Below are 57,019 nucleotides of genomic sequence, written 5' to 3'. Positions count from 1 at the left end.
CAAGCGTGCGATTGGTGTCGCACGGCTCCAGGCGCACGGCGAAACCGGCAGACATGGCCGCATCCCGCAGCAGGATGGCATCCTCCTCTGCAAGCATATCGAGGTCGAGACGCGAGGCCTGCTTGGCGATTGCAGCGGCCAGTTCCGTGACAGGGGGGTGCTCGCCTCGCCGCAGGATGTCCCAGGTGAAAGCGTACCAGTTACGCGCCGGTTTCAGGCTACGGCCATGGCGTTCCAGCACCATGGCGGCGGCGGCGCCATCGGGGCGTTCCGCAATAGCGACCAACGGCTTGAGACCGAAATCTTCCAGCTGGGCGAACCATTCGACGCAGCCGAAAGGGCCTGCGCGCTCGAAGTCGCTCGCTTGCAATGCCTTAACACTCGCGTGATAGCGGATTTCGACCAAGACAGCTTTCCCAACGGATCATTCCATGACGCCGACACCAGAGCCAGATCCGCGTGCCAAGCCGCTCGACCATCTGGCCGAGCGTGGCCGCGATGCAGATCCCGCGCTCGTGCTGCGCAGCGGAACGCTTAGCTACAAGGACTTAAGAACCCGTGTTGGCGCATTGGCGGCATGGCTGCGACGCGAGCTGCCGCAGCCCGGCGCGCGGGTTGCCAGCTGGGCAGCGAAGGGCGAGCTGACCTGCCTGCTACCGCTCGCTGCAGCCCGAGCCGGACTGGTGCACGTGCCGATCAATCCGTTGCTGAAGCGCGCGCAGGTCGCCCATATCCTTGCCGACAGCGGTGCGCTGTTGGTCCTGGGAACGAAGGCGCGGCTCGCCACACTGGAGGCGGAGGACCTGCCTGACGGATGCCGCAGCATGGACGAAGGCCAAGTGGCAAACGCATGGGATGCCGAAGCCGCGACACTTCCGCCGTCCGCGTGGGATCCGCACGATCTGGCCGCCATCCTTTACACCAGCGGATCGACCGGGCGGCCCAAGGGCGTGATGCTAAGCCATGCCAACCTCTGGCTGGGGGCCGTATCCGTGGCGCATTATCTCGGCATGCAGGCCGACGATGTGACGCTTGCCGTGCTGCCCCTCAGCTTCGACTACGGGCAGAACCAGCTTCTGAATGCGTGGTATGCCGGCGGATGCGCCGTTCCGCTCGATTACCTGACCCCGCGCGACGTCATAAAGGCTTGCAGCCGCCACATGGTCACCACGCTTGCAGCCGTTCCCCCTCTGTGGGTGCAGCTGACGGAGCAGGAATGGCCGCAGGAGGCCACGGCCCCGTTACGCCGCCTTACCAACAGCGGGGGCGCCCTTACGCCTGACCTGGTAGGCGACCTTCGCGGTATCTTTTCGCAAGCTCACCTCTTTGCCATGTACGGCCTGACCGAGGCATTTCGCTCCACATTCCTCGATCCCTCGCTGATCGATGCCAACCCCACCAGCATGGGCAGGGCCATCCCGTTTGCGGAAATCATGGTCGTTACCGATGACGGGCGCGTGGCGGATGCTGATGAAGAGGGCGAGCTGGTCCATTGCGGGCCGCTGGTTGCACAAGGTTACTGGCAGGATGCGGAGCGCACTGCAGAGCGTTTCAAGCCTGCGCCCGAAGGCTCGCATTTCGGCGGCATGGCCGTCTGGTCGGGCGACAGGGTGCGCCGCGATGCCGGTGGCTTGCTGTATTTCGTGGGCCGGCGGGATTCCATGATCAAGACCAGCGGCAACCGTGTCAGCCCTTCGGAACTGGAAGAGGCTGTGCTGGCCACCGATCTGGCCGCAGAGGCTGTAGCAATCGGTGTTCCGGACGAACGGCTCGGCCATGCCATCAGGCTGATACTGCGCGGCGATCCTTCCGATGAGGTGGCTCTGCGCGCCGCGCTGAAGGCTCAGCTGCCCAACTTCATGCAGCCGCGCGACATCGAATGGCGCGAGGTTATGCCGCTGAACCCCAACGGCAAGATCGACCGGGCCGCACTGGCGCGCGAGGTGGCGGCGTGAAGGCGCTCGGCCCGATCCCCGAAGGCTTCGAGGCGCTCGACGGCGAGCTCGCCATAGGTGGCCGCACGGCAAGCGCGCTGGCGGCGGAAGCCGGGCGCACGCCGCTATTCGTTTACTCGGCCGATCGGCTGAAGGCGCGGGTGGCTTCGCTGCGCAGCGCCATGCCGGACCGCCTGCGTATCCATTATGCCATGAAGGCGAACCCTTTTGCGCCCGTACTCGCGGTGATGCGCGAGCTGGTGGACGGCTTCGACATCGCCAGCGGCGGAGAGCTTGTGCTTGCGCAAGCCGCGGGCTTCCCGACTGAAAGGACCAGTTTCGCAGGCCCCGGCAAGCGGGACGAGGAACTGGAAGCGGCCATTCTTGCGGGCGTCACGCTCAATTGCGAAAGCGAGGGCGAAGGCAGGCGCGCACTGGCCATCGCGGACCGGATCGGCACCGCTCCGCGCATTGCCATCCGCGTGAACCCGGATTTCGAGCTTCGCGGCAGCGGCATGAAGATGGGCGGCGGGGCAAAGCCCTTCGGCGTGGATGCGGACCGCGTGCCGGGCCTGGCGCGAGAGCTTGTCTCCGGCGGGGCCATATGGCGCGGCCTGCATATCTACACTGGCAGCCAGGCGCTCGATGCCGATGCCATCATCGACGCACAGGCCAATGTGCTGGACTGCGCAGCGCGATTGTCGGAGCAGATCGGGGAGCCGCTCGTCCATCTCAACATGGGTGGCGGTTTTGGTATCCCCTATTTCGACAAGGATGAGCCGCTGGATATCGCGCGCGTCGGCGCGGCTCTTGAGGAACGCTTCGCAAGTCTGCCCGCAATCCTGGCCGATACCGAATTCGCCATCGAACTCGGACGCTACCTCGTGGGCGAAGCGGGCGTATACCTGACCCGTATCGTGGACCGGAAGGTCAGCCACGATACGACATACCTGATCACCGATGGCGGCCTCCATCACCAGCTGGCGGCCTCGGGCAATTTCGGCACGGTCGTGCGGCGCAATTACCCCGTCGCCATCGCCACGCGCTTCGATGCGCAGCCTGACGAGGTGGTAAATGTGGTCGGCTGCCTGTGCACGCCGCTGGACCGGCTGGCGGACAAGGCCCTGCTGCCAGCGGCAGACGTGGGCGATTTGGTGGCAGTGTTCTGTGCCGGAGCTTACGGCGCCACGGCGAGCCCGGCAGCGTTCCTTGGCCAAGGGCCGGCTGTGGAAATGCTGGTTTAACGCCAGCCTCCCGATTGTCCCTTAACGGGACGGTGCTGCACAAACACCGCAGAAGCCCGTCAAAGCTAACGGGATATTCACCCTTTTCACCCAGAACCCTCCTCGGATCCAGGCACGGGCATTGCCCCGGCCGACAACTCGAGGACGTTTCCGATGCGAAACACAAAGACCAAACGCTACCTTGCTGCGCCTCTCGTGGCGGCCATCACGTTGACCGGCTGCGGCACGGGCGGCGGACAGGAACTGGCGCCTGCCAGCTTCGTCAGCATGCAGGAAGGCCCGGGCGAAGAATATGTCATCGGCCCGCTCGACGAGCTGACGATCCACGTATGGCGCAATGACGAGTTGGGGGCGAAGGTACAGGTGCGGCCCGACGGGCGCATCACCACGCCGCTGGTCCCGGACATGCCCGCCGTGGGCAAGACGCCGACCATGCTGGCCGAGGATATCCGCCTTCAGCTGAGCCAGTACATCTCCGAGCCCATTGTGACGGTCATCGTCAACAAGTTCGCCGGCACGTTCAGCCAGCAGGTGCGCGTCGTGGGCGCGACCGAAAAGCCCGCCTCCATCCCGTACCGCGCCAATATGACGCTGCTGGACGCGATGATCGCGGTGGGCGGCCTGTCCGAATTCGCCAGTGGCAACAAGGCGAAGCTGATCCGCTTCGACAAGTCGACCGGGCGCCAGAAAACCTACGCCATCCGTCTGGGCGACTTGCTGCGCAAGGGCGACAGCCAGGCCAACGTCATGCTGAAGCCGGGCGATGTGATCATCATCCCGGAAAGCATGTTCTGAGGGGGCCCGGGCGTTGAAGGAGATCCTTGAAGAAGCACGGGCGGCCCTGTGGACCGTCTGGAATCGCAAGTGGCTGGCGCTGGCCGTCGCGTGGGGCATCTGCCTTGCGGGCTGGCTGGTGGTCGCCCTGATTCCCAATTCCTACGAGTCCGAAGCGCGTATCTTCGTGCAGCTGGATGACGTGCTGGCCGAACAGATCGGCCTTGGCGCGGGCAGCCGCGAGAAGGACCTTGAGCGCGTCCGCCAGACGCTGACCAGCGCCGTGAACCTTGAAAAGGTCGTGCGATCCACCCGCCTGGGCGACACGATCACGACGCCCGCCGAAATGGAAAAGGCAGTCGAAGACCTCGGCGAGGACATCCTGATTACTGCCGAGGGTGAGAACCTCTTCATCATCAAGGCCAAGAGCGGCCAGGGCGACCTGTCCGACGCCGAGAATGCGCAGCTTGCGCAGGACATTGCGCTCAAGATGATCGACATCTTCCGCGAGGAGAACCTTGGCGGCGCGCGCGGTGAAATGCGCAGCTCCATCGATTTCCTCGACCAGCAGCTGGCCGAGCGCCAGAAGCAGCTGGAAGAGGCCGAACAACGCCGCCTGGCCTTCGAATCCGAACATCCCGAACTGATTGGCGGCGCGAGTGCCATCTCCAGCCGTCTTTCCAACACGCGCGCCGAATTGCGCAGTGCAGAAGCGGACCTCGCCGCTGCCACGTCCTCGCTGGCTGCCATCGAAGGGCAGATCGCCAGCACGCCGCGTGCATTGCAGGGGCAGGGCGGCACCAGCGCTGCGCTGCAGCAGGCGGAAGCCAATGTGGCAGGCCTGCGCGCTCGTGGCCTGACGGACAGCCATCCTGATATGATCGCTGCCGAGCGGCAGGTCGCGAACCTGCGCCAGCAGCAATCGTCCAATGGCAATGCGGGCATGGTGCCAAACCCTGCCTATTCCGCGTTGATGTCCATCCGGGCAGAGCGCCTTGCCAGCGTGCAGTCCCTGCGCAGCCGCGTTGCGGCCCTGCGTGCGGAAATCGCTCAGGTTAGCGCCGACCAGGCCATGGAACCGGGCGTCGCCGCCGAGGCCCAGCGCATCAGCCGCGATTACGAGGTGCTGCGCGAGCAGTATGACAAGTTGCTGCAGGACCGCGAGGAACTGCGCCTGCGTGGCCAGGTGGAAACCGAACGCAGCGCCATCAAGTTCGAAGTGGTCGATCCGCCCAGCACGCCGCGCGTGCCGGCTGCGCCCAACCGTCCGCTCCTGCTTTTCGGTGTCCTGTTCGTCGGCCTTGCTGCCGGAGCGGGCACGGCCTGGGCGCTTGGCAAGGTGAACTCCACCTTCGCCACCGCCAACAAGCTGGAAGACACATTCGACCTGCCGGTAATCGGCACGATTTCGAACAATCTCACGGATGCGGCGAAGAAGCTGCGGGCCAAGCGGACCAAGCAGTTCGCAGGCGGCGCGGCGGCACTTGTTGCCATGTTCGTGGTGCTGGTTGGCCTGGAATTCGTCCAGCGCGGCATGATTGCCTGAGGGGGCCCAGGATGACCGAACACAGCAAGATTCCGCTGCCGGAAGATGAAGACGGCAAGGCCAAGCCTGCAACGCTGCTGGAACGCGCGGAGGCGATGTTCGGCCTTGGCGATTTCGCGCCCGCGCCGATGCCTGAAAAGCTGGCCAAGGCCCCCGCAAAGCGTGGTGCCAGGAAGAAGCCTGCCGCCAAGCCTGCGCCGGAAGCCATCGAACCAGCCGTGGAAGCGCCAAAGCCTGCAGTACAGCCCGCTCCCGAGCCAGCCCCGGTTGCTGAGCCCGCTCCCGCTCCCGAACCGGTGGCCAAGCCCGCCGAGCTGGAAAAGGCGCCCGAGCCGGTGCTCGAGCCAGTCACATTCTCCGCCAAGCGCCACAAGATCGACCGCGCGCACCTGCGCAAGAACGGCCTGATCCTGCCGGAAGGCCCAGTCACCGCGCTGCTGGAAGAATTCCGCATCGTGAAGCGCCAGGTCCTGCTCGCCTCCAAGGAGGCCCGCAAAGCCGGCCGTGCCGGCGCACAGCGCGTGCTGGTGTGCAGCCCGCTGCCGAATGAAGGCAAGACGTTCACCTCGGCCAACCTCGCCCTGGCGATGGCGGCGGAAAAGGACAGCGAAGTCATCCTGGTGGATGCCGATTTCGCCAAGCCCTCCATCGTCTCGACTTTCGGCCTGAAGGAAGGGCCGGGCCTGATGGACGTCCTGTCCGACAAATCGCTGCGCGTGGAAGACTGCGTGCAGGGGACGGACGTCCCCGGCCTTTTCATCCTCCCGGCCGGCAACCGCACCAATTCGGACAGCGAATTCCTGTCCAGCGACCGGACGGCAGAAGTGCTGGACCGCCTGACGCAGGGTGCGCCGCGCCGCATCGTCATTTTCGACAGCCCGCCCGCACTGGCTGCCAGCCCGGCAGCGGAACTGGCGAAGTATGTCGCGCAGGCGCTGGTCGTCGTGCGCGCGGACGAGACGGGCCAGAGCTCGCTTGAAGACGCAATCGCGCTGCTTGGCAGCGACGTGTCGGGCGGTCCCGACATCAAACTGGTCCTCAATGCCGCCAATTTCAGCCCCAGCGGCCGGCGGTTCGGATCCTATTACGGGTACGGGGAGTAACCGGCCATGAAACTGAACTTCACGCTTCGCATTGCGCTGCTGTCCGCCGCGCTCGGTATTCCGGGCACGGCGTTCGCGCAGGCGCAGCCCCTGCCGGAGCTGGACGCGGAGGAGAGCGGCGAAGCCGTTACCGAAACGCGCCGCACGTCCGGCGGGCAGCAAGTCACCATCACGCCCTATATCGAGGCCAGCCAGGTGCTGACGGCCCAGCTTGAGCCAACCAGCGATGTCGTCACTTACACCAGCGTCGCTGCCGGTGTGGATGCCAATATCCAGGGCCGCAATTCCGCCGCATCTGCCTCCATCCGCTACGAACGCCGCTTTGGCTGGGACGGGCTGGATGACAGCGACATCGTGACCGGTATTGCCCGCGCAGGGATCGCCATCGTGCCGCGCACGCTGACACTGGAAGCAGGCGGTCTCGCCTCGCGCACCAGCGTGGAAGGCAATGGCGGGTCTTTCCAAGGCAATTTCGCTGGTTCGGACGACCGGACCAGCCAGGTCTATTCCGCCTATATCGGCCCCTCGCTTACCACGATGGTCGGTGACCTCAACGTGGCTGCCAGCTACCGCTTCGGCTACACGCGGCTGGAAGCGCCGGACGCTGTCGTCTTCACGCCGGGCGTAACCGAGCCGGTCGATATCTTCGATGAAAGCACGCAGCATACGGCCAGCGCGCGCATCGGCTTTGCCCCGAACACCGTCCTGCCAATCGGCGTGGGCGTAGGCGGCGGCTTCAACCAGCAGGATACATCCAATCTGGACCAGCGCATTCGCGACGTCTGGGCCCGCGGTGACGTGACCATTCCGGTCAGCCGCACGCTCGCCCTGGTCGGCGGTGTGGGGTACGAGGACGTGGAAGTCTCCTACCGGGACGCTCAGCGCGATCCGGTGACGAATGACCCGATCATCGGCCCCGATGGCCGCTACGTGGTCGACAGCGCCAGCCCGCGCATCATCGCATATGAGGCTGACGGGCTGATCTGGGATGCCGGTGTGATGTGGCGCCCCAGCAGCCGCACGTCCTTCCAGGCGCGTGTGGGACGCCGTTATGGCTCCACCACCTATTACGGCTCGCTCAGCTATGCTGCCAGCCAGCGCAGCAACCTCAGCATCGGCGTCTATGACGGCCTGACCAGCTTCGGCGGCGGGCTGAATGACACGCTGGCGCAGCTGCCCGACAATTTCCAGGCATTCCGCAACCCGATCACCGGCAATATCGGTGGCTGTGTGGCGAGCCTGGAAGGCAGCAATTGCATCGCCGGTGCGCTCGGCTCCGTCCGCAGCGCCGCCTATCGCAATCGCGGTGTTGCCATCAGCTACGGCATGGATTTCGGTCGCACGCAGGCCGGGATTGGCGCTGGTTACGATCGTCGCAAGTTCATCGCGGCGCCAGGCACCGTCCTGGCTGCCGCCGATGGCGTGATCGACGAGAATTACTGGGTTGGCCTGTATGCCAGCCACGCGCTTGACCGTCGCAGCGGCATCAATGCCAATGCCTATGTCAATTGGTTCGATACCGGATTCGATAGTGACGCAGACGGCATGGGGTATTCCGCCAGCATGTCCTACTTCCGCAACATCACGGGCGGCCTGACCGGCACCGCCGCAGTGGGACTGGACGGGATCACGCAGGAAAGCGTGCCCGACGTGGTCTCCGCCTCGGCCCTGCTTGGCCTTCGTTATTCCTTCTGATCTGCCCTGGAGTTAAACCATGTTCGACAATTTCTATGGCCTGACGGGCAAGCCTTTCCAGCTGACGCCGGACCCCGCGTTCTATTTCCGCAGTGTCACGCATCGCAAGGCGCTGAGCTACCTCGGCTATGGCCTGGCGCAGGGTGAGGGCTTCATCGTCATCACCGGCGAGGTGGGCAGCGGTAAATCGACGCTGGTCGCGCACATGATGGGTACGGTCGATCCCAACCGGCTGACCGTGGGCCAGATCGTCACCAGCAAGCTCGACGAGGAAGAGATCATCCACGTCGTGGCGCAGAGCTTCGGCCTGGATATCGAAGGCCATGACAAGGCCAGCGCGCTGGGCGCCATCGAAGCCTTCCTGCACGAGGAGGCACGCGAAGGCCGCCGCTGCCTGCTGGTGGTGGATGAAAGCCAGAACCTTGCTGTCGATGCGCTGGAAGAGCTGCGTATGCTCTCCAACTTCCAGCTGGGCAACCACCCGCTGCTGCAGACGCTGCTGCTGGGCCAGCCGGAATTCCGCCAGACCCTGCAGGAGCACGAAGGGCTGGAGCAGCTGCGCCAGCGCGTCATCGCGGCGCACCACCTGGAAGCGATGGAGAAGGGCGAGATCGAGCCTTACATCATCCACCGCCTCGAGAAGGTTGGTTGGGATGGCAATCCCGCTTTCGACCAGCGCGTGTTTGCCGAAATGTACGAGGCGAGCGGCGGTATTCCGCGGCGCGTCAACCAGATCGCCAACCGCCTGCTGCTGCTTGGCGCGGTGGAGGAGCGCAAGCGCATCGATTCCGCCATGCTGAAGGCCGTGCTGGAAGAGATGGGCACGGAGAAGGCTTTCCCCGAGGCGGCTCCGGCCCCGATGGCCAAGCCCGAACCGGTCATGCAGGCCCCCGCGCCGCTCAACCACGAACCGCGCATCGACCGCAAGCAGCTGGACGAGGCGCTGGCAGAGCGTGACGCCCAGATCGCCGAGCTTCAGCAGGCCATCGTGGAAATGGCCAACCAGCAGGACGAGGCAACGAGCGATGCGATGAACACCGAAATCGCCGCGCTGCAGGAGAAGCTGGCCGAGGTGGAAGCGCGCATGTTCGAGCAGGAGCGCACCATCCGCCACACGCTGACCATGCTGATCGACTGGGTCGAAGGCGAAATGGACAGCGGCCGCGCGGCTGCCTGAAGGCTCTGAGGGGACGGGAGTAGCGCATGAACGCGGTGACATTCGACACGCGCCCGAACCGGGGCGATGACGGCCGGAGGGACATCCCTGCGGCCGCCATCGTCAATGGGCTATCGGTCGATGTCGAGGACTGGTTCCAGGTCGGCGCGTTCGAGCAGGTCATCGAAAAGGACGATTGGGGCGGGCTTACCGACCGGGTCGACCGCAACACGCGGCAGGTGCTGGACCTGTTCGACGCCGCCGATGTGAAGGCCACGTTCTTCACGCTGGGCTGGGTGGCACAGCGCCATGGCGGCCTGATGCGCGAAATCGTCGCTCGCGGGCACGAACTGGCCAGCCATGGCTGGGACCATGGCCGCGTGTTCCGCATGACGCGCGAGGAATTCGCCGGCGATATCGAAAGGGCCCGCAAGGTGCTGGAAGACAGCGCCGGGACGAAGATCAGCGGATACCGCGCGCCCAGCTTCTCCATCGATAAGCGGACGCCCTGGGCTTACCAGGTGCTGGCGGAGCAGGGCTATGCCTATTCCAGCAGTGTCGCGCCTGTCGCGCACGATCATTACGGGTGGGCCGAGGCACCACGTTTCGCCTTTCGTCCGCTACCCTGGTCGGAATTGGTCGAGATCCCGGTCACGACCGCGATGTTCGGCGGCAAGCGTCTGGCAGCAGGCGGCGGCGGCTTCTTCCGCGTCCTGCCCTATGCCTTCAGCCGCTGGGCCATCCGCCAGGTCAACCGTTCGGACGAGCGGCCCGCCGTTTTCTATTTCCACCCGTGGGAAATCGATCCGGGCCAGCCGCGGGTCGCCGGCGCACCGCTGAAATCGCGCCTGCGCCACTACACCAATCTCGATCGCATGGCCGACAAGCTGGAGCAGCTTGTGGGTGAATTTGCCTGGGGCCGCATGGATGTGCTGGCCCACCGGGAGGCTGCGCGCGTCGCTGCCGAAGAAGCGCAGATCGGCGCCGAAACCGAATGAACGCGCCATTCCCCCTGACCGCGCCTTGTGTGCGCGAGGCCGACTTGCGCCAGCCGGACGAGGCCGCCCGGATCGAGGCATTCGTTGCGCGCGAAAACGGCAATCTGTTCCAACGTCCCGCATGGCTGCTCGGCGTCGAGGAGGGCACCGGCCAGCGCGCCACGGGCCTGCTGGCGGAAAAGGGCGGCGAGATTACGGGCTGGCTGCCGTTGACCGAGATACACTCGCCGCTGTTTGGCCGGGCGCTTGCGTCCAGCGGCTTTGGCGTGGGCGGGGGCGCGCTGTCGTCCTCACAGCGCATTGCGCACGATCTGTGCCGCGCGGCCGAGGAGCTGGCAATCCGCCGCTCCTGCTCCGGTGTCGAGCTTCGGGGCGGCGATGCTCCGTCGGACTGGGACGTGACGACGGACAGCCACTGCAATTTCGAAATGCCGCTCGCCGATGACGATGAAGCCCAGCTTCTCGCCATTCCGCGCAAGCAGCGCGCCGAGGTCCGCAAGGGACTGAAGACCGAGCTGGAGGTGCGCGTAGGCACCAGCGAGGCCGACCGAGCCGCGCATTATGCGATTTACGCCGAAAGCGTCCGCAATCTGGGCACGCCGGTTTTCCCGCGCGCGCTGTTCGACGCGATGCTGGCGCGGCTGGATGGGGACATCCTGACGGTCCTGCACGGCGGCGAGCCCGTCGCGAGTGTGCTGAGTTTCTACCACGATGGCGCAGTCATGCCCTATTGGGGCGGCGGCACCTTTGCCGCGCGGGGCCTGCGCGCCAACGACCGGATGTATTACGAGCTGATGCTGCATGCCCGGCGGCGCGGATGCGAGCGGTTCGATTTCGGACGCTCCAAGACCGGAAGCGGCGCTTACAGCTTCAAGAAGAACTGGGGCTTCGAGCCCGAGCCGCTGTCCTATGCCAGCTGGACTGCGCCCGGTGCTGCCAGGCGCGATGTCGATCCCAACAGCCAGCAGCATGCGGGCCGTATCGCGCTCTGGCGCAAGCTCCCGCTGCCCGTAGCGAACCGATTTGGCCCCTGGATCGCGCGGGGGCTCGGCTGATGGGCGGCGAAATCCTCTTCCTGGCGCACCGCATGCCTTTTCCGCCCGACCGCGGGGACAAGATTCGGTCGTTCCATGTGCTGAAGGCGCTGACCCGCCTCGCGCCCGTCCATGTCGGCACATTTGCCGAAAGTGCGGACGAGATGGGATATGCGGCGGACCTCGCGCGCTTCACAGCATCGCAGAAGGTCATCCGCCGGCAGAAGCCGCTGGTCGCGGCGGGCATCGAAGCGCTGATCCACCTCGAGCCGGTAAGCGTGGCCGCCTTCCGGCACGCCGAACTGTCGGCCTGGGTGGAAGGCATGCTGGCCAAAGGCGACATCGACACGATCTACGTGTTCTCCGGCCAGATGGGGCAGTACATCCCGGCCAGCTTCAAGGGCCGCGTCATCGTGGACCTGGTCGACGTCGACAGTGCCAAGTTCGAGGCATACGGCAAGGAAAAGAGCGGCCCCGTCTCATGGATCGAAGGGCGCGAAGGACGCCTGCTGGCGCGCGAAGAAGAGCGCCTGGCACACCGTGCGGATATGACGTTGCTTGTCAGCAAGCAGGAAGCGAAACTGCTGCGCGATCGCATGAAAAAGCCTGACGGCGCCACTGTAGAGGCTATGCCGAACGGGATCGATTCCAACGCCTATAGCGCAGAACGCATCGCGCGCGAGGCGGCCATGCGAACGGGGCGCGGACCGCATCTGATCTTCACGGGTCAGATGGACTACGCCCCCAATGTGGCCGCGGTTAAGCGCGTCGCAAACAGGATCCTGCCGCTCATCCGTGAGGAGTTTCCGGACGCGCAGTTCCATGTCGTGGGCCGAGCGCCCACGGCGGAACTTCGTGCGCTGGATGGCAAGGGCGGCATGCGCGTGTGGGGCGGTGTTCCGGAAGTGAAACCCTATCTCGCAGGCGCAAACCTCGCACTGGTGCCGCTGGAGATTGCCCGCGGCGTGCAGAACAAGGTGCTGGAAGCCATGGCCATGGAACTTCCGGTTGTCCTGACCAGTGGTGCGGCCACCGGGATCGATGCGGAAGACGGCGTCGAATTCGCAGTGGCCGATGATGACACACAGCTGGCCGAGCGTGCCATCGACCTTTTGAAAGACCGGGTTGCGGCCCGAACGATGGGCGAAGCCGCGCGCCGTTTCGTGGTCGACACCATGTCCTGGGAAGCCTCGCTGTCGCGCCTTCCCGCAATGCTGGGGCGCGAGCGCAATGCGCGCCGTGCCAGCCGCCATGCGGCGTGACTTTGCCCTGAAACTTCCCGTCGCCGCTTCGGTCGACGCCATCCCGCAGGCCTGGCGCGTGCCCTTGCTCCGGCTCTGCCTCGCGTGGACGGGGCTATTTGCCTTCACGCTGGGGGACTGGGCGGACATGGCCGCGCAGTGGTGGGACATCAGCACGTACAATCACATCCTGCTGGTCCCGCCGATCATCGCCTGGCTCGTCTACCTGCGCGCAGGCGAGATGGCGCAGCTGGTGCCAATGGCATGGTGGCCGGGCCTCGTGGGCGTGGCTGGCGCGCTGTTCGTCTGGCTACTTGGCACGGTTTCTGGCCTGAATTTCGCCAGCCAGCTTGGGTCCGTCCTTGTCTTGCAGGCGGCGGCGCTGACCTTGCTGGGTCCGAAGGTGTCCTGGGCGCTCTTCTTTCCGCTTTGCTACATGCTGTTTCTCGTCCCATTCGGTGACGAGCTGGTCCCGGCGTTGCAGATGGTGACGGCCGCCATCGTGATCTGGCTGACCGAAGCATCCGGCATCCCGGCGGTCATCGAGGGCGTCTTCATTGATACACCGGTGGGCCTGTTCGAGGTGGCAGAGGCGTGTTCGGGCGTGAAATTCCTGATCGCCATGATCGCCCTTGGCGCGCTGGTGGCGCATGTCTGCTTCACATCGTGGAAGCGCCGTGCGCTCTTCATGGCGATGGCAGCGATCATCCCCATCCTCGCCAATGGTATCCGGGCATGGGGCACGATCTACATCGCACAGTCCCAGGGGCTGGAGTTCGCCGAGGGTTTCGATCACATCTTTTATGGCTGGGTCTTCTTCGCAATCGTGCTGGTCATCCTGCTTGGCGCCGGGTGGCGGTTTTTCGAGCGGTGGCCGGACGATCCCTACGTGCGCCCGCAGGAAGTCTCAGCGTCGCGGCCGCTTACCAAGGCCGAGGCTCTTGCCATCCCCGGCAAGGCAGCACTGATGGGCATCGCGCTGATGGCGCTTGGCGTGCTGGCGTGGTCGCAGGCAGCATCGACCCGTTCTGCGCCTATGCCGCAGCAGATCGCGCTGCCGCAAGTCGAGGGATGGGACATCGTGCCGTACGAGCCGCCTGTCTGGTGGGAGCCCCGCGCGGCTGGCAACGACCATCGCCTGCTGGGCCGTTACCGCAATGCAGACGGCGAGCAAGTCGATGTGTTCTACGCGCTCTATGCCTCGCAGGGTGAGGGGCGCGAGGCTGGCGGCTTCAACGAGGGCGCTCTGCCGCCAGCCACGCCCTGGCGTTGGTCCCACCCTGGGCCGTCCATCGATGGCGGTGCGGGCGCGTGGCTGCAGGCTTACACCGACAATCGCCGCTACGCCGTGACCTGGTATCGCAGCGGTGATCTGATCACGGGCAGCAATGCGCGCCTCAAGCTCGCCAACATGCTCGACAAGCTGGCTTTGCGGTCCGAACCCACCATGCTGCTGATCCTGTCCGCGCAAACCACAGACGCGACCGATCCCGAAGCCGCCATCGCCCGCTTCCGCGCCGACAGCGGCCCGCTGGCAGCGTGGATGGACGGCATCGCGCAAAGCGACTAGCGACCGGCCACATGTGCGGGATAGCAGGCATTTACCATTGCGGCACGATCAAGCCGGTCGACTCGCGCCGGGTCGAGGCCATGACCGATGCGCTGCATCACCGCGGCCCGGACGGCTCGGGTGTCTGGGTGGAGGCCGGCGTCGGGCTCGGCCATCGCCGCCTGTCCATCATCGATATCGCCGGATCGCCGCAGCCGATGCACTCGCCGGACGGGCGGGCGACCATCGTCTTCAACGGCGAAATCTACAATTTCCGCGAGTTGCGCCGTCAGCTGGAGCAGCTGGGCGCAAGTTTCCGCACGGATGGCGATACGGAGGTCATCCTTGCCGCGTGGCAGGCATGGGGCCCTGACTGCCTGCAGCACCTGGACGGCATGTTCGCCTTCGCGCTGTACGACCATGCTAGCCGCCAACTGTTCCTTGCGCGGGACCGGTTCGGCGTGAAGCCGCTGTTCCTTTCCGAGCTGTCCGATGGCAGCGTGGCCTTTGCCAGCGAGCTGAAAGGCCTGCTGGCCCATCCGCTGCTGCGCCGCGAAGTCGATCCGCTGGCTGTGGAGGACTACCTGGCGTGGGGCTACGTCCCCGATCACCGATCCATCCTGAAGGGCGTGCACAAGCTGCCAGCCGGCCATTTCATGCTGCTGGAACATGGCAAGGGCATGCCGCAGCCCAAGCAGTGGTGGGACATCAGCTTTGCCGAGCGGCATTCCGGCCGCATGCCGGAGATGGAAGCGGAGCTGCTGCATCACCTGCGCGAAGGTGTCGAAAGCCGGATGGTGGCCGATGTGCCGCTGGGCGCTTTCCTGTCGGGCGGCGTGGATAGCTCCAGCGTGGTCGCGCTGATGAGCGAGATCAGCCCCGATCCGGTGACGACCTGCTCGATCGGCTTCGACGTCGCCAGCGCGGACGAGACATCCTACGCCGCGCAGGTCGCGCTGCGCTTTGGTACGAACCATCACGCGCGCACGGTCTCTTCCGACCAGTTCGACGCCATCGATACGCTGGCCGGCATGTTCGACGAGCCTTTTGCCGATGCCAGCGCCCTGCCAACCTGGCGCGTGTGCCAGTTGGCGCGCGAGCATGTGACGGTGGCGCTTTCGGGTGACGGCGCGGACGAGGCCATGGCTGGCTATCGCCGCCAGGTCTTCCATGCGCACGAAGCGCGCGCGCGCAGCCTGATGCCGCGGCTGCTACGTGAGAAAGTGCTGGGTCCGCTTGGCCGGATGTATCCGAAAGCCGATTGGGCGCCGCGGCCGCTGCGTTTCAAGACCACGCTGCTATCGCTCGCCGGGGAAGCCGACGAAGGCTACGCCCGCGCGCTCGCCACGACCGCCCCCGAAGTGCGCGCAACACTCTATTCGCAGGACTTCGCGCGGCAATTGGGCGATTACCATGCCGAAAGGCCGCTGCTGGACCTGATGGGCAAGGCACCGGCCCGCGATGCGCTGGACCGGGCGCAATATGCGGACCTCAAGTTCTGGATGCCCGGGGACATCCTCACCAAGGTGGACCGCACCAGCATGGCGGTCAGCCTGGAAGCGCGCGAGCCTTTGCTCGACCACCGCCTCGTGGAATTTGCCGCCCGCCTGCCGCGCAGGGCGCGGATCAAGGGCACGCAGGGCAAGTACCTGCTGAAGAAGGCAATGGAGCGATACCTTCCGGACGACATACTCTTCCGGCCGAAACAGGGCTTCGTCACCCCGATTGCGGAGTGGCTTCGCGGGCCGCTGGCGGGTGATGCACGGGCCATCGGCACCAGCGCGACATTGGCGAGGACGGGCTGGTTCGAAAGCTCCAGGCTGCGCGATATTGCCGATGCGCACATCGCGGGAAGGGCGGATCATTCCCGGCTCCTGTGGCAGCTCGTCATGCTCGAAAAATCGCTGACGAAACTGGGTGTGAACAGCTAGCGACGCCGCGCGACCCCTTGGCAAGACTTGCTATTTATCATCTGTGTCATTTCGGGAACTGGACCCGGCCGAGCACCAAGATGGCAAAACTTTAAGTTGCCAATCGACTCTGCCGTCGCATACGCTCTTTCCTGTCGCGCAATATAATTACAATTCGGCGCGACGGGACGCAGAATTGAGGGCGGCATGGACCGACTGACGGGTGAATTGCGAGATGTGCAGACAGGGGGCGATCCCGTCTTTGCACTCGGGCAAGATGAAGAGAACCTGGTTCACAAGAGCGCGTTGCACGATGCGATCGATCCAGGGTTGTTCAACATGGCCGAGCTCGATTGTTTCTACGACGATGATCGAGCAGCGCTGTGGACTTACATGCGCCCGGCGGAGCGGCCGAGCTTCACGCCGCCGATGCTGGACGATTTCAACACCTGGCAGCGCCTGATCGCCAAGGACTTCGGTCCGGGCAAGGTGCCGCTGCGCTACCTCGTTCTTGGTAGCCGGGCGCCCGGCGTCTTCTGCTTCGGCGGTGACCTGGCCCTGTTCCAGAAGTTGATCCGCGACCAGGACCGCGAAGGGCTGGAGAAGTACGGCTTCGCCTGTGTGGAGATCCTGCACCGGAACATGCAGACGCTGGACCTGCCGATGCTGACCATCGGACTGGTGCAGGGCGCTGCGCTGGGCGGCGGTTTCGAAGCCCTTCTGTCCTTCGATTACCTCGTTGCGGAACGGGATGCGACGTTCGGCCTGCCGGAAGTGCTGTTCGGCCTGTTCCCCGGCATGGGCGCGCACGCAATCCTGACGCGCAAGGTCGGTGCGGCACTGGCTGACCGCATTATCACCTCGAATCAGACCTACACGGCAGAAGAGCTGTACGAGATGGGACTGGTCCACGTACTGGCCGAGCCGGGCGAGGGGCTGGAGGCGTGCCGCGACTTCATCAAGAAGTCCGAACGCCGCCATCCCGGCCTTGTTGGCGCGCGCCGTGCTGCCCGCCTCGTCAATCCGCTGATGCTGGATGAGCTGTGCGAGATCGTGAAGTTGTGGGCCGATACCGCCCTGCAGCTGTCCGAAAGCGACCTGAAGATGATGAACCGCCTCACCAGCGCGCAAAGGCGGGTTGCCGAGGCAGCCTGACCTTGGCCGGCCACCTCGGCTGATCGAGCGTCAGCGCGAATCCACCAGCACCAGTTCGGCGTCTTCCAGCGCCTCTACCGTGATTGCGGCCTCTCCAGTCACGGCGATCCCGTCACGCGGGTTCGCATCCTGTCCGTTCACGCGCACGCGGCCGCCGGTTGCGACCAGATACTGGTGACGCGCCGGATCGGCCTGCCATGTCGCACTCTGGCCTTGCTCCAACTTGGCCGCCGCGATCTGCGCATCGGCATTGATGTGCAGCGTATCCGCCGCCTCGTCACCGCTGGCGAGCACCTCGAAACCGCCTTCGCGGGAAGCCTTGGGGAATTCGCGCATGTCCCAAGACGGCTTCGCCCCGACCTTGTCCGTCAGGATCCAGATCTGGAACAGCTGGGTTTCCTCGTCCTCTAGGTTGTATTCGGCATGCGTCACGCCGGTCCCGGCGCTCATCACCTGCACGTCGCCAGCGGCGGTGCGGCCTTCATTGCCCATGGAATCCTTGTGGCTGATTGCGCCCTTCCGCACGAAGGTGACGATTTCCATGTCGTTGTGCGGGTGGGGCGGGAAGCCGGACTTCGCGGCAATCGTGTCGTCATTCCATACGCGGATGCGGCCCCAGGCCATGCGATCCGGGTTGTGGTAGCTTGCGAAGCTGAAGTGATGGCGCGCATCGAGCCAGCCGTGGTTGGCTGCACCGAGGGTGTCGAAGGGTCGGATATCGATCATGGGTATTCTCACATCGGCGGGGTTCGGGTCAGTGTCCGCCGGAACGCATGTGAGATAGTGTCACATCGGCGGGCTTCAACCCTCGCTGCCGTGGCCCAGCGCCATGTATTCCTTGCTCTGCATTTCCTTCAGGCGGCTGACCGTGCGGGCAAATTCGAAACTGCCATCGCCTGAGGGATAGAGCGCTTCGGCCTCCGCATCCGCTGTCGCAAACAGCTTCACGCGCATTTCGTACAGCGCGTCGACCAGCTTGGTGAAGCGGATCGCCTCGTTGCGCATGTCCGGGCCCATGATGGGAATGCCGACCACGATTACCGTGTGGAAGGCGCGGGCGATGGCGAGGTAGTCCGCCGCGCCGCGGTTCTCTCCGCACAGCCGCTTGAAGCTGAACACGCCGACACCCTTGAGCGCTTTTGGCACATGCAGGCTCCGCCCACCGCCGAGGTCCAGCTCCATGCTGGGGACGTGCTCTGCGTCTTCGGGCTTGTAGTCGGTGAGGCGGAAGAAGGCCTCGCGCACCTGCGCCGTAGCGGCATCGCCCAGCGGTGTGTGCCAGCTGTCGATGCCGCCAAGCCGGTCCATGCGGTAATCCGTCGGGCCGTTGAGCGGGACCACGTCCAGTTCCGCCTGCACGAGGTCGATGAAGGGCAGGAACAGCGATCGGTTGAGCCCATCCTTGTAGAGGTCGCGCGGCGGGCGGTTGCTGGTGGTGACCACCGTCACCTCCTGCTCGCAGATCAGCGCGGTGAACAGGCGGGACATGATGGCAGCGTCGGCCGTGTTGTTGACCACCATTTCGTCGAAAGCGAGCAGGCGGATGTCCTTGCCCAGCTGCTCCGCCACCGGGCCGATGGGATCGCCGCTCTCGCTCTTGCGCGCCTCGCGGATCATCGCGTCGACTTCCAGCATGAAGGCGTGGAAATGGACGCGGCGCTTTCGCTCTATGTCCAATGTCTCGACGAACAGGTCCATCAGCATGGACTTCCCGCGCCCGACGCCGCCCCACATGTACACGCCCTGCACCCGGTCCGCCTTGCGGAACATGCGCGAGAGGAAGCCGCCCTTGCCAGCCGAGCCGCGCTGCGCCTCCAGCTCCTGTTGCAGGCGATCGAGCCGCTCGGCAGCTACGCGCTGCTCATCGTCCGGTCGCAGTTCGCCTGCGGCCAGGAGGGCTTCGTAGCGGCTGAGCAGTCCGCTCAGACGTGCCGCTCCGCCATCATCTTCTTGGTTTCGGCGATGGCCTTGGCCGGGCTGAGGCCCTTGGGGCAGGCATTCGCGCAGTTCATGATCGTGTGGCAGCGATACAGGCGGAACGGATCTTCCAGATCGTCCAGCCGCTCACCCGTCATCTCGTCGCGGCTGTCCGCCAGCCAGCGATAGGCCTGCAGCAGGATAGCAGGGCCGAGGAACTTGTCGCTGTTCCACCAATAGCTGGGGCAGCTGGTGGAGCAGCAGGCGCACAGGATGCACTCGTACAGCCCATCCAGCTTCTCGCGCTGTTCCGGCGATTGCAGGCGTTCCTTGCCGCTGGGGGTGGGGGTGACGGTCTGCAGCCAGGGGCGGATGGAGGCATACTGCGCGTAGAAGTGCGTGAAATCGGGGACGAGGTCCTTGATCACTTCCATGTGCGGCAGCGGCGTGATGCGGATTTCGCCCTTCAGGTCCTCGATCGCAGTGGTGCAGGCCAGGCCGTTCTTGCCGTTGAGGTTCATGGAGCATGACCCGCAGATGCCTTCGCGGCAGGAGCGGCGGAAGGTCAGCGTCGGATCCATGTCGTTCTTGATCTTGAACAGGGCGTCCAGCACCATCGGGCCGCAATCGTCGAGGTCGATCTCGAAGGTGTCATAGCGCGGGTTTTCGCCGCTTTCCGGATCGTAGCGATAGATCTTGAAGCTTTTCGTCCGCGTGGCCCCTTCCGTGCGATAGCTATCGCCCTGCTTGATGCGGCTGTTCTTGGGGAGGGTGAAGGTGGCCATTTGCTGCTCGCTTCCTGCGCGTTGCGTGTGCGCCCTATCTAGCGTTTCGTGCCTGCAACACAAGGGCGCGGGGAGGCCAAGGTGTTACAGGTGTTACACTGTCCAGTGGCGAAGTTTTTCGGATGGGGGAGGGGTTTGCCGGCGAGGTCATGTGAGGCCTTCTGCCCGCGCTGCAATCGTGTAGGAAAGCGCGGCCATGCGTATCGCCATTTACGATCTCGACAGGACGCTGACTGCACGGGCGACATTCACGCCCTTCCTGCTGTTCGCCGCACGCAGGCTGGCGCCGCTGCGGCTGCTGCTGGCGCCGGTTTGGGTGCTGGCGATGCTGTATTACAAGCTGGGGTTGTGCAGCCGCACGGCACTGAAGGCTTTCGGCATGCGGCTGATGCTGGGCGAGCATGCACGGGGCGACCTGGCGGGCACGGCCCAGGCCTTTTCGCAGGCGCATATCGCGCGCGGGGGCTGGAGGCAGGATATAATCCGCGCGCTGGAGCAGGACAGGGCTGCGGGCTACCGGCCCATCATCGCCACGGCAGCCTTCGAATTCTACGCCGCTGCCTTTGCGAAATTGCTGCGTATCGACACCGTCATCGGCACGCGCTGGGACGGCGACGGCATCCCGGGCGGCAATTGCTATGGCGAGGAGAAGCTGGCGCGGGTGGAAGCCTGGCTGGAAGGAGAGGGCGCATCCCTCGCTGCCGCCGAGACAAGGTTTTACAGCGACAGCTTTGCAGACGCGCCCCTGCTGGACCGGGTGAAGGACCCGGTATTCGTGACCGATAGCGAGGGCGAGAGGGAGCGGGCCGCCGAGCGGGGCTGGCGCGCACCCTGAGCGTCAGGCCGTGAAACGCAGCGCCTTGCGCAGCTGGGTGTAGGAATAGGCGTGGCGCGGGCGCCGGTAGAGGCGCAGCATTTCTTCGAAGGGAATGGGGCTGTTGCCATCCATGATGGCGCGGAATTCGCGTGCCAGTTCGCGCGGATCCTTCCCGCCGCAGCCTTCGCTTCCGGCGCGCTCGATCCGCTCGCAGGTCTTGGCAAATTCGCGGGCCAGGAAATGGCTCATGGCGAAACGGGATTCCGGTGTTTCGGCATCGGGCGTGCGGGCCATTTCCTCTCGCACACGGTCCGCGGCATGGGCCATGTCGCGGTGCGCTTTCTCGGCAAACTGTTCCTTCTCGCGCACGGCCTGCGCAAGGATGCTGCCGGGACGCTTGCGATAGACTAGTAGGCTCTTGTCGATATGCACCAGCGTTTGCGCCGCCAGCGCCAGGAGCGGGGTGTTGTACTGGTCTTCGAATAGCTTGCCGACGGGGAATTCCAGCCCGCCTTCCCACAGTTTGCGGTGGCTGACCTTGGCCCAGCTGTACATCTTGCGGGACCGGTAAATGCCCGCGAGGATCTTTGCCGGCGTATGCACGACAGTGTTCGACGGGCCACGGAAGGCCTTCTTCCGCATGTGGCCGCGGCGATACTTGAAACTGAGGACGTCCGGTGCCTCGCGGTCGATCCAAGTCTTCAGCGCGGAAATCGCACCGGGCAGCAGGTAGTCGTCCGAATCCACAAACCAGAAATAGCGGCCGCTCGCCCGGTCCTTCATCGCGTTGCGCGTGCCCGATAGCCCCAGGTTCTGCGGGTTCTGCATGATGGTGATGCGGCCCGGATGCTCGTCGGCGACCTTGCGCGCCACATCCATACTGTCATCGGTTGAGCAATCGTCGCACAGGAGGATTTCGACGCCCTCATCGGCCTGCGACAGGATCGATAGCAGGCACTCTTCCAGATAGGGCGCGACGTTATAAACCGGCAGCATGATGCTGAGCCATGGCTGCTGCGCCGATGCACCAGCATCGTCTGCGCGCGTTGCTTGCGCTGCGGTCATCATATGCGTCCCTGATTTCCCCCCGAAGGGAGGCAAGTCGCGGAATTCCCCTTTGCGGTCAATGGCTTTCTGCCCCGGATGACGGTGCAAGCCAGCCGGCAAGCGCATCGGCGGCACGGTCTACGGAAGTCTCGCCGGGCCGGTCGTCTATCGTGTAAGAGAACAGCCGATCCTGCGTGTCCCGATACGCCTCGCCGATGTCCTGCCATTGCGGGATCATGGCGGTCAGCTCGGGCACGGATTGCACCACAGGACCATTGCCCCAGAATGCGCGATTGGCCGCTTCACCGGGCAGATCGGCCGCATGGGTGTCGATGAAGAAGCACGGCCGCCGCCGCACGAGGAACTCGTACACCTGGCTCGACATGTCGCCGATATAGGCGTCGGCGCCCAGCGTGTAGGTCATGTCGAACAGGCGCTCGCTATCGGTATCGACCAGCACATTAGGCGCATCCAGCGCCGCCTGCGGCACGTCCGGCCTGCGCCGTGCGAGCCTGTATTCGGGCGAGACATGCAGCGCCTTGCGGAACAGCATCACATGCGGGGCAAAGACCAGGTTGAAGCGGTCCTGCTGGCCGGCAAACCACTCCAGCAGGGCGGGGCCATGGTCGTACCAGCTCGACAGTTTCGGGTCGAAATGTGGATTGTAGACGAAGACGGGCCTGTCGTTATCGAACAGCTGCGGCTTCGCGGACGTGTCGATCGTGTCGAACTTGGGATAGCCGATCAGGCGGCACTGGTCGGGCGTCGCAATTCCGCGCGCCACCATCTCGTCCACCAGCTTCTGCCCGCTGACCAGCTTCAGATCGAATTGTGCCAGCTCCGGGTGGTAGGCCACGTTCCTGTCGCCCGACCCATGGGGGACATAGGCGAAGCGCGGCGCTTTATCGCCAAACTTCGCGCGGAGCCTTCGCCGAACGCGCAGGCATGTGCGCTCCGTCGAGACGATCAGGCTCATCTGCGCGAACAGCCCCTCGTTCGTGCGCAGGCGGGCAAGCCGCTTGGCCGGGAGCAGGCGGTTGGGCAGGGACAGCAGCGTATCGAGCGCGGGGCTGAGCGACAGGTCCTGCCAGTGGATGCGCGCCGCAGCATCGCCTCCGGCGATACGGCGGATTTCCGCTTCGATAGCCGGTCCGGCCACCCCGGCATACACCTCCACCTGCGGATGGCGCAGCGCCAGCGCGCGCATGATCCCGGCGATATGGGCCGCCTGGTGGGCAGCATCGTGATTGTACAGGAACATGATGCGGGGCGGGGCTGGCATGACGCCATCCGGTTAGCATCGGGGCCTGCTTGTGCAAGCGGGCTTTCTGCGCCAAGGCGCTGGCATGGACGGCGCGCAGTCAGCGAAAGAGGGGCCGGGCGCGGGCAAGCGGATCCTGCGCAATGTGGGCATGCTGCTGGGCGGCAAGGGATTTGGCGCGGTAAGCTCGCTGGCGTATCTCGCGATCCTGTCCCGGTCGCTGGGCGTTAAGGATTTCGGCCACTTCTCGCTGATTTTCGGCATTACGCTGACCGTCAATGCCCTGTGCAGTTTCGCCACCTGGCAGATGATCATCCGGTTCGGGACGGAACATCTTGCTGCCGGGCGCGACCGGGCCTTTGGTCGCCTGTCCATACTGGGCGGATTGGTGGACGCATTCGGCGCCCTGATCGGCAGCGTGCTGGCCGTAATCGGGTTTTTCCTGCTGGCAGACGCGCTGGAGGTGAACCCGGCATATCGCGACATGGCGCTGCTATTCGTGGTGGCGATGCAATGGGCCCGCGTTTCCGCGCCTTACGGCATCTTGCGCGCGCTCGATCGGTTTGACCTGTCGGTCTATGTCGGCGCGGTTACCCCGGCGGGCCGCCTGCTTGCCGCCGTGGCCATCTGGCTGACGGACCCAAGTGTGGGCCGGTTCCTGTTTGCCTGGGCGGCGGTGGAATTCCTGTCCGCTGCCGTCACCTGGTACACCGCCTGGCGGCTGAGGCCCGATGTCCTGCGCTTGTCTGCGCTCAAGGAGTGGCGGCAGTCGCTGGCGGAGAATCCCGGTCTGCGGCGGTTCCTGGGCGTCACTTACATGAGCTCTTCCGTCCACGCGCTGATCGCGCAGGGGCCACTGTTGGCCGTCGGATACCTTTTCGGGACGAGCGCGGCGGGTGTTTACCGGATTGCGGAACAGCTTGCGATGGGCCTCGGCAAGCTGGCCATCATCCTCTCGGATTCGATCTATCCGGAGCTGAACAAGGAGCGCCACGGCAGCCCCGCGCGCCAGTTCCAGCGCCTCGTCCGGCAGGTCAGTCTCTCCGTCCTCGTCGTCAGCGTCGCGGCCGTGGCGCTGGCTGTGTGGCTGGGTGAGGACATATTGGTGCTCATTTCCGGCGAGGCTTTCATCGCAGGCGGCGCGATCATGGTGCCGCTGGTGCTGGCAGCCAGTTTCGAGCTTGCCAGTGTCTCTTACGAATCCGTCCTGCATTCCACCGGCAAGGCGCGCTACCAGCTCTATGTCCGGATCATCGGCCTGATGGTCCTGGCGGCGGCCGTCTGGGCCGTGCGGGATGTCAGCTCGCTGGCGGTGGGGTGGATGGTCACGCTGGCGCAGGGCGCGATCTATGCGCTGATGACGCTGGCGGTCTGGGCCGTGTTGCGCCGGCTCGTGAAGGCGGAGCGGGCGGCGTGAGCTTTGCCGCGTTGGTGCTGGCGGGCACGCGCCCCGGCGGCGATCCGCTGGCAGAGGCTGAGGGCGTGGCGGCCAAGGCGCTGGTTACGGTGGACGGCGAGGCGATGCTGAGCCGCGTTATAGGCGCCGTGCGAGGGGCCGGGGCGGGGCGCATCGTGGTCGCTTGCGATGAAGGCCCGGTGGCGGAGTTGGCGCGCGCGCAGGATTGCGAAGTGGTGCAGCCTGCCCGCGGCCCTGCGGGGAGTGTCCAGCGCGGCCTCGATGTGACCGGTGCGCCGCTGCTGGTAACCACGGCGGATCATGCGCTGCTGCAACCGGGATGGGTCCGGGCCGCGATAGAGGGCACCCCGGACGATGCCGATGTCGGTGTGATGCTGGCGCGGCGCGAGGCGATCAAGGCGGAGCTGCCCGGAAGCCGGCGCACGTATCTGCGCTTTGCGGACGGGCACTGGAGCGGGTGCAACCTCTTCTTCCTGCGCACGCCGGATGCCGCGAAGGCCATTGCCGCGTGGCAGGGGATCGAGGCAGATCGCAAGCGGCCCTGGCGCATCGTGGCGAAGCTGGGGCTGGGCACGCTGCTGGATTACGCTCTCGGGCGGCTGACGCTGGCGGAGGGCATTGCGAGGCTGGGCAAGCGGATCGGCGTGCGCGCCGCGCTGGTGGAGGCACCGAGCGGGCTGGCTGCGGTCGATGCGGACAAGCCGAGCGACCTTGCAGATATACGCGCTATCCTGGCTCGCCAGCAGGGCTGACGCCTAAAGAGGGACTCTCGGGGCAAAAGGAAAGGCCGGGACCGCCTTTTGAGGCAATCCCGGCCAATTCCGTGTCAATCAGGCCGTGTCAGGCGCCGAAGGTGCGCTGCCACCATCCGCCGCGCTTCGGGCTGCCGTCTTCTGCCGTCTCACCCTCATCGGACGCATCCTTTGCCGGTGCTGCGGGAGCAGCATCTGCAGGAGCTTCGGCTTCGACGTCTGCCTTTTTCTTGCGAGGAGCGCGCTTCGCCTTGGGCTTGGGCGCTTCCTCGGCAGCTGCGGCTGCTTCCGGGGCGCTTTCAGCTTCGGCGTCCGTCTTCCTCTTGCGGGGCGCACGTTTGGCTTTCGGCTTGGGCGCGTCTTCCGTCGCCTCGGCTGCAGGCGCAGCATCGGCTTCGGCTTCTACGTCAGCCTTCTTCTTGCGCGCGCGGCGCTTGGGCTTCTCGGCCTCGGCCTCGTCCGTATCGTCGGATTTGGCTGCGGCTTTCTTGCGGGGGGCGCGCTTGGCCTTGGCCTTGGGCTTTTCCTCCGCAGTCGCATCGTCACCGGCGGTTTCGGCCTGCGCATTGGCAGCCTCGGTCTCGTCGAGCTGTTCGGCGATTTCCTCTCCGGCCTTCTCGCCGATATCTTCCTGCGCCTGCGTATCGGTGTCGCCGCCCTCGGCATCACCGGACTTGCGGCGACGGCCACGGCCACCACGGCGGCGGCGGCGCTTGGGCCGGCCTTCGCCGTCATCGTCGTCATCGTTGCCGCGATTGTCGGCCTGCTGGCGGTTTTCGCCATCATCGCCGTCGGACCCGGTCTCGTTACCGTCACCGCCATCCTGGCGCTTCTTGTTGCGGCCGCGGCCACCCCGGCGACGGCGGCGCTTCGGACCACGATCGTCGCGGTCACCGCGGTCACCGCGCTCGTCATCTTCCTCGTCGTGATCGTCGTCATCGGCGTCCACGTCGTCATCGTCCGCGTCGTCATCGACGATGGGCTCGAACTTGGGGGCGGAGGAAGGCTTGGGTCCGCTGGACTGCACGCGCATCTTGGCGCCTTCGTCCTCGCCTTCCGGCTGCACTTCCACCGTCACGCCGTAGCGCGTTTCGATTTCCTGCAGGTCGCCGCGCTTGGTGTTGAGCAGGTACACGGCCGCTTCGGTGGAGGCGTACAGCGTGATGACCGTACCCTTGCCCTTGGCTGCCTCGTCCTCGATCAGGCGCAGGGCGGAAAGCCCGGCGCTGCTGGCCGTGCGGACCAGGCCGGTGCCGTCGCAATGCGGGCATTCGCGCGTGGTCGCCTCCAGCACGCCGGTGCGCAGGCGCTGGCGGCTCATTTCCATCAGGCCGAAACCGGAAATGCGGCCCACCTGGATGCGCGCACGGTCGTTCTTGAGCGAATCCTTCATGCACCGCTCGACCTTGCGGATATTGCCGGTGCGCTCCATGTCGATGAAGTCGATCACCACCAGGCCGGCCATGTCGCGCAGGCGCAGCTGGCGAGCGATTTCCTTCGCCGCTTCGAGGTTGGTGTGCAGGGCAGTCTGCTCGATCCCGTGTTCCTTGGTGGAACGGCCGGAGTTGATGTCGATCGACACCAGCGCCTCGGTGGGATTGATGATCAGGTAACCGCCGCTCTTCAGCTGCACCATGGGATCGTACATGGCTTTCAGCTGGTCTTCCGCGCCGTAACGCTGGAACAGCGGCACGGGGTCGGAATAGGCTTTCACCCGGCGTGCGTGGCTGGGCATCAGCAGCTTCATGAAGGCCTTTGCGGCCTTGTAGCCGTCCTCACCTTCGACCACGACTTCCTCGATCTCGCGATTGTAGATGTCGCGGATGGCCCGCTTGATCAGGTCGCTGTCGGAATGGATCTTGCTCGGCGCGCTGGAGCCCAGCGTCTTCTCCCGGATCTCGTCCCACAGGCGGGCAAGGTAGTCGAAGTCGCGCTTGATCTCCGTCTTCGTGCGGCTGAGGCCGGCGGTGCGGACGATCAGGCCCATGCTCTTGGGCAGCTTCAGGTCGCCGACGATGGATTTCAGGCGCTTGCGGTCCCCGGCGTTGGAGATCTTGCGGCTGATGCCGCCGCCATGGCTGGAATTGGGCATCAGCACGCAGTAGCGGCCGGCCAGGCTGAGGTAGGTGGTGAGGGCAGCGCCCTTGTTGCCACGTTCTTCCTTCACGACCTGGACGAGCAGCACCTGGCGGCGATGGATGACGTCCTGGATCTTGTAACGGCGGCGCAGGGCGACGCGCTTGGCGCGCAGCTCGTCCATTTCCTTGGCGCGGCTGCCACCACCCCTGGACGATCCCTGGCGGCCCTGGCGGCGGCCACGGCCACGGCGGCCACGGCCCTTCCGGCCATCGCTCTCTTCGTCCGAATCCCCGTCGGAATCCTCGTCTTCGTCGTCGGATGAATCGTCGGTATCGTCGTCGGATTTCCCGTCGACATGGCCTTCCTCGATGGTGGAAACCTCGTCCTTCTCGGACGTGTCGATTTCCTCCAGGACCGGCTCGTCGTCCTCGTCCTCGTCTTCTTCGGCTTCCAGCTCTACCGGCTCGCCGCTTTCCTCTTCCTCAGCCGCGCGGAGTTTTTCCTCCTCCTCGGCATGGGCCTGTTCCTCGTCCAGCAGGGCCTGCCGGTCGGCGGCGGGGATCTGATAATAGTCGGGGTGGATTTCGCTGAACGCCAGGAAGCCGTGGCGATTGCCGCCAAAGTCCACGAATGCGGCCTGCAGGGATGGTTCCACTCGCGTTACTTTCGCGAGGTAGATGTTACCCTTTATCTGTTTGTGTTCTGCGGATTCGAAATCAAATTCTTCGATCCGATTGCCCTTGAGCACCGCCACCCGTGTTTCTTCCGGGTGGCGCGCATCGATTAGCATGCGCGTTGCCATTGAATAGTCTCCAGGCGCGCCGGACCCCGAGGGCAGGTTTCAAGCCTGCAACCCGTATCCGGGTGGCGGCGCGCGATAGTGTTGGAAATCCGCGTCCCGGGCCCGGCATGCCGGCCCCGCTGGCGGAATGTGAAATGGCGCCCTGTCCATGTGGACTGCGGACGCTGCGATGTGTGTCTGCCAAGATGGAATGGCGCGGGTTTTCGTACCGCGCGGGGCCAGCCAATGCGACGCGGCCTTGCGGCGGCGTGGCGATGGGCTGGGCGTTGCAATTCATCGTGTCATCAACCTGTTGCGGAACCGGGATCGGCCGTGGCCACCCGGTCCGGGTATCGGCGGGGAGGGCCCCGGCGATTGCAGCGATGGCTAGCACCGCGCTGGCAAGCGGGCAAACGAAATTGCTGAATATCAGCTGACAAGGAAGTGTGCGTGGGCGCGGGATAAGCCGCGCATTGCCTCTTGTGCCCGGCGGATAATGCCCCTTTAACCCTGTGCATGTGGCACCGGCTGCAAATTGCGCTCGTCTTCCTGGCGCCGGTTGTCCTGATGGGCGGGCTGTACGTTTTCGGACTGACGATCCCCGTGCCCCATCTGGGCCGCGATTATGTCGTGCGCCTGGCCTTGCCCGATCCCGACGCGCCGCGTGACCTGCCCGAAGTGCTGGGGCCGGAAGATTCCAGCCGCCCGCTGGTGGTGATCGACGCGGGCCATGGCGGGCACGATCCGGGTGCAAGCGGCGGCGGCTACAAGGAGAAGACAGTGGTGCTGGGCCTGGCCCTTGCGCTGCGCGACGAATTGCTGCGGCAGGGCGGGGTGCGCGTGGCCCTGACCCGCAGCGACGACCGCTTCCTGGTGGTGGAGGAACGCTTCCAGATCGCCCGCGCGCTGGGGGCGGACCTGTTCATCTCCATCCATGCGGACAGTGCGGGCGAGCAGGCCAGCGTGTCCGGCGCCAGCATCTATGTCCTGTCCGACGAGGCATCGAGCGAGGCCGCAGCCCGCTTCGCCGAACGGGAGAACGAGGCGGACCAGGTCAATGGCGTGGTGCTGGCCGGGACCAGCCAGAACGTAAACGACATCCTCGTCGACCTGGCGCAGCGGCGCAGCAGCGAAGGATCCGGCACTTTTGCTGCGCTGATCGAGCGGGAAGGGCGCGGGACGCTGACCTTCCATCCGCAGACGCAGCGCAGCGCGGGCCTGCGCGTGCTGCGCGCCCCCGATGTGCCCAGCGTACTGTACGAGGCGGGCTTTATTACGAACGAGGGCGATGCCGCGCGGCTCGCCAGTCCCGAAGGCCAGCGCCGCTTTGCCGATGTCATGTCGCGGGCGGTGCGCATCTTCTTTGCCCGGCAGTCCGGCGCGTGATCGCCCGAAGCGCGACGACCCGAGCGTTTTCATTCTGGTGCGAGTCAGTTTCACCATGCTAGGGCTGCGCCGATCATGACCGACACCAGCGATGCCAGCATGGATCCGGGGACGCAGCCGGAAGGCCAGTCCCGCGGGGAGTATTTCAAGTACCGCATCCGCCGCGATGCCGGCGGCATGGTTTCGTGGTTCCGCACCAACTGGCGTGACAAGCGCTGGTTCAAGTGGCTGGCCATCGTGCTGGGCGCGCTGCTGCTGGTGTATCTGATGTTCTGGCTGCTGCTGGCCCGCAACCTGCCTGACGCAAAGACGCTGCTCAGCTACCAGCCGCCGCTGCCATCCGTGGTGCGCGGCATCGATGGCGAGATCGTGCACACATACGCCCGCGATCGGCGCGTGCAGCTGCAATATGGCGATTTCCCGCCCATGCTGGTGAACGCTTACACCAGCGCGGAGGACAAGACATTCTGGTCCCATGGCGGCGTGGACCTGGGCGGTTTCGCCGGGGCCGTGATCGATTACGTGACCAAGATCGGCAGTGGGGAGCGTGCCGTTGGCGGCTCCACCATCACGCAACAGGTCGCGAAGAACATTCTGGTCGGCAATGAATATTCCATCACGCGCAAGCTGAAGGAAATCGTGCTGGCCCGCCGCATCGAAGGAGTTCTTGAAAAGGAAGAGATCATGACTCTCTACCTGAACGAGATTCCCGTCGGCCGCCGCAGCTTCGGCGTGCAGGCTGCCGCGCGCGCCTACTTCGACAAGGATGTGGGCGACCTGGAGCTGCACGAGATGGCATTCCTGGCCATCCTGCCGCGCGCCCCGGAGGTCTATGGCCGCAAGGGCAACGAGGAAACGGCGACCGCACGCCGCAACTGGGTGCTGCAGAACATGGTTGGCAACGGCCATGTGACGCAGGCCGCTGCCGATCTTGCCAAGCGCCAGCCGCTCGGCATCGTCAGCCAGCGCAGCCGCGCGGGCAATGCCGATGCAGGCTATTTCCTTGAAGAGGTGCGCCGCCAGCTGATCGGCCGTTATGGCGAACAGGCCGAAGACGGGCCGCACAGCGTCTATGCCGGGGGCCTGTGGGTCCGCACCTCGCTCGATACGGAGCTGCAGGACAGTGCGCAGGACGCGCTGCGCGCAGGCATGATGCGCTATCACGGCAATCGCGGCTGGACCGGCCCGATCAACACGCTGAAGGAAGAAGATGGCGACCTGACTCAGCAGCTCGCCAGCACCTTCATGTCCATCAATTACGAGGACTGGCGCATCGGCGTGGTCACTGCGCGCGACGGCAATAGCGCGACCATCGGCTTTTCGGACGGCAGTGAAGAGCCGCTCACCGGCCTGCCCAACGCTCTCAAGAAGGGCGACATTATCGCCGCCTCGCCGCAGGGCGATGGCTGGCGCGTGCGCACCGTGCCGGAAGTGTCCGGCGGTTTCCTGGCGCAGGACCCGAACACCGGGCGCATCCTGGCCATGCAGGGCGGTTTCGATTTCCGCCTGTCGGACTTCAACCGCGCGACGCAGGCCAATCGCCAGCCCGGCTCCACGATCAAACCCTTCGTCTATGCCAGCGGGCTGGACGCCGGGATGACGCCTGCCAGCATGGTCCCTGACAAGCAGTATTGCGTTTACCAGGGCAGCCAGCTGGGGCAAAAGTGCTTCACCAATTTCGGCGGCGGCCGTGGCGGCGGGGAATACCCGATGCGCTATGGCCTGGAGCAGTCGAAGAACCTCATGACCGTGCACATCGCCGCCGATGCGGGGATGGAGAACGTCAACAATACCTTCAAGCGCGTGGGTATCGGCGATTACGAGCCGTACCTCGCCTTCGCGCTGGGCGCTGGCGACACCACGGTGGAGAAGATGGTCAACGCCTATTCCGCGTTGGTCAATCACGGCGTGCAGCACGAACCGACCGTCGTCGATTACGTACAGGACCGCAGCGGCAAGGTGATCTGGCGCGCGGATGAGCGCGAATGCACCGGCTGCAACATGGCCGAGTGGGACGGCAATCCCATGCCCCGCTTCGAAGAGGACGGGCGGCAGGTAATGGATCCGGGCACGGCATTCCAGGTCGTCCACATGCTGGAAGGCGTGGTGCAGCGCGGCACGGCCACCACGCTCAATTCGCTGGGCGTTCCGCTGTTCGGCAAGACCGGGACGAGCACGGGCCCCACCAATGTGTGGTTCGTGGGCGGTTCGCCGGACATCGTCGGCGGTGTTTACCTCGGCTTCGACCAGCCCAAGAACATGGGCGGATACGCGCAGGGCGGGACACTGGCCGCACCGATCTTCAAGCAGTTCGTCGCAGGGTCCAAGGACCGCTGGAACGGCCGGCCCTTCCTGGCGCCTGCGGGCATCCGCATGGTCCGCATCGACCGGCGCAGCGGCAAGCGCGTGTTCGAGGGTTGGCCCACCGGCGATGCCAAGGCCGGGGTGATCTGGGAAGCGTTCAAGCCCGACACCGAACCGCGCCGCAGCGCCCGGCAGGACGAGATTGACGCGATGCGCGAAATCGTGCTGGCCCAGCTGCGCCGCGGCAATGTGACGCGCCGCGCCCCCGCGCCCAAGCCAACCGCCGAGCCGGACAATTTCGCCGAGGAGCAGGGCGGCATCTACTGATGGCCCTGCAAGGAGACTGACCATGCGACGCACCGTGAAGCTCATCACCGCCGCTCTCGCCGCTGCATCGCTCGCCGCGATCCCGGCCCATGCAGCGCTGAAGCGCGGGCAGAGCGCGCCGCTGTTCACCACCAGCGGGGCGAAAGCGGGTAAGGCCGAAAGCTTCAACCTTCGCCGCGCGCTGGAGCGCGGGCCGGTGGTGCTATACTTCTTCCCCAAGGCCTTCACCCGGGGTTGTACGCTGGAATCGAACGCCTTTGCCGAGGCGATGGACGATTTCGAAGCGGCAGGCGCCACAGTCGTGGGCCTTTCCGCCGATGACCTGCCGACGCTGAAGCGCTTCAGCACCGAGGAATGCCGCGACGAGTTTGCCGTGGCCCGCGCCACGCCTGCCATCATCAAGGCCTATGACGTGTCGCTGGTGATGAATGGCAAGCAGACCGGCCTGTCCGACCGCACCAGCTACGTCATTGCGCAGGACGGCACGATCGCCATGGTTTATACCGACGGTGACTGGCGCGAACATGTCAGCCGCTCGCTCGCAGCTGTGCGCAAGCTCAAACGCTAAGTCTTTCCCATCCCGCGTGGCTGCGCTAGGCGCGGCGGCGTGAACAGGAAAATCGCATAATGCGGGCCGAAGGACAGGCCCATATCGACCGGATCGACGCCGCACTTGCGCTGGTCAGGAAGTCGCTCGACTGGGATGCGGCGCTGCGCCGGCTGGAAGAGCTGGACGCGCGCGTGCAGGACCCCACGCTGTGGGACGATCCCAAGCAGGCACAGGCCATCACGCAGGAACAGAAGCGCCTCGAAAACGCCATCAACACGGTGCGCGAGATCGACAGCGAGAAATCCGACGCCATCGAGTTCATCGATATGGGTGAGGCCGAGGGCGAGGACGATATCGTCGCCGACGGGCTGGCTACGCTGAAGCGGCTGGCCGACCGCGCCGATGCGGACAAGGTGCAGGCCCTGCTGAGCGGCGAGGCCGACGGCAACGACACTTACATCGAAATCCACGCAGGCGCCGGGGGCACGGAAAGCCAGGACTGGGCTGAAATGCTGCTGCGCATGTACGCCCGCTGGGCCGAACAGCGCGGCTTCAAGGTGGAAACGGTGGAATACCAGGCCGGCGAAGCGGCGGGCATCAAGTCCGCCACGCTGCTGGTGAAGGGCGAAAACGCCTATGGCTATGCCAAGACGGAAAGCGGCGTGCACCGCCTCGTCCGCATCAGCCCCTACGATTCCAGCGCGCGCCGCCACACCAGTTTTTCCAGCGTGTGGGTCTATCCCGTTATCGATGACGACATCGATATCGAGGTGAATGACAGCGAACTGCGCATCGATACCTATCGCGCGTCCGGTGCTGGTGGCCAGCACGTCAATACGACCGATTCCGCCGTGCGCATCACGCATATTCCCACCGGAATCGTGGTCGCCAGCCAGAACGATCGCAGCCAGCACAAGAACCGCGCCACGGCCATGAACATGCTGAAGGCCCGCCTGTTCGAACGCGAGATGGCGGAGCGGGAAGCGGCGGCCGCCGGGGAATATCAGGAAAAGACCGACATTGGCTGGGGCCACCAGATCCGCAGCTACGTCCTCCAGCCGTATCAGATGGTGAAGGACCTGCGCACCGGCGTGACCAGTTCCAGCCCGGATGACGTGCTGGACGGCAAGATCGACGAATATATCGCTGCCGCGCTGGCCCAGAAGGTGACCGGCGAGACTGTCGAGGTGGAAGACGTCGAATGATACGCGCAGGGGGAGTCTTCGCCGGTATCGGGGCGCTTGCACTGCTTGGCGGCTGCGAGGTCCAGCAGGTCGATAGCGACCGGCCCGAGACCGCGCGCGATTTTCCCCAGGCGACCCGGCCTGTCTCGGACTTGGGCGCCAACTCCTTCTCCACCGAACAGGCGCGTGACAATCGCGGCGAGGCGGTGACGGTGATGGACCTTGCTGGCATCGAGCCAGGCATGACCGTGGCCGATATCGGCGCAGGCGAGGGGTATTATACCGTGCGCCTGGCAGAACGCGTCGGCCAGCGTGGGCGCGTGCTGGCGCAGGACATCGATCCCGATGCGCTGTCCCGCCTTGGCCGCCGGGTCGAAGGGGACAGGCTGGAAAACGTCTCCATCGCGCTGGGCGGACCGGACGATCCGCATTTGCCCGCCGACAGCTTCGACCGCGTCTTCATGGTGCACATGTATCACGAGGTGGAGGAGCCATACGCCTTCCTCTGGCGGCTGTATCCCGCGCTGCGCGAAGGCGGGAAGGTGATCGTCGTGGACACCGACAGGCCATCCAACGAGCACGGCCTGCCGCCCAAGGTGTTGTTCTGCGAATTCGAACGCTTGGGCTTTCGCCTGCGTGAATTTGTCCGTAAGCCGGAGATGGCCGGTTATTACGCATCTTTCGAGATAGCCGGACCCAGACCGGAACCGGCAGAAATAGAACCCTGCGCATTGCCGCAGGAGGATAGGGCGCACATTGGAGGCGACGCCTGACAGGGCGACACCTTCCGCATTTAGGGCACATCATGGCATTCAAGGGTCTCACACCCATCAATTATGGCGGACGCGAAGTCTGGCCGCTGATCGAAGGCGGCAAGGGCGTTTCGGCCACAAACCACCTGTCCAGCGGCGCATGGGCCGCGGCGGGCGGTATCGGCACGGTCAGCGCCGTGAATGCGGATACCTATGACGAGGTCGGCAACCCGATCCCACAGGTTTATCCGCAGGCGACGCGGCTGGAGCGTTTCGAACAGCTGGTGCGCTACGCCATCGATGGCGCGACCGAACAGGTGAAGCGGGCGCATGAGATGTCCAATGGCCGCGGCGCGATCAACATCAACGTGCTGTGGGAAATGGGCGGCGCGCAGCGTGTGCTCGAAGGCGTGCTGGAAAACTGCAAGGGGCTGGTCACCGGCGTAACCTGCGGTGCCGGAATGCCATACAAGCTGGCGGAGATCGCCCAGCGCTTTAACGTGCATTACCTGCCCATCATCAGCTCCGCCCGCGCATTCCGTGCGCTGTGGAAGCGCAGCTATTCCAAGGTGCCCGAACTGATGGCTGCAGTGGTCTATGAAGACCCCTGGCTGGCCGGCGGGCACAATGGCCTGTCCAACGCGGAAGACCCGCGCCAGCCGCAGGATCCCTATCCGCGGGTGAAGGAATTGCGCGAGACCATGCGCAAGGAAGGCGTGTCCGAAGACACCGCCATCGTGATGGCGGGCGGCGTATGGTTCCTGCGCGAGTGGGAAGACTGGATCGACAATCCGGAACTGGGCAAGATCGCTTTCCAGTTCGGCACGCGGCCCTTGCTGACGGAGGAAAGCCCGATCCCGCAGGTCTGGAAGGACCTGCTGCGCAATGTGGAACCGGGCGACGTGCTGCTGCACAAGTTCAGCCCCACCGGCTTCTATTCCAGCGCGGTGAAGACATCATTCCTGTATGATCTGATGCACCGTTCCGAACGGCAGATCCCGGTCTACAAGCGCGATCAGGAAGAAGGCACGAGCCCGCTGGCCGACAAGGGCAAGGCGAAGAGCTTTTACATCACCTCCGAAGACCGGCAGAAGGCGCTTCGCTGGATGGCGGAAGGCTATACCGAAGCGCTGAAGACGCCGGATGATACCGTGGTTTTCGTGACACCGGAAAGTGCCGAGCAGATCCGCACGGACCAGCAGAATTGCATGGGCTGCCTGTCACACTGCCAGTTTTCCAGCTGGATGGACCATGACACGCACACAACCGGGCGCCTCGCCGATCCGCGCAGCTTCTGCATCCAGAAGACGTTGCAGAACATCGCCCATGGCGGCGATCCGGACCAGAACCTGGCCTTTGCAGGCCACGCGGCATACCGCTTCAAGCAGGACCCGTTCTATTCCAACAATTTCACGCCCAGCGTGAAGCAGCTGGTCGACCGGATCCTGACGGGGGACTGAGCCGCCCGCTCGCGCGTCAGCCAGCTTCACCGTGGCTGGCGACGTCGAGGCCGGCGGCCTCTTCCTCCGCGCTGACGCGCATCGGGATTACCAGGTTCACCGCGACGGCGATGAGAGCGGTCGCGATGGCGGCATAGACCGCCACGGCCGCGATGCCGAATGCCTGCACGCTGACCTGCGTCAGGATCGCCATGCCGTCCTGCACGAAGCCCGTTCCGCCCAGGTATGGCGAGGCGAAGACGCCCGTGAGCAGCAGGCCCACGGCGCCGCCGACTGCATGCAGCGCGAACACGTCCATCGCATCGTCCACCTTCCAGCGGTGCTTCAGCGCCATGGCGGCCCAGCGCACGGCAATCGCTCCGGCCAGGCCGATGACGATCGCTGCACCCGGGGACACAAAGACTGCGGCGGGCGATATGCTGACGAGGCCGGCCATGGCGCCGCCGCCGACCATCGCCGCGGTCGGCTTGCCGCCACCGAGGCGGGCGGAGAGCAGCCATGCCAGCGCGCCTGCACTGGCCGCCGCCTGCGCGTTGATGATCGCGGTGCTGGCATCGTCTGTCGCGGACAGCGCATTGCCGCCCACCAGCCCGAACCAGCCGACCCACAGCAGGGTCGCGCCCACCATGGCAAGCTCCGGCGATTGTGAGGGGGAGGCCGTGTCTCCGGCCAGCTTGCGCCGTCCGATCAGCAGCGCGACCACCACGGCGGATACGCCTGCGGTCACGTGGATGGGCAGGCCGCCCGCAAAGTCCATCAGGCCCGCGGCCGCAAGCCAGCCTCCGCCCCAGGTCCAGTGCGCCACGGGGGCATAGACGGCCAGCACCCACAGCATGGCAAAGGCAATCGCCCAGCCGAAGCGCGCGCGCCCGATCCATGCGCCCACCATCAGGGCGGCGGCCATGATCGCCAGCGCCATCTGGAACAGCGCAAATGCGCTTTCCGGGATGAAGGTGCCAACGCGCATCGCGTCGAGATAGACCATCATCCAGCGCGAGCCGTCCCCGATGAAGCCGTTCACCGGATTGCCGAAGGCCAGCGTGTAACCGGCAATTATCCATGCCAGCGAGGCCACGCAGGCTACCGCGCCCAACTGCATAAGCACGGACAGGAAATTGCGCGCCTTCACCCGCCCGCCATACAGCAGGCCCAGGCCTGGCAGCGCACCGGCCAGAACCAGCGCGGCAGCGGCCATGACCCATGCGGTGTCGCCGCTGTCTCCGGCGGCGGCCAGCGGGTCCTGCGCCATGGCGGCAAACGGCAAGGCCGCGGCCCCTGCGGCAATTAGGCAAGCGAATTGGCGGTACATCGTCGTACGGCTCCTGAAACCAGCGCGCCCACGCGCGCCAGGCCCGCATAGCGCACAAGGTTTAACAACGCTTTGCCGCTTGCTGCGACTCCGGTGCGCGCGATAGGCAGTGCGTCTATGCTATCCCGCCTGCTATTCTCGCTCCTCGCTGCCATCCTCCTGACCGCTCCCGCCGCTGCGCAGGACCGCGAAGTGCCTTATTGGGCCAGCCTGCGGGCGGACGAAGTGAATATGCGCGTGGGGCCGAGCGCGGATTATCCCATCGACTGGGTGTACAAGCGGCAGGGCCTGCCGGTGAAAGTGGTGCGGGTGATGCAGGGCTGGCGTCTGGTGCAGGATCCGGACGGCACGCAGGGCTGGATCGTGGCACGCCTGCTCAATCCGCAGCGCACCGCCATCGTGACCGGGGAAGGGCTGGCCGCCATGCGGGCGGAACCGGCGGACACCGCAAAACTGATGTGGAATGCGGAGCCCGGCGTGGTCGGCAAGCTGGGCAATTGCGAGGACGGGTGGTGCCTGTTCGACGTTTCTGGCCGCGAAGGCTGGATCGAGCAGGACCGCCTGTGGGGCGCGGGCGAGCCCTAATTCCTCGCCCATCCCGCTAACAAAAAGGGCGACCCGCAGGCCGCCCTCTTCATTATCGTCTGGAGCGCTGGGCTCAGTTGCGCGTCACGGTGTAACGCTCGCCCGTCTGGCTGACGGTTTCCCAGGTGCCATCGGGGCCGGCCTGCGTCTGGTTGTAGCACAGCGAGGCGGTTTCGCCTTCGGGCGTGTAGCAGACCTGGCCGTTCTGGGTCGCGACCGTGCCGCTGACCACTTCTTCACCAGCTTCGTTGCTGACCGAATAAGTGCCGTCGGCATTGATCGTCTCGGTCGAGGTCGTGCCGTCGGATGCGGTGGTGGTGTAAGTACCGGCCATCGCGCCGCCATCACCCATGGTGTTGCCGGTGACATAGGTATCCGTCGTGGCAACCGTGCTGTTGTCGGCAGCCATGGTGTCTTCGGTCGTCGCTTCCTCGTCGGAACCTCCGCATGCGGCAAGCGCGAGCGGGGCCGCGGCGATCAGGATCAGCTTCTTCATTGTGTATTCCTCCTCATGAATTCTAGGCAAAGAGCGAATGGAACCTAGCAAAGTTCCACGGCCACGGCGGTTGCCTCGCCGCCGCCGATGCACAGGCTGGCAATGCCGCGCTTGCCGCCGCGTGCCTTCAGGGCCGCGAGCAGGGTGACGAGGATGCGCGTGCCGCTGGCACCGATGGGATGGCCCAGCGCCGTGCCGCCGCCGTTCACGTTGATCTTCTCGTGCGGGATGCCGATGTCCTGCATGGCGAACATGGTCACGCAGGCAAACGCCTCGTTCACTTCCCACAGGTCCACGTCATCCGCGCTCCAGCCGGTCTGCTCCAGCAGCTTCTCGATCGCGCCGACGGGGGCGATGGTGAATTCTTCCGGAGCCTGCGCATGGGCTGTCATGCCCACGATCTTCGCGACCGGCGTAAGGCCCTTGTCCCTGGCCACGCTCTCGCGCGCCACCACGACAGCTGCCGCACCGTCGGAGATGGAGCTGGAGGTCGCCGCCGTGATCGTGCCGTCCTTGGCAAAGGCGGGGCGCAGCGTCGGGATCTTGTCCGGACGGCCCTTGCTGGGGCTTTCATCGGTGTCGACCGTGACATCGCCCTTGCGGGTGGAGAAGGTTACGGGGACGATCTCGTCATCGAACGCGCCGCTTTCGATCGCCTTGTTGGCCCGGTCGAGGCTGGCGATGGAGTAATCGTCCATCTGCTCGCGCGTCAGGCTGTACTTGTCGGCCATGTCCTGCGCGAAAGTGCCCATGGCGCGGCCTTCCTCATAGGCATCTTCCAGACCGTCCAGGAACATGTGGTCATACACGCGGTCATGGCCAAGGCGCGCGCCGCCGCGGTGCTTCTTCAGCAGGTAGGGCGCATTGGTCATGCTCTCCATGCCGCCAGCGATGGCGATATCGATCGTGCCGCTGGCCAGTGCCTCGCCGGCCATGATGACCGTCTGCATGCCGCTGCCGCAGACCTTGTTGACCGTGGTGGCCTGCACGCTCTTGGGAAGGTCCGCCTTCAGCGCCGCCTGGCGGGCAGGCGCCTGGCCGAGGCCCGCGGGAAGGACGCAGCCCATGTAGATGCGGTTGGCATCGCCGCCGGCGATCCCGGCACGCTCCACGGCGGCCTTCACGGCAGTCGCGCCAAGGTCCGTCGCCGCGACGTCGGAAAGCGCACCCTGCATCGCGCCCATTGGCGTGCGGGCGTAGGAGAGGATCACGATCGGGTCGTTTGCGGAGAATGCGGCCATGGGAAGTCCTGCCTTTCGAAGGGTCTGGGTGGTCGTAGAGATATGTTCGGGCATCGAATTAGTGGTGCGATGCAACAAAAGCAAACGCCGCCCGTTGGATGCTCGAACACATAAACCCGCCAGCCGGAGCATATTTCCCGATGACCACCACTCCCGAAGAACTCGAACCCATGCTGAAGGCGCAGCGCGCCGCTTTTATGGCTGCGCGTCCCGAACCGCTTTCCGTCCGCCGCGACCGCATAGAGCGCCTTGTGGCGCTGATGGTGGACAATGCGGATGAGCTCTGCGCCGCCATGAGCGAGGACTTCGGCAACCGCGCATGGACGCAGAGCATGGTGACCGACATCATGGCGACGGTGAACTTCGCCAAATACTGCCTTTCCAACCTGAAGGGCTGGGCCAAGCCGGAAAAGCGCAAGGTGCAATTCCCCCTGGGCGCGCTGGGTGGCAAGGCGGAGCTGCGCTTCGAGCCGAAGGGCGTCGTGGGCATCCTGAGCCCGTGGAATTTCCCGGTGAACCTGGCCTTCGGTCCGCTGGCGCAGGTGCTGGCAGCCGGCAATCGCGCCATGCTGAAGCCCAGCGAATTCACGCCCAAGACCAGCGAAGTCATGGCGCGGCTGATTGCCGAGAAGTTCCGCCCGGACGAAGTGGCCGTGGCCGCCGGCGGCCCGGATGTGGCGCAGGCCTTCAGCGCGCTGCCCTTCGATCACCTGGTCTTCACCGGCTCCACCGAGACCGGGCGCAAGGTGATGCAGGCCGCTGCCGATAACCTTACTCCGGTCACCCTGGAACTCGGCGGGAAAAGCCCCGTCGTCATCGGCCGCAGTGCGGATTTGACGCGGGCGGGTGAGCGGATCGTCATGGGCAAGATGATGAATGCGGGCCAGATCTGCCTCGCGCCCGATTACCTGCTCGTGCCCGCAGACATGGAAGAAGGCGTCATCGCCGCGCTGGAGCTGGCCATGATGGACCAGTATCCGGATCTTACCGAGAACGAGGACTATGCAACCATCATCACCGACGACAAGGCCGAGAGGCTGCGCGACATGGTGGCAGACGCAAAGGCGGGCGGGGCGGATGTGGTGGAGATTGCACCGGGCGGTACGGCTTCAGCCGACAAGCGCAAGCTGCCGCTGACTATCGTACGCAATCCGTCCGACAGCCTTGCCTGCATGGAAGAGGAAATCTTCGGGCCGGTCCTGCCGATCAAGACTTACGAGACGCTGGACGAGGCGATCGACTACATCAACAGCCGCGACCGGCCGCTGGGCCTGTATTTCTTCGGCAGCGACAATGCGGAGCGTGAGCAGGTGCTGTCCCGTACCATATCGGGCGGCGTCACGGTGAATGACGTGGTGTTCCATGTCACCGCAGAGGACCTGCCCTTCGGCGGCGTGGGGTCCAGCGGCATCGGTGCCTATCACGGCCCGGAAGGCTTCCGCGAGTTCAGCCACGCCCGGTCCGTCTTCACGCAGCCCAAGGTCGATATTGCAGGCCTTGCCGGTATTAAGCCGCCCTATGGCGAGCGTGCCCGCAAGACGATGAAACTGATGTTGCGCAAGTAAGTATGGCCCCGATCGCGCATTGGGGCAGGAAAGGCGGGCCGGGCTTGGCGAAAAGCCCGTGCCCGCCCTTGAACCCGGACGTAGCGGGGGCTAGGGCGCGCGGGATAGCAATTGCATGTGAGTCAGGCCCTTGGTCGACCTAGGTCAATATCTCCCGATCCTGCTGTTCCTCGGCATTGCCGTGGTGCTTTCGGCAGCGTTCGTCTTCCTTCCGATGGGCGTCAGCCGCCTGACCGGCGCGCACAAGCCCAATGCCGAGAAGCTGAGTGAGTACGAATGCGGCTTTCCCGCCTTCGAAGACTCGCGCAGCCGTTTCGATGTGCGCTTCTATCTCGTCGCAATCCTGTTCATCATCTTCGACCTGGAAGCAGCCTTCCTGTTCCCTTGGGCGGTCAGCCTGGAAACCACCGGCTGGACCGGCTGGATCGGCATGATGATCTTCCTGCTGATCCTGGCGGTCGGCTTCGCATATGAGTGGAAGAAAGGCGCGCTGGAGTGGGAATGACATGAGCGAGCAGATCACCCAATCCCCCTATGGCCGCGACGCCTTGGTGCAGCCGACGGCCAAGCCCGGCGAAGTGCGCCTGCCCGATGCCGAATACTTCAACGCCATGCAGGCAGAGGTGAATGACAAGGGCTTCCTGGTCACCAGCACCGAAGACTTGTTCCAGTGGGCCCGTACCGGCTCGCTGTGGTGGATGACCTTCGGCCTGGCATGTTGCGCCGTGGAGATGATCCACGTCAACATGCCGCGTTACGACATGGAGCGCTTCGGCGTCGCCCCGCGCGCATCCCCGCGCCAGAGCGATGTGATGATCGTGGCTGGCACGCTGTGCAACAAGATGGCCCCGGCGCTGCGGAAGGTCTATGACCAGATGAGCAGCCCGAAATACGTCATCTCCATGGGCAGCTGCGCCAATGGCGGCGGTTATTACCACTACAGCTATTCCGTGGTGCGAGGATGCGACCGCATCGTGCCGGTGGACATCTACATTCCCGGCTGCCCGCCCACGGCTGAGGCGCTGCTTTACGGCGTGATGCAATTGCAGCGGAAGATCCGCCGCGAAGGGACGATCGAACGATGACAGTCCTGCACTCCGCCCCGAAATATGCCTCCAACGATGGTGTGGCCGATACGCTGTCCGCCGCCATCGGCGATGCGCTGGTGTCTGCGCACGAAGAGCACGGCGAGCTGCTGTTCACCGTGCAGCGCGATGGCATCGAGGATGCCCTGCGCACGCTGCGGGACGAGCATGAATACCAGCAGCTGATGGAAATCGCCGGTGTCGACTATCCGGGCCGCCCCGAGCGGTTCGAAGTGGTTTACATGCTGCTCTCCGTCACGAAGAACCACCGTGTGATGCTGAAGTGCTCCACGGACGAGGCGACGCCCGTGCCCACCGTCACGACCCTCTGGCCCAATGCCGGCTGGCTGGAGCGTGAAGTGTTCGACATGTACGGTGTGCTGTTCGACGGGAATACGGACCTGCGCCGCATCCTGACAGATTATGGCTTCGAAGGGCATCCTTTCCGCAAGGACTTCCCGCTCACCGGCTATCACGAACTGCGTTACTCCGAGGAGGAGAAGCGCGTGGTGTACGAGCCGGTGAAGCTGGCGCAGGACCTGCGCACTTTCGACTTCATGTCCCCATGGGAAGGCGCGGATTACGTGCTGCCGGGCGACGAGAAGGCCAGCACCCCGCCGGTGGACGAGCCCAAGACGACCGAGAGCCCGAAGCAGACCGGCGCAGGCCCGAAAACCGACGCCAAGGCTGCGGAGAAGGTCTCTGCCGGTTCGCCGGCCGAGGAAGACACCGGCGTCGAGGAGCCCGACGCGCCCGAACCTACCGAGGACCGCAAGGGCAAGGCCCCGCGCAAGGGCAAGGGCCGCGACAATCCCGGTGCGACCGAAATCGAGGAGGACAAGGCATGATCCGTAGTTCCATCCTGCTGGCGGCGTTGCCGCTTTCACTCGCGCTGGCCGCCTGCGGTTCCGGCGATGCCAACCCGGGCGACGAAGACGGCGTGGAAACGCTGACGACCGATCAGGAGCGCGAAAGCGTAACTGCGCTGGACGATCCCTCGCTGGTCAATCTGGAAGGCGACGTTGTGGCAGTGGCCGGCGGTGCGGAAACGCCCGCTCCGCCCATGCTGCAGCCGATTGCCGATACGCAGGCCGTAGACCTCGGACCCACCATGGGCGCGTGCACCTTCGCACTGGGCGATGTTACGCTGCTGGTGGCCGGTGCCCGCGATAACGAGATTTCGCGCGCCAAGGGCGTCGTCCAGGTCGATGCGGAAGACATGCTGCTGCAGGGCGAGGAAACCACTGGCGCTGACTACGTGACCGAAGGGCCCAGCCTGACGGACGGCACGATCAGCGTGGAAGTGCGCCGCGGCGCGGGCGAGGGCGAGGCTTATGGCGCCGAAAGCGTGCGCTGGCCGGCCGACCTTTCCGTCCGCAGCGGCCTTGGCCCCGAACGCGTTTATCGCTCCGGCACATGGACTTGCGGCGTATGAGTCATTCAATGGTCCTGGAAGACGCGCCGACCACCGGCGACGAGGTTATTTCCAGCTACACGATCAATTTCGGTCCGCAGCATCCCGCAGCGCACGGCGTATTGCGCATGGTGATGGAACTGGACGGCGAGATCGTGGAGCGTGTCGATCCGCATATCGGCCTGCTGCACCGCGGCACCGAGAAGCTGATCGAGCACAAGACATACCTGCAGGCGCTGCCCTATTTCGACCGGCTCGATTACTGCAGCCCGCTGGCGCAGGAATACAGCTACATCCTCGCCATCGAGAAGCTGCTGAACGTCGAGGTTCCGGAGCGCGCGCAGTACCTTCGCGTGCTGTTTGCGGAGCTTACGCGCATCTGCAACCACATGCTCAACATCGGCGCACATGTGATGGACGTGGGCGCGATGACGCCCAACCTCTGGGTGTTCGAGCTGCGCGAAGACTGCATGAATTTCTTCGAGCGGATGAGCGGCGCGCGCATGCACCACGCTTACCTGCGCCCGGGCGGCGTCCACCAGGATGTGCCGCTGAAGCTGCTGACGGACATCGGCGACTGGGTCGACACGCGCCTGCCCGAACTGTTCGGCGACGCGATGAGCCTCGTCATCGACAACCGCATCTTCAAGCAGCGCAATGTCGATATCGCCCATGTCAGCAAGGAAGACGCGCTGGCCTGGGGCTTTAGCGGCCCGATGATCCGCGCCGCCGGCATCCCGTGGGACCTGCGCAAATCGCAGCCTTACGACGTGTATGACCGGATGGACTTCGACATCCCGGTGGGCACGAATTCGGACTGCTACGACCGCTTCATGGTCCGCGTTCAGGAAGTCTACCAGAGCGCCAAGATCATCAAGCAATGCCTGGCGGAAATCCCGGAAGGGCCCATCGCCAGCTCCGACCGCAAGGTCTCCCCGCCCAAGCGCGCGGAGATGAAGCAGTCGATGGAAGCGCTGATCCACCACTTCAAGCTCTACACCGAAGGCTTCCACGTGCCGGCGGGCGAAGTGTATGTCGCGACCGAAAGCCCCAAGGGCGAATTCGGCGTGTTCCTGGTCAGCGACGGCAGCAACAAACCCTATCGCTGCAAGATCCGCCCCACCGCCTTCAGTCACCTCCAGGCGATGGAAATGATGACGAGGGGCCACATGCTGCCCGACGCCACCGCCATCCTCGGCGCAATCGACGTCGTGTTCGGGGAGTGTGACCGGTGATTAAATTGCTGCTTGCAGCAGCGGTGGTCGCTACTGCGCCCTATCTACCCGGCGATGTGATCGAATACGCGCATGGCGAAGGGTTGGTCGCCGGCAATTCGGTATTGAATGATCGCGGATACTGGGAAACCGAATATACTTTTGGAGATGTAGGGGCATCACCAGTCGACGAAGCGCGTGCGGAGATTGTCGGCAAAATGCTCGCTGGCGAAGAATTGCCTTTTCTCGTTGTAGCTAACGATTGTTCTGACGGTATGTGCGCCGCAATATCGACGCATAGGGTTACGTGGAGAAGCGAATGTGCGGTCCGTGATCTGTATGCATACAAGGGCATGGACGCAGTTCGCGTCGAGTGGGCATGTGGCGATGTCGAAGACGGTTTCAGTATCGTGGATTTCGAAAGCGATAAGCCGCGTCAGGTGCGTGACTTCGCGCCGGACAGAACAATTTGGATTAAAAGCGAAAATTAATGGCTGACCGCGCACCCGCACCCGATACGCCCGAACTGCGCAAGCGCTGGGGCGACTGGACGTTCTCCGAGGAGACGAAGGCGAAGGCCGACACTGCCATCGCGCGCTATCCGGAAGGGCGGCAGAAATCGGCCGTCATGCCGCTGCTCGACCTTGCCCAGCGGCAGGTCGGGGCGGAGACCGATACGCAGGGATGGCTGCCGCTGCCGGTGATGGAATATATCGCCGATTATCTCGGCATGCCGGTGATCCGCGTGCTGGAAGTCGCGACCTTCTACACGATGTACAACCTCGCGCCGGTCGGCAAATTCCATGTGCAGGTCTGCGGCACCACACCGTGCATGCTGCGCGGGTCCGACGATATCCTGGGTGCCTGCTATGCTCGCGGGATGAAGAAGGGCCACACCACCGACGATGGCCTTTGGACGCTGACCGAGGTGGAATGCATGGGCAATTGCGCCACCGCGCCGATGGTCCAGATCAATGACGGCAATTACGAAGACCTGACGGTGGATCGCCTTGATGCCGTGCTGGACGCGCTGGCCGCGGGCGAGACGCCGAAGGAAGGCACGCAGGAACCCGGCCGCCACACCAGCGAGCCGAGCGGCGGGCCGACCACGCTGAAGGACATGGTCACCGAGAACCACGATTACCGGAGTGAATGGTGATGGACGGCTTGAAGAAGCGCGGATTTCCGCTGATTGGCGCCATTTTTCTCGGCGTCGGTGTCGTGAAGCTGCTGCAAGGCGGTGGCTGGATCGTCTGGTTCCTGCTGGCCTTCCTGTTTGGCGCATTCAGCCTGTTCAAAAGTAACAAGGACGGTGGCGACGCAGCATGAGCATAGCCACGATCCTGATCGCGCTTGTTGTCATCTTCATCGCATGGAAACTGCTGATGGGTGTGGCCAAGTTCGGCGTTATCGTCGTGGTGATCCTCGCCGCGCTCTACTTTCTGTCGCAGGGTAATTTCTGATGCTCGCCGATAAAGACCGTATCTTCACCAACCTTTATGGCTTCCAGCCGTGGAACCTGGACGCTGCGCAGAAGCGCGGCGACTGGGACGATACCAAGGCCATCATCGCGCGTGGCCAGGATGCCATCATCGACGAGGTGAAAGCCTCCGGCCTGCGCGGGCGAGGCGGGGCAGGCTTCCCCACCGGCATGAAATGGTCCTTCATGCCCAAGGAATCGAAGGACGGACGGCCCAGCTTCCTGGTCATCAATGCCGATGAATCCGAGCCCGGTTCCTGCAAGGACCGCGAGATTATCCGCCACGATCCGCACAAGCTGATCGAAGGCGCGCTGATCGCCGGTTTCGCCATGCGTGCGCGCGCGGCCTATATCTACATCCGCGGCGAATACATCCGCGAGGCCGAGACCATGCAGGCCGCGATCGACGAGGCTTACGAGGCGGGCCTGATCGGCAAGAACGCCGCCAAGTCCGGCTATGATTTCGATGTCTTCCTGCACCGCGGCGCGGGCGCTTACATCTGCGGTGAGGAAACCGCGATGATCGAGAGCCTTGAAGGCAAGAAGGGCCAGCCGCGCCTGAAGCCGCCGTTCCCGGCAGGCGCGGGCCTCTATGGCTGCCCCACCACGGTCAACAATGTCGAAAGCATCGCGGTCGTCCCCACGATCATGCGGCGCGGCGGCGCGTGGTTCGCCAGCTTCGGGCGCGAGAACAACAAGGGCACCAAGCTCTTCCAGATCTCCGGCCATGTCGAGAAGCCCTGCGTGGTGGAGGAGGCGATGAGCATCCCCTTCCGCGAGCTGATCGAGAAGCATTGCGGCGGCATCACCGGCGGGTGGGATAACCTTCTCGCCGTGATCCCGGGCGGATCCTCCGTCCCGCTGGTCCCGGCCGAGCAGATCATGGACGCGCCGATGGATTTCGACGGCCTGAAGGAAGTCGGCAGCGGCCTCGGCACCGCAGCGGTCATCGTGATGGACAAGTCCACCGATATCGTGCGCGCCATTTCCCGCATCAGCTATTTTTACAAGCACGAAAGCTGCGGCCAGTGCACGCCCTGCCGCGAAGGCACGGGCTGGATGTGGCGCGTGATGGAACGCCTGCGCACCGGCGAGGCGGCAGTCGAGGAAATCGACATGCTGCAGCAGGTGACCAAGCAGGTGGAAGGCCACACGATCTGCGCGCTGGGCGATGCCGCCGCTTGGCCGATCCAGGGCCTGATCAAGCACTTCCGCCCCGAAATGGAGCGCCGCATCGCCGAACGCGAAAGCGCAATCCGGGAAGCGGCTGAGTAGGGGTACCTACGCAGATTCGTGCCGGATTTCAGAGATGTAATCCGGCCATTCACTTCCGGGAAAGCTAGCAGGGTCAATCCTCCGCTCGCCAATCGCTTTGTTGGGAAGCGATTGCTGAGATTGAAGGGGACGATCGTGCTGAAGATTTTTCTCAGGTTCTGGCCCGCTGCGCTTTTGCTGCTCGCCTTCCAATGGACGCCGGCTGCCGCACAGCCATCTCGCGGCAACACCGGACCACGCCCCACGGTCACCTTTGCCCCAGGCGCCAACGATCTCGTGGACTTCGATTTTGCCCAGCAATCGGTGGAGCAGCAGATACCGCTTATCTATCGCGGCGATCGTGCGCAGAGAAAGGGGTACTGGAAGGCGTCAAGATTCGCAGGCTGCGCGGTCAGGCTGAGCGAGTCCCGCGCAAAACAGATGCTCGACTCCTTCTTCGCCGGGGTCAAAGAGACGAGCACTCTCGAGACGCGCTATTACGAGCGGTTCGACACCTGCGCCCCTGTCAGCGGCCTGGTGGATACGAATTTCGTCCGTGGCTCCATGGCCGAGATTTTTGTCACGAAGATGTATCCGGCCTCCAGCTTCAGGCCTGTCGGGTCGGAAGCGGAGCTGCTCGCATTCCTTGGCAGTGTCGAGGCTCGCAATGCTTCGGCGGGCGATATCCTAACGACCCTGCAACTGGGATATCAGTGCCGAGTTGCGCTTTCGCCATATCTTGCCCGAGATGTGCTGGATCATGAGGTCGGAAGCGCGCAGGAGCGGGATACCTTGGAAGAATTCTATGCGGACACACCGCTGTGCGACAGGTTCTTCGGCCGCGGTGAACGTCTGACGCACTGGTTCGAGCGCGGCTTCACCGCACGCGCGCTCTACTATTTGCAGATGTTTTCTTCCGCCAAGGACGCCTCATAGCTCGCGGTGAAAAGGCTGGTGGGCCTTAGGGCCGACCCCACCACGGATGCCGTTCGTCGGACTGCCAATGCCGTTGGCGGATTGGCGCTCCCACGCGGTGCGTCTTGGACCGAGCGTGGCAGGATACTGGCGGCAATCCGCCTGTCCTTCATCCGGGCTTCATGTCGCTTTCCTAAGACGTGGTCCAATAAACAAGGTGTCCCTAATGCGTATTGTCTCTGCTGCCGCCACGGCCGTCGCTCTCTCTTTTGTCGCCAGTCCCGCTGGTGCGCAGGATGTCGCGACCGGCTTCGACATGAGCCAGTCGCAGGAGCGCAACAGCCGCGCGGAGCTGTCCGTCAACGCCGTGAAGCAGAAGGAACAGGCCGAATTCGCCCGTACTTTCGGCAAATGCGCTTATGGCCGCAATCCGGATCGCGCGCGCCTGGCGCTGGACCAGATGGTGGAAGGCAAGGCTGAGAAGACGCTGCGCTTCGGCGAATATGTTGCCCGCGTCGATGTATGCACGCCGGTGCGGACCATCGTCGATTTCGACCTCATGCGCGCAGGTATCGCCGAACAGAGCGTGCTGGACCCTGAACATACCACCACAATCCCGCAGGGTGGGTCGGTGGAGCAGGTCAACGGCTTCATGAAGGCTGTGATCGTGCCCAAGGTGGACAAGAAGGATCCCTTCACGATGCACCAGCTGGCAGGGCAATGCCGGGTGGCGATCGCACCGTTTCCCGCACGCGCCGTGCTGAGCACGGAACCGGGATCGGATGAGGAGAGCGCCGCGCTCGCCACGCTGAAGGAAATCACGCCGTCCTGCGACGTGCTGCTGTCCGATGTGACGGAGCTGACGCCTTACTTCCAGCGGGCCTACACCGCGCTGGCGCTGTATTACTGGATCGATTTCGCAGGCGACGCGGGATGAGGGCAGGGCGCGCCAGCTTCGCAGCGATTGCGGCCGTGCTGATGGGCATGGCTGGGCCTGCCCTGGCGCAGAGCAGTGGCGGCACGCCAACGCCCACGCCGGCCCCGATGCCGCCGCCACTGCCGGCCCCGCCGACCACGTTCCAGGATTTCGAACAGCGCAATTCGCTGGACGCCTCGCGCATGCTGACCGGCGGCTCGGGCTATCGGGAACAATATACGAAATCGCTCGGCTTCACGGACTGCGTGCAACGCGTGACGCCAAAGCGGCTCGAGCGTTTCCTGCGCCAGCCGATCGGCAGCTCCGCCGAACGCCGCGCCGCAAGCGCGCTCCTGCGCAGTGCGCCTGGCTGTTCCAGCCGCAGCTTCGTGGTGAGCGTCCGCTTCCTGCGCGGTGCGGCTTCGGAAACGATCCTCCAGAATTACGCTTCGCCGGATATCGACCGGGCCGGGACGCTGGATAGCGAGCGGATCGAGCGTTTCATGGCTTACAATCCGGCTATTTCGGACAGGAACGACCCGGATGTGCGCGCCTTGGCCCGCTACACCCAGTGCCAGGTCATGGTTGCGCCCGGTCTCGCACGAAAGCTCATCCTGGCAGACCACGGCAGTGACGAGGAAAAGGCGCTGCGTGAGCAGATCGCGAGTGTCACCGGCATGTGCGGCACGATGGAGGCGAAGAACGACCTCGCGGCCGTGACTTACCGCTCGTATCTTGCCGAGGCTCTGTATCACTGGACCCGCAGCGGCGAATTCGCGCGGGATGTCTGAGCGGGAGCGGCAATCAAATCAGCGGCGGGATATGTAAGGAGACCTGGTGATGCGTAAGGGAATGATAGCGATCGCAGCGGCGGCACTTTCCATCGGATTCGCACCGCATGTTGCGGCCCAGAATATGGAATATGGCGCGTACGACAAGCCAACCGGCGCCGCGTCTCCGCCCACCGGCAATTTCTATCCGCATTCCCAGCGCGCGACCACTTTTGAAGTGGAGCATGGATCGGAGCCCGATTCCGCCTATCTCGCGGCGCTCGAGTTCACGAATTGTGTGCAACGCAACAGCCCGGATCGCATCACGAAGTTCCTCGCGCAGCCGATCGGCAGCAGGGCAGAGCGCTGGGCCGCACGCCGGATGATGCAGCACGCTCCGGGGTGTCACAGCCAGGCGATGGTCACCAGTCTCAGCCTGCTGCGCAGTGCAGCCAAGGAGACGCTGGCGCGCAGCCCTGCCTCCTAGAATTGACGATCCTCCGCCAACCGGCGGAAGCTTATCAAAAAACCGGCCAATTTCCGGGTTCGCGGCATGGACGTGGGCGACCTGACGCTCTAAAGGCGCGGGAAGTCTCGCCCAAGGAACGGATTCACCATGCCCAAAGTCACCGTCGACGGCCAGGAAATCGAGGTTCCGGATGGAGCCACGGTGCTCCAGGCTTGCGAGCTGGCAGGCAAGGAAATCCCGCGCTTCTGCTATCACGAACGCCTGAGCATCGCGGGCAATTGCCGCATGTGCCTGGTGGAAGTGAAGCCTGGGCCGCCCAAGCCGCAGGCGAGCTGCGCCCTGCCGGCCACCGAAGGCCAGGAAATCCGCACCGATAGCGAGCTGGTGAAAACCGCGCGCGAAGGCGTGATGGAATTCCTGCTGATCAACCACCCGCTCGATTGCCCCATCTGCGACCAAGGCGGCGAATGCGACCTGCAGGACCAGTCGGTCATGTATGGCCGCGGGGCCACGCGCTATCACGAGAACAAGCGCGCGGTGACCGAGAAATACATGGGCCCGCTGATCAAGACGATCATGACCCGCTGCATCCATTGCACCCGCTGCGTGCGCTTCTCCGAAGAAGTGGCCGGCGTTGACGAGATCGGCGCGCTTTACCGCGGCGAGAACATGCAGATCACGACGTATCTGGAACAGGCGGCGGAGCATGAGCTGTCCGCGAATGTCATCGACCTGTGCCCGGTCGGCGCGCTGACAAGCCGCCCCTACGCTTATGAAGCGCGTCCGTGGGAGCTCAAGAAGACGCTGAGCATCGATGTCTCGGACGCGATGGGTTCGAATATCCGCGTCGACAGCCGGGGCCGCGAAGTCATGCGGGTATTGCCGCGCATCAATGACGACGTGAACGAGGAGTGGATTTCGGACAAGGCGCGCTACCAGTGCGAAGGCCTGACACAGCGCCGCCTCGACAAGGTCTGGATCCGCAAGAAGGGCAAGCTCCAGCAGGCGAGCTGGGACGAAGCGTTCAAGAAGATTGCTGCTGCCAAGCCTGGCAAGTCCATTGCTGCCATCGCGGGCGACATGGTCGATTGCGAGACGATGTTCGCGGCCAAGGCGCTGCTGAAGGCCAGCGGGTCCGACCTGCTCGAAAGCCGCCAGACCGGCATGGCTTACGACACGTCCAACCTGGCCGCGGTGAACTTCAACTCCACCTTTGCCGGGATCGAGGAAGCCGACGCGATCCTGATCGTGGGCAGCCACATCCGCCGCGAAGCGCCGCTGGTCAATGTCCGCATCCGCAAGGCCGTAAAGCGCGGCGCGAAGGTGTTCGTGGTCGGGCCCAAGTGGGACACGACCTATCCGGCCGAGTTCCTGGGCAACGATCTCGGCGTGCTGAACGCGCTTTCCAGCGATGTGACCGACGTTTTTGACAAGGCTGAGCGCCCGGCGGTGATCGTCGGCGGCGCGTGCCTGAAGGGCGCGCATGGCAAGGCGATGGCGCTGGCCGCAGGCTGGGACGCTGCCTTCAACGTGCTGCATTTCTCCGCCGCGCGCATGGGCGCTCTGATGCTGGGCTTTGCGCAGAAGGGCGGCATTGCGGATGTGGCTGACGCCAAGCCGAAAGTGCTGCTGGCACTGGGCGCGGACGAGGTGGATTACGCCGCATTCGAAGGCAGCCTGAAGGTCTATATCGGCCATCACGGCGACAAGGGCGCGCATGCGGCGGACATCATCCTGCCTGCCGCCGCCTATACCGAAAAGGCTGGCACCTATGTCAGCACCGAAGGGCGCGTGCAGTTCGCCGACAAGGCCGTGTTCGCCCCCGGTGACGCGCGCGAGGACTGGACGATCCTGCGGGCACTCGCCGATGCGCTGGGCGTGAGTGTCGGCTTCGACAGCTTCGCCGAATTGCGCGCCGCTATGACCAAGGCTGTGCCCGCGCTGGGCAAGGAAGGCCTGGCCGATTACGGTGCGCTGCCCAAACCGGACGCCAAGGCAAAGGCGGAAGGCTTCATCGACGCCTATCCAATAAGCGATTTCTACCTGACCAATCCCATCGCCCGCTCCAGCCCGACCATGCAGCGCTGCTCGGCCGAACTGGTCCACGGCGAGGACGTGCGGGAGGCAGCGGAATGAACTTCTTGGTGTTACTCGGAAGCGCGGCGACCCTGTTGGTCGTTTTGCTGACGTTGCAGAAGTTCGCTCCCTTTTTCCTCGACCGGCTCGGTGGTGGATCTGACGCGGGAGGATCGAGTGCTGCTGGTGGCAGTTACGGAGAAGGCGGCTGCGGCGGAGGCGGCGACTGATGACCGAATTCTTCCAATCCCTCGGCATGTCCTATGAATGGGCGTGGTTCGTCGCCACGATCGCCGGCATCCTGCTGATTGCGCTGCCGTTGATGCTGGCCGTGGCCATGATCATCTATGTGGACCGCAAGGTCTGGGCTGCCATCAACCTGCGTCGCGGGCCGAATGTGGTGGGGCCCTTCGGCCTGCTGCAGAGCTTCGCGGACGGCCTGAAGGTCTTCCTGCAGGAAACCATCATTCCTTCGGCTGCGAACAAGGGCATTTTCCTGCTCGCGCCCATCGTCACCTTCACCGTGGCGCTGGCCGCCTGGGCGGTGATCCCCTTCGACGAGGGCGTGCTGCTGGCGGACATCAATGTCGGCCTGCTCTATATTCTCGCTGTAAGCAGCCTGTCGGTTTACGGCATCGTGATGAGCGGGTGGGCGAGTAACTCCAAATACCCGTTCTTCTCCGCCATGCGCGCCGCGGCGCAGATGATCTCCTACGAGGTCTCCATCGGCTTCATCCTGGTGTGCGTGGTGCTCTATGCCGGCACGTTCAACCTGACCGATATCGTCAATTCGCAGCTCGGCCACGGCTTCGGCATCGTGAACGGGTACTGGTTCAACCTGCTGCTATTCCCGATGTGGGTGGTGTTCTTCATCAGCTCGCTGGCGGAAACGCAGCGCGTGCCCTTCGACCTGACCGAAGCGGAATCCGAGCTCGTCGCCGGTTACCAGACCGAATACAGCTCCATGAGCTTCGCGCTGTTCTGGCTGGGCGAATATGCCAACATCCTGCTGATGTGCAGCCTCAATACACTGCTGTTCTTCGGTGGCTGGCTGCCCCCGCTGAATATCGACTTGATCCCCTGGTTCGACATCCCGGGCATCGTGTGGTTCCTGCTGAAGACCTTCTTCTTCTTCTTCATGTTCAGCTGGGTGATGGCGACCGTTCCGCGCTATCGCTACGACCAGCTGATGCGGCTTGGCTGGAAGGTCTTCCTGCCAATGAGCCTGATCTTCGTCGTCCTGATTTCCGGATGGCTGATGCTTACCCGATACGGAGGTGCGGCATGACCGCCCTGCAACTGCTCAAGTCCTTTACCCTGTGGGAGTTCGTGAAGGCGCACGCCCTGACGCTGAAGTATTTCTTCAAGCCCAAGGTCACGATCAATTACCCGTACGAGAAGAACCCGCTGAGCCCTCGCTTCCGCGGCGAGCATGCGCTGCGGCGCTATCCCAACGGGGAGGAACGCTGCATCGCCTGCAAGCTGTGCGAGGCTGTATGCCCGGCGCAGGCGATCACCATCGAGAGCGAACCGCGCGAAGACGGCAGCCGCCGCACGACGCGCTACGACATCGACATGACCAAGTGCATCTATTGCGGTTTCTGCCAGGAAGCCTGCCCGGTGGATGCGGTGGTCGAGGGGCCGAACTTCGAATACGCGACCGAAACGCGCGAGGAACTGCTCTACGATAAGGCGAAACTGCTGGCCAACGGGGACAAGTGGGAGCGCGCGATCGCTGCCAATCTTGAAGCCGATGCGCCGTATCGGTAGGGGCCGCGCGATCCGATGATCCAGACAATAGCCTTTTACCTGTTCGCCACGATCGTCATCGCCAGCGCGGTGATGGTCATCATGGCCCGCAACCCGGTGCATTCCGTGCTGTGGCTGATCCTGGCTTTCTTCAACGCCGCCGGCCTGATGGTTCTGGTGGGGGCGGAATTCATCGCGATGCTGCTGGTCATCGTCTATGTCGGCGCGGTCGCGGTGCTGTTCCTGTTCGTGGTGATGATGCTGGACATCGATTTCGCCGAATTGCGCGCCGGTTTCATGAAGAACTTCCCGCTAGGCATCGCCATCGCGCTGGTCCTGCTGGCGGAACTGGTGCTGGGCATCGGCGCCTATCGTGCAGGCGCGCTGGAGATCGGCAGCGCCACTGCGGCTGCGGTAACGCCCACGGGCGCAGAGGCACTTGGCGGCAGCAACACCGCCGGCCTCGGCGCGCTGATGTTCAGTGAGTACCTGCTGCTGTTCGAAGGCGCAGGGATGATCCTGCTGGTCGCCATGGTCGGCGCCATTGTGCTCACCCACCGTCCGCCGCGCACCGAACGCGGCCACCAGAACATCGGCAAGCAGGTCTCGCGCCGTCCGCAGGACGCGACGGAGCTACAGCGACCGGAAGTGGGCAAGGGGGTCGAGCTGTGATCGGTATCGAACATTACGTCATCGTCAGTTCGATCCTGTTCGTGATCGGCGTGCTGGGCATCTTCCTCAATCGCAAGAACATCATCGTCATCCTGATGGCGATCGAGCTGATCCTGCTCAGCGTGAACATCAACCTCGTCGCATTCAGCGCCTTCCTGGGCGATCTGGTGGGGCAGGTCTTCGCCATGTTCGTGCTGACCGTCGCGGCGGGCGAGGCAGCCATCGGGCTTGCCATCCTGGTCATCTATTTCCGCGGCCGCGGCACCATCGCGGTCGACGATCCCAGCCGGATGAAGGGGTAATCCGCCGGTGCAATCGATCCTGATCATCGTATTCCTGCCCTTGCTGGCGGCCATCATTGGCGGCCTCGGCAACAGGGCGCTGGGCAATACGGTCGTGAAATCGCTCACGACCGGTGCGCTGCTGGTGTCCTGCGCGCTCAGCTGGCCGATCTTTTTCGGCTTCCTAAATGGCAGCATGGACGCCAGCGTCGTCCCCGTGCTGCAATGGATCCAGTCCGGCGATCTCAGCTTCGACTGGGCGCTGCGCGTCGACACGCTGACGGCGGTGATGCTGGTGGTGATCACTACCGTCTCCGCACTCGTCCATGTCTACAGCTGGGGCTATATGGACGAAGATCCGGACCAGCCGCGCTTCTTCGCTTATCTCTCGCTGTTCACCTTCGCCATGCTGATGCTGGTGACGGCGGACAACCTCGTCCAGATGTTCTTCGGTTGGGAAGGGGTGGGCCTCGCCAGTTACCTGCTGATCGGCTTCTGGTTCAAGAAACCCAGCGCGAATGCCGCCGCGATCAAGGCCTTCGTGGTCAACCGCGTGGGCGACCTTGGCTTCATGCTCGGCATCTTCGGCACCTTCCTGGTGTTCGGCACGGTTTCCATCCCGGAAATCCTTTCCGCCGCGCCCGCCATGGAAGGGGCCAGCAGCATTGGCTTCCTCGGCATGCGCATCGATACGATGACGATCATCTGCCTGCTGCTGTTCGTGGGCGCGATGGGCAAGTCCGCGCAGCTGGGCCTGCACACATGGCTTCCGGACGCGATGGAGGGGCCCACACCCGTCTCCGCGCTGATCCACGCAGCCACCATGGTTACGGCGGGCGTGTTCATGGTCTGCCGCCTGTCGCCGATGTTCGAAGCCGCGCCGATCGCGCTGAACTTCGTGATCTTCATCGGCGCGGCCACCTGCCTGTTCGCTGCCACCGTCGGAACGACGCAGTGGGACATCAAGCGCGTCATCGCCTATTCCACCTGCTCGCAGCTGGGCTACATGTTCTTCGCAGCAGGCGTGGGCGCTTATGGCGCCGCCATGTTCCACCTGTTCACGCACGCCTTCTTCAAGGCGCTGCTGTTCCTGGGCGCGGGCAGCGTGATCCACGCCATGCATCACGAGCAGGACATGCGCTATTACGGCGGCCTGCGTAAGCAGATCCCCTTCACATTCTGGGCCATGCTGGTCGGCACGCTGGCGATTACCGGCGTCGGCATCTACCACCTCGGCGCAGGCTTTGCCGGTTTCTGGTCCAAGGACGCGATCCTCGAAGTGTCCTACGCGGCGGGTGGCCACGGCACGGGCGCATTCTGGGTCGGCGTTTTCGCGGCCCTGCTGACCAGTTTCTACAGCTGGCGCCTGA

The 57,019-nt window shown here is 64.5% G+C and carries 54 protein-coding genes (2 of these 54 only partly in view); 44 read left to right on the top strand and 10 right to left on the bottom strand.

Annotated elements, in window-relative coordinates; translation table 11 throughout:
- Nucleotides 1–406: the beginning of a GNAT family N-acetyltransferase gene (locus A6F65_RS09085; protein WP_067788004.1), read on the bottom strand. It extends 563 nt beyond the left edge of the window; 406 of the gene's 969 nt are visible here — the first part of the coding sequence; the start codon lies at nt 404–406; its stop codon lies off the left edge, out of view.
- A 25-nt stretch (nt 407–431) separates the two neighbouring features.
- Between A6F65_RS09085 and A6F65_RS09080 the strand changes: the two genes are divergently transcribed.
- The 13 genes from A6F65_RS09080 to A6F65_RS09020 all read left to right on the top strand — a co-directional run bounded on the left by A6F65_RS09080 (nt 432) and on the right by A6F65_RS09020 (nt 17,339).
- The gene (locus tag A6F65_RS09080; RefSeq protein ID WP_067788002.1) at nt 432–1,955 is read left to right on the top strand and encodes an acyl-CoA ligase (AMP-forming), exosortase A system-associated; all 1,524 of its coding nucleotides are present in this window, start codon (nt 432–434) and stop codon (nt 1,953–1,955) included.
- Entirely contained in the window at nt 1,952–3,178 is a 1,227-nt protein-coding gene (locus A6F65_RS09075; protein WP_067788000.1) for a pyridoxal-dependent decarboxylase, exosortase A system-associated, read from the top strand. The genes A6F65_RS09080 and A6F65_RS09075 overlap by 4 nt, the downstream gene beginning before the upstream one ends.
- 153 nt (nt 3,179–3,331) lie before the next feature.
- Entirely contained in the window at nt 3,332–3,973 is a 642-nt protein-coding gene (locus tag A6F65_RS09070) for an XrtA/PEP-CTERM system exopolysaccharide export protein (RefSeq protein WP_067787998.1), read from the top strand.
- 13 nt (nt 3,974–3,986) lie between these two features.
- Complete coding sequence (locus A6F65_RS09065; RefSeq protein WP_067787996.1) at nt 3,987–5,498, top strand: XrtA system polysaccharide chain length determinant; 1,512 nt, start codon at nt 3,987–3,989, stop codon at nt 5,496–5,498.
- 11 nt (nt 5,499–5,509) lie between these two features.
- Nucleotides 5,510–6,601 carry a P-loop NTPase family protein gene (locus tag A6F65_RS09060; RefSeq protein ID WP_067787994.1) on the top strand — a complete coding sequence of 364 codons (1,092 nt, stop codon included), beginning with the start codon at nt 5,510–5,512 and terminating at the stop codon, nt 6,599–6,601.
- Between the two features lie 6 nt (nt 6,602–6,607).
- Nucleotides 6,608–8,296, top strand: a complete 1,689-nt coding sequence (locus A6F65_RS09055) for a hypothetical protein (RefSeq protein ID WP_067787992.1) — start codon at nt 6,608–6,610, stop codon at nt 8,294–8,296.
- A gap of 19 nt (nt 8,297–8,315) precedes the next feature.
- On the top strand, nt 8,316–9,473 hold the full coding sequence (locus A6F65_RS09050; RefSeq protein WP_067787990.1) for an XrtA/PEP-CTERM system-associated ATPase: 1,158 nt from the start codon (nt 8,316–8,318) through the stop codon (nt 9,471–9,473).
- A gap of 26 nt (nt 9,474–9,499) precedes the next feature.
- A complete protein-coding gene (locus tag A6F65_RS09045; protein ID WP_205631871.1) occupies nt 9,500–10,450 on the top strand; it encodes an XrtA system polysaccharide deacetylase in 951 nt (316 codons plus the stop codon).
- Entirely contained in the window at nt 10,447–11,505 is a 1,059-nt protein-coding gene (locus A6F65_RS09040; protein ID WP_067787987.1) for a FemAB family XrtA/PEP-CTERM system-associated protein, read from the top strand. Before A6F65_RS09045 ends, A6F65_RS09040 begins: the two co-directional genes overlap by 4 nt.
- Complete coding sequence (locus A6F65_RS09035; RefSeq protein WP_067787985.1) at nt 11,505–12,746, top strand: TIGR03087 family PEP-CTERM/XrtA system glycosyltransferase; 1,242 nt, start codon at nt 11,505–11,507, stop codon at nt 12,744–12,746. The genes A6F65_RS09040 and A6F65_RS09035 overlap by 1 nt, the downstream gene beginning before the upstream one ends.
- Entirely contained in the window at nt 12,715–14,295 is a 1,581-nt protein-coding gene (gene xrtA / locus A6F65_RS09030; protein ID WP_237164799.1) for an exosortase A, read from the top strand. The genes A6F65_RS09035 and xrtA overlap by 32 nt, the downstream gene beginning before the upstream one ends.
- Before the next feature lie 11 nt (nt 14,296–14,306).
- Nucleotides 14,307–16,205, top strand: a complete 1,899-nt coding sequence (locus A6F65_RS09025; RefSeq protein ID WP_067787983.1) for an XrtA/PEP-CTERM system amidotransferase — start codon at nt 14,307–14,309, stop codon at nt 16,203–16,205.
- Nucleotides 16,206–16,391: 186 nt separating this feature from the next.
- On the top strand, nt 16,392–17,339 hold the full coding sequence (locus tag A6F65_RS09020) for a crotonase/enoyl-CoA hydratase family protein (protein ID WP_067787981.1): 948 nt from the start codon (nt 16,392–16,394) through the stop codon (nt 17,337–17,339).
- 30 nt (nt 17,340–17,369) lie between these two features.
- On the opposite strand, the gene A6F65_RS09015 is transcribed toward A6F65_RS09020, so the two are convergent.
- The 3 genes from A6F65_RS09015 to A6F65_RS09005 all read right to left on the bottom strand — a co-directional run bounded on the left by A6F65_RS09015 (nt 17,370) and on the right by A6F65_RS09005 (nt 20,041).
- Nucleotides 17,370–18,065 (bottom strand): pirin family protein, encoded by a 696-nt coding sequence (locus A6F65_RS09015; protein WP_067787979.1) that lies wholly within the window; start codon nt 18,063–18,065, stop codon nt 17,370–17,372.
- A gap of 75 nt (nt 18,066–18,140) precedes the next feature.
- A complete protein-coding gene (gene zapE, locus A6F65_RS09010) occupies nt 18,141–19,265 on the bottom strand; it encodes a cell division protein ZapE (protein WP_067787977.1) in 1,125 nt (374 codons plus the stop codon).
- Nucleotides 19,262–20,041 carry a succinate dehydrogenase iron-sulfur subunit gene (locus A6F65_RS09005; protein WP_067787975.1) on the bottom strand — a complete coding sequence of 260 codons (780 nt, stop codon included), beginning with the start codon at nt 20,039–20,041 and terminating at the stop codon, nt 19,262–19,264. Before A6F65_RS09005 ends, zapE begins: the two co-directional genes overlap by 4 nt.
- Nucleotides 20,042–20,237: 196 nt before the next feature.
- Here A6F65_RS09005 and A6F65_RS09000 point away from each other — a divergent pair, with 196 nt between their 5' ends.
- A complete protein-coding gene (locus tag A6F65_RS09000) occupies nt 20,238–20,876 on the top strand; it encodes a haloacid dehalogenase-like hydrolase (RefSeq protein WP_067787973.1) in 639 nt (212 codons plus the stop codon).
- A 3-nt stretch (nt 20,877–20,879) separates the two neighbouring features.
- On the opposite strand, the gene A6F65_RS08995 is transcribed toward A6F65_RS09000, so the two are convergent.
- Nucleotides 20,880–21,923 (bottom strand): glycosyltransferase family 2 protein, encoded by a 1,044-nt coding sequence (locus A6F65_RS08995; protein WP_169817020.1) that lies wholly within the window; start codon nt 21,921–21,923, stop codon nt 20,880–20,882.
- Between the two features lie 58 nt (nt 21,924–21,981).
- Nucleotides 21,982–23,187, bottom strand: coding sequence for a hypothetical protein (locus A6F65_RS08990; RefSeq protein WP_067787969.1), 1,206 nt, complete (start codon nt 23,185–23,187; stop codon nt 21,982–21,984).
- Nucleotides 23,188–23,251: 64 nt separating this feature from the next.
- On the opposite strand from A6F65_RS08990, the gene A6F65_RS08985 reads away from it, so the two are divergent.
- Nucleotides 23,252–24,583, top strand: a complete 1,332-nt coding sequence (locus A6F65_RS08985) for a lipopolysaccharide biosynthesis protein (RefSeq protein ID WP_067787967.1) — start codon at nt 23,252–23,254, stop codon at nt 24,581–24,583.
- Nucleotides 24,580–25,335, top strand: coding sequence for a nucleotidyltransferase family protein (locus tag A6F65_RS08980; RefSeq protein ID WP_067787965.1), 756 nt, complete (start codon nt 24,580–24,582; stop codon nt 25,333–25,335). Before A6F65_RS08985 ends, A6F65_RS08980 begins: the two co-directional genes overlap by 4 nt.
- 88 nt (nt 25,336–25,423) lie before the next feature.
- Here A6F65_RS08980 and A6F65_RS08975 read toward each other — a convergent pair whose 3' ends face one another.
- On the bottom strand, nt 25,424–28,216 hold the full coding sequence (locus A6F65_RS08975) for an Rne/Rng family ribonuclease (protein WP_067787963.1): 2,793 nt from the start codon (nt 28,214–28,216) through the stop codon (nt 25,424–25,426).
- 495 nt (nt 28,217–28,711) lie between these two features.
- Between A6F65_RS08975 and A6F65_RS08970 the strand changes: the two genes are divergently transcribed.
- From A6F65_RS08970 to A6F65_RS08945, 6 genes are all read left to right on the top strand, one after another.
- Complete coding sequence (locus A6F65_RS08970; protein ID WP_067787960.1) at nt 28,712–29,581, top strand: N-acetylmuramoyl-L-alanine amidase family protein; 870 nt, start codon at nt 28,712–28,714, stop codon at nt 29,579–29,581.
- A 75-nt stretch (nt 29,582–29,656) separates the two neighbouring features.
- Complete coding sequence (locus A6F65_RS08965) at nt 29,657–32,212, top strand: penicillin-binding protein 1A (RefSeq protein ID WP_083989380.1); 2,556 nt, start codon at nt 29,657–29,659, stop codon at nt 32,210–32,212.
- A gap of 22 nt (nt 32,213–32,234) precedes the next feature.
- Nucleotides 32,235–32,780: a peroxiredoxin gene (locus A6F65_RS08960; RefSeq protein ID WP_083989377.1), complete on the top strand. Its 546-nt coding sequence runs from the start codon at nt 32,235–32,237 to the stop codon at nt 32,778–32,780.
- Between the two features lie 59 nt (nt 32,781–32,839).
- Entirely contained in the window at nt 32,840–33,967 is a 1,128-nt protein-coding gene (gene prfB, locus A6F65_RS08955) for a peptide chain release factor 2 (RefSeq protein WP_067787957.1), read from the top strand.
- Nucleotides 33,964–34,719, top strand: coding sequence for a class I SAM-dependent methyltransferase (locus A6F65_RS08950; RefSeq protein ID WP_067787954.1), 756 nt, complete (start codon nt 33,964–33,966; stop codon nt 34,717–34,719). The genes prfB and A6F65_RS08950 overlap by 4 nt, the downstream gene beginning before the upstream one ends.
- 32 nt (nt 34,720–34,751) lie before the next feature.
- Nucleotides 34,752–36,158, top strand: coding sequence for an NAD(P)H-dependent flavin oxidoreductase (locus tag A6F65_RS08945; protein WP_067787951.1), 1,407 nt, complete (start codon nt 34,752–34,754; stop codon nt 36,156–36,158).
- A 16-nt stretch (nt 36,159–36,174) separates the two neighbouring features.
- Here the strand turns inward: A6F65_RS08945 and A6F65_RS08940 are convergent, their stop codons facing one another.
- Nucleotides 36,175–37,407 (bottom strand): ammonium transporter, encoded by a 1,233-nt coding sequence (locus A6F65_RS08940; RefSeq protein ID WP_237164798.1) that lies wholly within the window; start codon nt 37,405–37,407, stop codon nt 36,175–36,177.
- 177 nt (nt 37,408–37,584) lie between these two features.
- Between A6F65_RS08940 and A6F65_RS08935 the strand changes: the two genes are divergently transcribed.
- Complete coding sequence (locus tag A6F65_RS08935; protein WP_067787945.1) at nt 37,585–38,052, top strand: SH3 domain-containing protein; 468 nt, start codon at nt 37,585–37,587, stop codon at nt 38,050–38,052.
- Nucleotides 38,053–38,125: 73 nt separating this feature from the next.
- On the opposite strand, the gene A6F65_RS08930 is transcribed toward A6F65_RS08935, so the two are convergent.
- Both A6F65_RS08930 and A6F65_RS08925 read right to left on the bottom strand, forming a co-directional pair.
- Nucleotides 38,126–38,548, bottom strand: coding sequence for a hypothetical protein (locus A6F65_RS08930; protein WP_067787943.1), 423 nt, complete (start codon nt 38,546–38,548; stop codon nt 38,126–38,128).
- Nucleotides 38,549–38,592: 44 nt separating this feature from the next.
- Nucleotides 38,593–39,789 carry an acetyl-CoA C-acyltransferase gene (locus tag A6F65_RS08925; RefSeq protein ID WP_067787941.1) on the bottom strand — a complete coding sequence of 399 codons (1,197 nt, stop codon included), beginning with the start codon at nt 39,787–39,789 and terminating at the stop codon, nt 38,593–38,595.
- 140 nt (nt 39,790–39,929) lie between these two features.
- Here A6F65_RS08925 and A6F65_RS08920 point away from each other — a divergent pair, with 140 nt between their 5' ends.
- The 21 genes from A6F65_RS08920 to nuoL all read left to right on the top strand — a co-directional run.
- Entirely contained in the window at nt 39,930–41,354 is a 1,425-nt protein-coding gene (locus tag A6F65_RS08920) for a coniferyl aldehyde dehydrogenase (RefSeq protein ID WP_067787939.1), read from the top strand.
- A gap of 130 nt (nt 41,355–41,484) precedes the next feature.
- Entirely contained in the window at nt 41,485–41,859 is a 375-nt protein-coding gene (locus tag A6F65_RS08915; protein WP_067787937.1) for an NADH-quinone oxidoreductase subunit A, read from the top strand.
- A gap of 106 nt (nt 41,860–41,965) precedes the next feature.
- Nucleotides 41,966–42,439 carry a NuoB/complex I 20 kDa subunit family protein gene (locus A6F65_RS08910; RefSeq protein ID WP_237164914.1) on the top strand — a complete coding sequence of 158 codons (474 nt, stop codon included), beginning with the start codon at nt 41,966–41,968 and terminating at the stop codon, nt 42,437–42,439.
- Entirely contained in the window at nt 42,436–43,287 is an 852-nt protein-coding gene (locus tag A6F65_RS08905) for an NADH-quinone oxidoreductase subunit C (protein ID WP_067787933.1), read from the top strand. The genes A6F65_RS08910 and A6F65_RS08905 overlap by 4 nt, the downstream gene beginning before the upstream one ends.
- Nucleotides 43,284–43,874 carry a hypothetical protein gene (locus A6F65_RS08900; protein ID WP_067787930.1) on the top strand — a complete coding sequence of 197 codons (591 nt, stop codon included), beginning with the start codon at nt 43,284–43,286 and terminating at the stop codon, nt 43,872–43,874. The genes A6F65_RS08905 and A6F65_RS08900 overlap by 4 nt, the downstream gene beginning before the upstream one ends.
- A complete protein-coding gene (locus A6F65_RS08895) occupies nt 43,871–45,088 on the top strand; it encodes an NADH-quinone oxidoreductase subunit D (RefSeq protein ID WP_067787928.1) in 1,218 nt (405 codons plus the stop codon). The genes A6F65_RS08900 and A6F65_RS08895 overlap by 4 nt, the downstream gene beginning before the upstream one ends.
- Nucleotides 45,085–45,558, top strand: a complete 474-nt coding sequence (locus tag A6F65_RS12915; protein WP_157093104.1) for a hypothetical protein — start codon at nt 45,085–45,087, stop codon at nt 45,556–45,558. The genes A6F65_RS08895 and A6F65_RS12915 overlap by 4 nt, the downstream gene beginning before the upstream one ends.
- A complete protein-coding gene (locus tag A6F65_RS08890) occupies nt 45,558–46,226 on the top strand; it encodes a complex I 24 kDa subunit family protein (RefSeq protein ID WP_067787926.1) in 669 nt (222 codons plus the stop codon). The genes A6F65_RS12915 and A6F65_RS08890 overlap by 1 nt, the downstream gene beginning before the upstream one ends.
- Complete coding sequence (locus A6F65_RS13065) at nt 46,220–46,396, top strand: hypothetical protein (protein WP_169817019.1); 177 nt, start codon at nt 46,220–46,222, stop codon at nt 46,394–46,396. Before A6F65_RS08890 ends, A6F65_RS13065 begins: the two co-directional genes overlap by 7 nt.
- Complete coding sequence (locus tag A6F65_RS13060) at nt 46,393–46,530, top strand: hypothetical protein (RefSeq protein WP_169817018.1); 138 nt, start codon at nt 46,393–46,395, stop codon at nt 46,528–46,530. The genes A6F65_RS13065 and A6F65_RS13060 overlap by 4 nt, the downstream gene beginning before the upstream one ends.
- Nucleotides 46,530–47,822 carry an NADH-quinone oxidoreductase subunit NuoF gene (gene nuoF / locus A6F65_RS08885; protein WP_067787924.1) on the top strand — a complete coding sequence of 431 codons (1,293 nt, stop codon included), beginning with the start codon at nt 46,530–46,532 and terminating at the stop codon, nt 47,820–47,822. Before A6F65_RS13060 ends, nuoF begins: the two co-directional genes overlap by 1 nt.
- A gap of 120 nt (nt 47,823–47,942) precedes the next feature.
- Nucleotides 47,943–48,737: a hypothetical protein gene (locus A6F65_RS08880; protein ID WP_157093103.1), complete on the top strand. Its 795-nt coding sequence runs from the start codon at nt 47,943–47,945 to the stop codon at nt 48,735–48,737.
- A gap of 205 nt (nt 48,738–48,942) precedes the next feature.
- Nucleotides 48,943–49,653: a hypothetical protein gene (locus A6F65_RS08875; RefSeq protein ID WP_067787921.1), complete on the top strand. Its 711-nt coding sequence runs from the start codon at nt 48,943–48,945 to the stop codon at nt 49,651–49,653.
- Nucleotides 49,650–50,423: a hypothetical protein gene (locus A6F65_RS08870; RefSeq protein ID WP_067787919.1), complete on the top strand. Its 774-nt coding sequence runs from the start codon at nt 49,650–49,652 to the stop codon at nt 50,421–50,423. The genes A6F65_RS08875 and A6F65_RS08870 overlap by 4 nt, the downstream gene beginning before the upstream one ends.
- A gap of 46 nt (nt 50,424–50,469) precedes the next feature.
- Nucleotides 50,470–50,889: a hypothetical protein gene (locus A6F65_RS08865; RefSeq protein ID WP_157093102.1), complete on the top strand. Its 420-nt coding sequence runs from the start codon at nt 50,470–50,472 to the stop codon at nt 50,887–50,889.
- Between the two features lie 129 nt (nt 50,890–51,018).
- Nucleotides 51,019–53,007 carry an NADH-quinone oxidoreductase subunit NuoG gene (gene nuoG / locus A6F65_RS08860; RefSeq protein ID WP_067787915.1) on the top strand — a complete coding sequence of 663 codons (1,989 nt, stop codon included), beginning with the start codon at nt 51,019–51,021 and terminating at the stop codon, nt 53,005–53,007.
- Nucleotides 53,008–53,176: 169 nt separating this feature from the next.
- Nucleotides 53,177–54,235: an NADH-quinone oxidoreductase subunit NuoH gene (gene nuoH, locus A6F65_RS08855; RefSeq protein ID WP_067787913.1), complete on the top strand. Its 1,059-nt coding sequence runs from the start codon at nt 53,177–53,179 to the stop codon at nt 54,233–54,235.
- Nucleotides 54,232–54,717 (top strand): NADH-quinone oxidoreductase subunit NuoI, encoded by a 486-nt coding sequence (gene nuoI, locus A6F65_RS08850; RefSeq protein WP_067787911.1) that lies wholly within the window; start codon nt 54,232–54,234, stop codon nt 54,715–54,717. The genes nuoH and nuoI overlap by 4 nt, the downstream gene beginning before the upstream one ends.
- 15 nt (nt 54,718–54,732) lie before the next feature.
- The gene (locus A6F65_RS08845; RefSeq protein WP_067787909.1) at nt 54,733–55,368 is read left to right on the top strand and encodes an NADH-quinone oxidoreductase subunit J; all 636 of its coding nucleotides are present in this window, start codon (nt 54,733–54,735) and stop codon (nt 55,366–55,368) included.
- Nucleotides 55,365–55,670, top strand: coding sequence for an NADH-quinone oxidoreductase subunit NuoK (gene nuoK, locus A6F65_RS08840; protein WP_067787900.1), 306 nt, complete (start codon nt 55,365–55,367; stop codon nt 55,668–55,670). The genes A6F65_RS08845 and nuoK overlap by 4 nt, the downstream gene beginning before the upstream one ends.
- A gap of 7 nt (nt 55,671–55,677) precedes the next feature.
- Nucleotides 55,678–57,019: the 5' portion of an NADH-quinone oxidoreductase subunit L gene (gene nuoL / locus A6F65_RS08835; RefSeq protein ID WP_067787897.1), read on the top strand. It continues 722 nt past the right edge of the window; 1,342 of the gene's 2,064 nt are visible here — the first part of the coding sequence; it begins with the start codon at nt 55,678–55,680; its stop codon lies beyond the right edge, outside the window.

This window comes from Paraurantiacibacter namhicola (assembly GCF_001687545.1).
In the GTDB taxonomy this organism is placed as follows: domain Bacteria; phylum Pseudomonadota; class Alphaproteobacteria; order Sphingomonadales; family Sphingomonadaceae; genus Paraurantiacibacter; species Paraurantiacibacter namhicola.
Note: the sequence above shows the minus strand (reverse complement) of the source record. Positions and strands in the feature narration are given on the sequence as shown.

Coding starts and splice junctions, on each gene's coding strand:
- A6F65_RS09080 (WP_067788002.1), top strand. CDS start 432: ATGACGCCGACACCAGAGCCAGATCCGCGTGCCAAGCCGCTCGACCAT.
- A6F65_RS09070 (WP_067787998.1), top strand. CDS start 3,332: ATGCGAAACACAAAGACCAAACGCTACCTTGCTGCGCCTCTCGTGGCG.
- A6F65_RS09060 (WP_067787994.1), top strand. CDS start 5,510: ATGACCGAACACAGCAAGATTCCGCTGCCGGAAGATGAAGACGGCAAG.
- A6F65_RS09055 (WP_067787992.1), top strand. CDS start 6,608: ATGAAACTGAACTTCACGCTTCGCATTGCGCTGCTGTCCGCCGCGCTC.
- A6F65_RS09050 (WP_067787990.1), top strand. CDS start 8,316: ATGTTCGACAATTTCTATGGCCTGACGGGCAAGCCTTTCCAGCTGACG.
- A6F65_RS09045 (WP_205631871.1), top strand. CDS start 9,500: ATGAACGCGGTGACATTCGACACGCGCCCGAACCGGGGCGATGACGGC.
- A6F65_RS09040 (WP_067787987.1), top strand. CDS start 10,447: ATGAACGCGCCATTCCCCCTGACCGCGCCTTGTGTGCGCGAGGCCGAC.
- A6F65_RS09035 (WP_067787985.1), top strand. CDS start 11,505: ATGGGCGGCGAAATCCTCTTCCTGGCGCACCGCATGCCTTTTCCGCCC.
- xrtA (WP_237164799.1), top strand. CDS start 12,715: ATGCGCGCCGTGCCAGCCGCCATGCGGCGTGACTTTGCCCTGAAACTT.
- A6F65_RS09025 (WP_067787983.1), top strand. CDS start 14,307: ATGTGCGGGATAGCAGGCATTTACCATTGCGGCACGATCAAGCCGGTC.
- A6F65_RS09020 (WP_067787981.1), top strand. CDS start 16,392: ATGGACCGACTGACGGGTGAATTGCGAGATGTGCAGACAGGGGGCGAT.
- A6F65_RS09015 (WP_067787979.1), bottom strand. CDS start 18,065: ATGATCGATATCCGACCCTTCGACACCCTCGGTGCAGCCAACCACGGC.
- A6F65_RS09005 (WP_067787975.1), bottom strand. CDS start 20,041: ATGGCCACCTTCACCCTCCCCAAGAACAGCCGCATCAAGCAGGGCGAT.
- A6F65_RS09000 (WP_067787973.1), top strand. CDS start 20,238: ATGCGTATCGCCATTTACGATCTCGACAGGACGCTGACTGCACGGGCG.
- A6F65_RS08995 (WP_169817020.1), bottom strand. CDS start 21,923: ATGACCGCAGCGCAAGCAACGCGCGCAGACGATGCTGGTGCATCGGCG.
- A6F65_RS08990 (WP_067787969.1), bottom strand. CDS start 23,187: ATGCCAGCCCCGCCCCGCATCATGTTCCTGTACAATCACGATGCTGCC.
- A6F65_RS08985 (WP_067787967.1), top strand. CDS start 23,252: ATGGACGGCGCGCAGTCAGCGAAAGAGGGGCCGGGCGCGGGCAAGCGG.
- A6F65_RS08975 (WP_067787963.1), bottom strand. CDS start 28,216: ATGGCAACGCGCATGCTAATCGATGCGCGCCACCCGGAAGAAACACGG.
- A6F65_RS08970 (WP_067787960.1), top strand. CDS start 28,712: ATGTGGCACCGGCTGCAAATTGCGCTCGTCTTCCTGGCGCCGGTTGTC.
- A6F65_RS08965 (WP_083989380.1), top strand. CDS start 29,657: ATGACCGACACCAGCGATGCCAGCATGGATCCGGGGACGCAGCCGGAA.
- A6F65_RS08960 (WP_083989377.1), top strand. CDS start 32,235: ATGCGACGCACCGTGAAGCTCATCACCGCCGCTCTCGCCGCTGCATCG.
- prfB (WP_067787957.1), top strand. CDS start 32,840: ATGCGGGCCGAAGGACAGGCCCATATCGACCGGATCGACGCCGCACTT.
- A6F65_RS08950 (WP_067787954.1), top strand. CDS start 33,964: ATGATACGCGCAGGGGGAGTCTTCGCCGGTATCGGGGCGCTTGCACTG.
- A6F65_RS08945 (WP_067787951.1), top strand. CDS start 34,752: ATGGCATTCAAGGGTCTCACACCCATCAATTATGGCGGACGCGAAGTC.
- A6F65_RS08940 (WP_237164798.1), bottom strand. CDS start 37,407: ATGGCGCAGGACCCGCTGGCCGCCGCCGGAGACAGCGGCGACACCGCA.
- A6F65_RS08935 (WP_067787945.1), top strand. CDS start 37,585: ATGCTATCCCGCCTGCTATTCTCGCTCCTCGCTGCCATCCTCCTGACC.
- A6F65_RS08930 (WP_067787943.1), bottom strand. CDS start 38,548: ATGAAGAAGCTGATCCTGATCGCCGCGGCCCCGCTCGCGCTTGCCGCA.
- A6F65_RS08925 (WP_067787941.1), bottom strand. CDS start 39,789: ATGGCCGCATTCTCCGCAAACGACCCGATCGTGATCCTCTCCTACGCC.
- A6F65_RS08920 (WP_067787939.1), top strand. CDS start 39,930: ATGACCACCACTCCCGAAGAACTCGAACCCATGCTGAAGGCGCAGCGC.
- A6F65_RS08910 (WP_237164914.1), top strand. CDS start 41,966: ATGCAGGCAGAGGTGAATGACAAGGGCTTCCTGGTCACCAGCACCGAA.
- A6F65_RS08905 (WP_067787933.1), top strand. CDS start 42,436: ATGACAGTCCTGCACTCCGCCCCGAAATATGCCTCCAACGATGGTGTG.
- A6F65_RS08900 (WP_067787930.1), top strand. CDS start 43,284: ATGATCCGTAGTTCCATCCTGCTGGCGGCGTTGCCGCTTTCACTCGCG.
- A6F65_RS08895 (WP_067787928.1), top strand. CDS start 43,871: ATGAGTCATTCAATGGTCCTGGAAGACGCGCCGACCACCGGCGACGAG.
- A6F65_RS08890 (WP_067787926.1), top strand. CDS start 45,558: ATGGCTGACCGCGCACCCGCACCCGATACGCCCGAACTGCGCAAGCGC.
- A6F65_RS13065 (WP_169817019.1), top strand. CDS start 46,220: ATGGTGATGGACGGCTTGAAGAAGCGCGGATTTCCGCTGATTGGCGCC.
- A6F65_RS13060 (WP_169817018.1), top strand. CDS start 46,393: ATGAGCATAGCCACGATCCTGATCGCGCTTGTTGTCATCTTCATCGCA.
- nuoF (WP_067787924.1), top strand. CDS start 46,530: ATGCTCGCCGATAAAGACCGTATCTTCACCAACCTTTATGGCTTCCAG.
- A6F65_RS08875 (WP_067787921.1), top strand. CDS start 48,943: ATGCGTATTGTCTCTGCTGCCGCCACGGCCGTCGCTCTCTCTTTTGTC.
- A6F65_RS08870 (WP_067787919.1), top strand. CDS start 49,650: ATGAGGGCAGGGCGCGCCAGCTTCGCAGCGATTGCGGCCGTGCTGATG.
- nuoG (WP_067787915.1), top strand. CDS start 51,019: ATGCCCAAAGTCACCGTCGACGGCCAGGAAATCGAGGTTCCGGATGGA.
- nuoH (WP_067787913.1), top strand. CDS start 53,177: ATGACCGAATTCTTCCAATCCCTCGGCATGTCCTATGAATGGGCGTGG.
- nuoI (WP_067787911.1), top strand. CDS start 54,232: ATGACCGCCCTGCAACTGCTCAAGTCCTTTACCCTGTGGGAGTTCGTG.
- A6F65_RS08845 (WP_067787909.1), top strand. CDS start 54,733: ATGATCCAGACAATAGCCTTTTACCTGTTCGCCACGATCGTCATCGCC.